The organism is Planktothrix sp. PCC 11201 (genome assembly GCF_900009135.1).
Classification (GTDB): Bacteria; Cyanobacteriota; Cyanobacteriia; order Cyanobacteriales; family Microcoleaceae; genus Planktothrix.
Window position 1 is genome coordinate 101,674 of record NZ_LT797688.1, and the last position, 51,576, is coordinate 153,249.

Here is a 51,576-nt window from a genome sequence, read left to right on the forward strand (position 1 = left end):
CACCGCAGTTAAGGCGCAATTAATTTGTACTGCTAGAATTAAACTGGCAAACAATTGAGAGTAGACTTGAATATACCGAAGGCGAGAAAATTGCCATAGCAGGATCAATAATTTCAGATTCGGTTTAAATTGTTCTATGGGTAAATAATTAATCGACGGTCGAGGACTTAAAGGGCGCATAAAAAAATGTTTAAATTAGGTTTTACTCAAAAAAATATCAAGAATATACTGGGATCATCATGATTAACCTTTTGGTTGTTTCTTTTCGGGGACTTATTCTTTTAATCATCTCCTCCTTCTTTTATAATCAAAAAATAAGCTAACCCTGAAATATAATTGAGTCAAATTTTTATGACCATGGTTTATCAAGTCCGCCTGATTAACGAAGCTGAAGGTTTAGATTGCACAATTGCAGTTCCTGATGACCAATATATTCTCGATATTGCAGAAGACAACGGGATTCGTCTACCATCAGGATGTAAACAAGGAGATTGTTCCGCTTGTGTGGCTAAACTCCTCCAGGGTCAAGTGGATCAAAGTGAACAAAAATTTCTCCGTCCTGGGGAAATTGCCATGGGCTATACTGTAACCTGTGTTGCTTACCCTCGTTCAGACTGTACCCTGATCACCCATCAAGAAAAGGTTTTATATCAATCTTCTCTGTATCATCAGTCTAGTTCCGATCCCGGTTAATCACTCAATTTCCGCCTAAGATGCTCGTTAGTTCCTAACTTTTTATTATCAATATGGATCGCTTTTTATACGAAAAATCTATTTCTTATCAGGGGCATTTAATTATTCCCTTTGTTCGAGTAACCGTGAGTAATAAAAAGATTTATTCCTATATTTTATTATCCCAATTAGGGCATAAAGGCAAATTCCATAAATCAGAGAACCCGGCTGATCTTTATTGTAGTCAACTGGAAAAAATTATTGAAATTGCCCTGGATCATTTAGATAAATATTCTGATATTGTTCCTAAAGAGGATTATTTTCAATGTCGATACACCTATCAAAATGATTTAATTTTAATTTATAAAGAAGGCGGAAAATACTATTATGATCATTACAAATCCTACAGTCTAAATAATATTGCAGCCCCTAAACTCTTTACTTCGGAACAGGATTGTATTAATTGGGTTAAAGCGGGGTTAGATCATTCGCGCAAATAAAAATCGGGATGATAGGATTTGAACCTACGACCCCCTCGTCCCGAACGAGGTGCGCTACCAAGCTGCGCTACATCCCGATGCCTAAATTAGACATCTTTGTTAGTATAACACATAAAAGATCAGTTAGGATCAAAAAGATGTGAATTTAGTAGGAAAAGGTCAGCGTGGTAGTCAAGCCAGACTGGTTAAGAGTCAAAGCCCCTCAATGGGAGCGTGTTGGCAACGTTAAAGGGATTTTGCGGGATTTAGGCTTAAACACCGTCTGTGAGGAAGCCTCCTGTCCCAACATTGGGGAATGCTTCAATGCTGGAACCGCCACATTTTTAATTATGGGGCCAGCCTGTACCCGGGCTTGTCCCTACTGTGATATTGATTTCGAGAAAAAACCCCAACCCCTAGATACTACTGAACCCGAAAGACTAGCGGAAGCGGTACGACGCATGAACTTGAATCATGTTGTGATCACTTCTGTCAACCGGGATGACCTACCCGATGGCGGTGCGTCCCAGTTTGTTCGGTGTATTGAGGGGGTGCGATCGCTCTCTCCCCAAACCACTATTGAGGTCTTAATTCCTGATTTGTGTGGGAATTGGGACGCCCTAGAAATAATTTTGCAAGCTAAACCGGAAGTTCTCAACCACAATACCGAAACCATCAAACGGCTGTATCGTCGGGTTCGTCCCCAAGGCGACTATCAGCGCAGTTTGGAGTTATTAAAGCGATCGCGCCAACTCAGACCCGAGGTTTATACTAAATCTGGGTTAATGGTGGGACTAGGTGAAACCGATGCCGAAGTTCGGGAAGCCATGGAGGACTTACGAGCCGTTGACTGTGATATTTTAACCTTGGGTCAATATCTCCAACCCACACCCAAACATTTAGCCGTTCAGGGATTTATCACACCCGAACAATTTGATACTTGGCGAGATTTTGGTGAGTCTATCGGTTTCTTACAGGTGGTGGCTTCTCCCCTAACCCGCAGTTCCTACCACGCCGAACAGGTACGAGCCTTAATGCACCAATATCCCCGTTAATATGTAGTGAGTCCTAAAGGACTCCCTCTCAAGGTACGAGCCTTAATGCAGCAATATCCGCGTTAATACCGTAGTGAGTCCTTTAGGACTCCCTCTCAAGGTTCGAGCCTTAATACAACGATATCCGGGTTGATACTCCAGTTTCCCAAAATTGAGACAAAATAGAGATAATATTCTAACCCTTGAGAACGATGACTTGCTGTATCAACCCCCAATGTAAGAACCCAAACAACCCCGATAATACGGTTTACTATCAAAGCTGCGGTGTCAAAATACCCGACTTGCTGCTGTACAGACGGTTTCGCAGGATCAAATTTTTGGGTAAAGGGGGGTTTGGTCGGACTTATTTAGCCGAAGATCGGGATAAACTGAATGAGAAATGTGTGGTTAAACAGTTAGTTGTTAATAACCCAGGAACAAAAGTCTTAGAATTATTTGAACGAGAAGCGAAACAACTGCAACAACTGGGACAACATCCCCAAATTCCGGCGTTATCAGCCTATTTCTCGGAAAATAATCAACTCTATTTAGTTCAGCAATATATTGAAGGGGAAACTTTAGATCAAATTTTACAAAAACAAGGAGTTTGGACAGAACAGCAAGTTAAGGAATTATTAATCAGTTTATTACCTGTTCTCGAATTTATTCACCAGCAAAAGGTGATTCACCGTGACCTCAAACCCGATAATATTATGCGTCGTGGAAATGGGGAATATGTGTTAATTGATTTTGGGGTAGCGAAAGATTTATCCGCAACGGTAGTCTATATCAAACCAACCATTGTGGGTTCCCATGGATATGCAAGTTTTGAACAAATGCAGGGGGGAGAAGCCTACGCCGCCAGTGATTTATATAGTTTAGGAGCAACTTGTTTTTATCTATTGACTCAAGTTCTACCCGATCAATTATGGTTTGATGAAGGGTATAGTTGGACGAAAAATTGGCAACAATATTTAAAGCAGCCTCTGAGTCCAGAATTAAATAAAGTTCTTGATCAGCTATTAAAAAAAGATATTGGAGATCGTTACTCCTCTGCTGATCAGGTGTTACAGAATTTACAGATACCGTCAACACCTCGACCGACACCATCACCCCAAGTATCCTGGCAAAAACCCACCCTGGTTACTACTCTCACCGGACATTCATCTTCTGTCACGTCTGTAGCTTTCAGTCCCGATAGTCGAACGTTAGCTAGTGGGAGTTGGGACAACACGATTAAATTGTGGGATGTGCACAGCCAACGGGAAATTGTCACTCTCACCGGACATTCACGTTGGGTCTACTCTGTAGCCTTCAGTCCCGATAGTCGCACCTTAGCCAGTGGGAGCAGGGACAACACGATAAAATTGTGGGATGTGCACAGCCAACGGGAAATTCCTGCTCTCACCGGACATTCTAATCATGTCAGGTCTGTAGCCTTCAGTCCCGATGGTCGGACGTTAGCCAGTGGGAGTTACAAGACGATTAAATTGTGGGATATGCAGAGCCAAGGGGAAATTACTGCTCTCACCGGACATTCAAATTGGGTCAATTCTGTAGCCTTCAGTCCCGATGGTCGGACGTTAGCGAGTGGGAGTGAGGACAACACGATAAAATTGTGGGATGTGCAGAGCCAAGGGCAAATTGCCACGCTCACCGGACATTCACGTTGGGTCAGGTCTGTAGCCTTCAGTCCCGACGGTCGGACGTTAGCTAGTGGGAGTGATGACAACACGATAAAATTGTGGGATGTGCGTAGCCAACGGGAAATTGCCACTCTCACCGGACATTCTAATCATGTTTGCTCTGTAGCCTTCAGTCCCGATGGTCGGACGTTAGCTAGTGGGAGTGATGAAAGGAAGATTAAATTGTGGGATGTGCACAGCCAACGGGAAATTGCCACTCTCACCGGACATTCAAGTTATGTCCTGTCTGTAGCCTTCAGTCCCGATGGTCGGACGTTAGCCAGTGGGAGTGGAGACAAGACGATTAAATTGTGGCAGGCACGATAGGGGTGGGTTCGAGTAGCAGAAACCGGGTTTCTCAAGATATCTTGATTTGTGGCAATTAATTTAATTAGAAACCGGGTTTCTTTGGGTATTTGCGATCGCATTCGGTGCGGGTTTAGCATTCGGGGCGGGTTTAGCCAGATTTTTGCTAATTAACAGAGGTTGTCTCGAACCCGCCCCTACAATTGGGGGATTTGATAATAGGGGAAAGTGCGATCGCTTGTGTCTAAATCAACCCATGACAATCACCCTAATTATCTTAATATTACCCAAACTGTAGGGGCGGGTTCGCGTTAATCTTTGTTAATCAGCAAAAATCTAAATCAACCCGCCCCCACCAGAAACCGAATTAGAAACCCCTGTTTCTTTGGTATTTGCGATCGCATTTGGGGCGGGTTTAGCCAGATTTTCGATCATTAACAGAGCATTCGGGGCAGGTTTAGCCAGATTTTTGCTAATTAACAGAGATAGTCTCGAACCTGCCCCTACAATTGGGGGATTTGATAATATGGGAAAGTGCGATCGCTATAATTAATATTATGGAAAGTCAACCCAGGGAGATTCAACGTTATGTGACACCAGATGGTAAAATTCCCTTTGATCAGTGGTACGAATCCCTAAGCGACGCTAAAACTCAATATAAAATAGATGCAAGGATAGAACGAATTGCGTTAGGTAATTTAGGAGATTACCGTTTTGTAGGAGCAGGGGTTTATGAGTTCAGAATTAATTATGGCCCTGGTTATCGCCTTTACTTTGGACAAATCGGATTAAAAATTGTGTTATTGCTGTTTGGGGGAGATAAAAGCACCCAAAAACAAGATATTCGTCAAGCTCAGGAGTATTGGAAAGATTATGACAAACATTAAAATACCAACTTCTAAACCCTATCATGATTTTATCATTGAAAAGCTGAAAAATTCTGAACACGCTGCGGGTTTTTTGACCGCAATATTAGAAGAAGAAAACCCCGAACCTGAATTATTGAAAAATGCGATCGCTAAGGTAATTGAAGCAAAATATCAAAATCAAGATTTATCAAACGAAGCCAAATTATGTTATGAAAAACTCAATCACCTGTTAACAAAATCAGGTTGTGCTGAAATTTATGGTTTTATTGAATTATTGAATAGTTTGGGATTTGAGATTTCAATTCATGTTAAAGAATATATTACAGAAGTTGAGGAAGAAGAACCTGCGATCGCTTGTTTCTAAATCAACCCGCCCCCACCAGAAACCGAATTAGAAACCCCTGTTTCTTTGGTATTTGCGATCGCATTCGGGGCAGGTTTAGCCAGATTTTTGCTAATTAACAGAGCATTCGGGGCAGGTTTAGCCAGATTTCTGATCATTGACAGAGATAGTCTCGAACCTGCCCCTACAATTGGGAATTTGATAATATGGCAAAGTGCGATCATAATTCAGAAACTTGACAATAATAGAATGGGCGACTATTATTTTTAGTTTTAACCTTTAAAACGGGACTGACGGGGCTCGAACCCGCAACTTCCGCCGTGACAGGGCGGTGCTCTAACCAATTGAACTACAGTCCCTTGCTGTCGTTCTTTTTTTTGCGACAATTTTTATTATTACTGCTTTTTTCTAATTTGTCAAGCCTTTCTGGGAATTTTTTTTCAGAAAGCCTGACTGAAGCCAACAAATTAGGAGGGATTCTCAGTGAATATAGGGTTTCAGCCCATATACCAGTTAACTCAGGAGCAGGTCAATACTTGGGTTGAGGAAGGACAACAACGGAGTCAATTCGGCCAGTTACCCAGCTATATTCCCCAATTAGCCCAGGTGAACCCCCAGGAATTTGTTGTTAAAATCCTGACGCTTCAGGGCCAATCCCATCAGGCGGGGAATGAAGCTCTACGATTTCCGGTGATGAGTGTGATCAAGTGCTTTCTATTATTAAATCGACTGCTGGAATTGGGGGAGGAGCGGGTATTCCAACGGGTGGGGGTGCAACCGTCCGATCAACCGTTTAATTCCCTCAAACAGCTAGAGTCCGATGGCGGATGGCCCCGCAATCCCATGATTAATAGTGGGGCGATCGCCTTAGCGGGATTACTTCCGGGAAAGGATGCGGATACTCGCTGTCAGTATCTCTGTTCCTGGTTAAATCAATTCGCCAATTGTCAGTTAGTCTTAGACCCGGATATTCTGGAGTCCGTGCGTTCAGCCCCCAATGCCAAAAACCAAGCCCTGGTTTCCACCCTAGCAGCTGCGGGCTATGTGGAGCATCCCGAGATCACCCTAGATACCTATAACCAAATCTGTTGTTTATCCGCCACCATTTCCGATTTAGCAAAATTGGGTTTGTTATTGCTACAACCGACGAACCTCCCATGGGAAATTGCTAGTCGCACCGTCAAAACCTTAATGCTCACCTGCGGGCTCTACGAAACATCGGGACAGTTTGCGGTGCAGGTGGGAGTCCCGACTAAATCGGGGGTGAGTGGGGCGGTATTATCGATTATTCCGCGACAGGGGGCGATCGCTTGTTACAGTCCACCCCTTGACCAGCAAGGAAATTCCATCGGGAGTTTATTTTTTATTGAAAAAATGGTGAGAACTTTAAACTTAAGTCTATTTAATTAATTTCGGAAAAATTGTTGGGGTTTGACATCTAAAGCCAGCCCAGAATAGAATTTGGATTAAATCCTAGATTAATCCCCTATTCAATTGTATTTATGTTACAGGCAAATGGCTTATTTAATGAATCCTTTTATTTAGCACAAAATCCCGATGTAGCCGCCGCCGTTGCGAGTGGAATTATTGCCAATGGATTTCAACACTTTATTGAGTCCGGTCAATTTCAAGTTCGCCAACCTAGTCCCCTTTACGATGAATCCTATTATTTAGCTACAAATCCCGACGTTGCCCAAGGGGTTAAAAGTGGAGCTTTTGCCAGTGGATTTGAACATTATATCAACCTGGGACAGTTGGAAAATCGCAGCCCCAGTATTTTATTTGATAGTACCTATTATTTAACCGAAAATCCGTCTCTTGCCGCCATCGTTGCCCAGGGAAATATTACGGGAATTGAACATTTTGTTAACTTTGGACAGTTTGAAGATCGCAGTCCCACCCCCCTTTATAATTCTAAATATTATTTAGCTCAAAATCCCGATGTTGCCCTTGCCGTTGCCCGGGATGAACTCACCGGAATCGAACATTATATTAACATTGGAGCCGCCGAAAATCGTCAATTTACCCCCTTTATTCAACCCCAAGGTTCTAGTTTACCTAATCGAGTCGCCACCGGGGATACAACCCCCAATTCCACGGTATTTTTAACCCGCAGTTCGGCGGCGGGAACTGTTAGTCTCGAATATGCGAATAATCTCAGTTTTATTAATCCTTTGGGAATTCTTTATAGTAACGTCACAGATATTACCGAACCCGTTAAGTTAACAGCTAATAATTTAACTCCAAATACTCAATATTTTTATCGTTTTACTAATGCAGAAGGAACATCGTCGGTGGGAAGTTTTCGCACTCCAGCTACCCAGGAAACCCAACGTGGATTAAGATTTGGAGCCACCGCCGACGGACAGGGGGAATTAATGCCCTATATGTCAGTTAATAATGTTCCTGAACGCAATTTAGACTTTTTTGTAGGACTAGGAAATACCATTTCTGCTGATACCATTTCCCCCGATTTACCAGGTGTTAAACAAGCGGTTACTCCCCTGGATTTTAGAACTAAATATAATGAGATTGTTTCGCCCCGTTTAGGTCTAAATCCTTGGGCAAATTTACAAGCTGCAACAACAATATATAGCACTTGGAATGATCAAAATTTAATTACGGGTTTTGCCGGGGGAGAAAATCCTGCTTTATCTGCTCAACAGTTATTTTTTGGAACTGAGGGACAATTTATTAATAATACTGATCAATTTAATATCGGTTTGCAAGCCTGGAAAGAGTATAATCCCGTGGGAAATCAAGTCTATGGAAACACCGGAGACCCCCGCACTGCTAATCAAGAAAAACTCTATCGATATCAACCCTTTGGTAATGATGGGGCGTTATTTGTATTAGATGCACGTTCTTTTCGGGATGCACCTTTACCTCAAGTTCCTGACCCGGCTTTAGACAGTCAAATTAATCAATTTTTAGCATCTTCTTTTGACCCTAACCGGACGTTATTAGGAAAAGCCCAATTAGAGGATTTAAAGATTAATTTATTAGATGCCCAAAATACTGGAATCAACTGGAAATTTGTTTTTTCTCCGGTTCCCATTCAGAATTTAGGTTTATATGATTCTGCGAACCGTTGGGAAGGATATGCCGCCGAACGTCGGGATTTATTACAATTTATTGATCAAAATAATATCGAAAATGTTGTTTTTGTCTCGGGCGGAGCCGGGGGAACTATTGTTAATGAGTTAACCTATCAATTAAATTTTGATCAACCCCAAATTCAAACCGATGCCATTGAAATTACGGTCGGGCCCATCGGTTATCAGTTAAATTTAGGTGAAAGTTTTATTCCCGGAACCTGGGGTTCAGAAATTATGAATTTTAGTTCTATTGATACCATTACCCAGGATACTAAGGATTTTTACGCAGGGTTAGATACGGCTTCAAGTAAAGATCAATTAGTAGAAAATATTCTGAATAATCAACTGAATCAATTCGGATATGACCCCATTGGTTTAGATGAAAGCAAAATTAATGCGGAGTTAATTAAAGGGTCTTATTTTGCGGTACATAACTTTGGTTGGACTGAATTTATTGTTGATCCACAAACTCAAAAACTACAAGTTAATGTTTATGGAATTGAACCTTATACCCAAACAGATATCCAGTCAATTCCAGCGAATCTGATTAATCGTCAGCCAGAAATCATTAGTCAATTTGTGATTAATTCAATATAAGTAGGTAGGCGAGAATATCCCACCATCCCAGTGTGGCTGAAAGGTATTTACAGCAAGGGTTTTCCCTATCTAAATAGTTAGGTTTAATTACGCCTACCTACTTAGCAGTCCTATGGGAGTTATAGAAAAGTCGCGGGCAACTCTTGACCGATTTTGGTCGGGGCGGGTTCGCCTCAATCTCAAGATACCTAACCCCAATCTCCATAAACCCGCCCTTTTGTATTAAGCCACAACTGAATGTTCAGGACGGGCAAAAATCATCCGACCGGCGGAAGTTTGCAGGGAACTGGTGACAATCACTCGCACCTGATCTCCGACATATTCACTTCCGGCTTCGACAACTACCATTGTACCATCATCTAAATAACCAATTCCCTGAGAAGGTTCTTTACCTTCCTTGCGAATTTTCAAATCAATAATATCCCCTGGTAAATAGGAGGGACGAATCGCTTGCACCAAATCATTAATATTCAAAACTGGAACTTGTTGTACCGTTGCCACCTTTGATAAATTGTAATCATTAGTTAATAGCGTGCCACTGATTTCTTGAGCAAATCGGACTAATTTGGCATCGACCGTTTGAGGTTCTTCATAATCAATGGGATGAATCGAAATCTGATCGGGATATTCTTCCCGCAGGCGATTTAAAATATCTAATCCTCGTCGCCCTCGCACCCGTTTTTGATCATTGGCGGCATCGGCAACTAACTGTAACTCCTGTAAAATAAACTGAGGCACTAAAATTTGACCTTCAATAAACCCTGTTTCTAACAAACTTTCAATCCGACCATCAATAATACAACTGGTATCAATTACTTTGGTATAGGCAGGTTTGAGAGTTCCTTCTGCCAATAACATCGAGTCTAAACTACCTGGATTAATAATTCTAAAAAATGCCCGTCCGTGGGTATCCGCTAAATTAACCCCAGTGAATCCAAACATGGCACTGGATAACACCGCAAATAGGGGTTTAATAAACCCAAATTCCCGGGGAATAGGCAGTAAAAATAACGGCGCTAACATTAAATTGGCGACTAATAATCCAATCACTAAACCGATAGCACGGGTTATCAATACATCAAGAGGCATCTGGCGCACTTGCTCTTCTAGGCGACGGTAGGTGGTTTGCACCACTAAACCCATAACACCTCCGATTAAAGCGGTAAATGCACCCGTAACCGATCGCAGTCCTTCGATATTTGTGACCTGATCGAGTACGGGTTTCGGAAGTAATTCAATGCCGTAGAAGCCCGTCCCAGCACCAGCTATTATGAATAAAATAATAATGATTGCATCTAGCATGATTTTAAGCCGATGGAAGTGGGTGGGAAATCCTGTTCAGGATATCCGTATGTTTGTGTACCATTATATCCTCTGTGGGAAACCCGATCGGTATTCGGGGGTGAGGGAAAACCGACCGCACCTATTTTATTGACTTTATCGGTATTCAAAATTCTCGAAAACCCGGATTATATTCTCCCCTATCCTGCTTTTTCAGGACTTTTCCATCTTTTTTGGGTTTCAAAGTCGGTAGGGGCAATTTTTCCCTGATTCTGCCAATTCTTCAGAAAAACTTTAGAATTGAATCGGAAAAAGTTATAGTTTATATAAAATATTATGAATAATTTTTCTATTGTTAATTCATCTGAATCCGGTTTTCCCCCTTTAGAATCCCCCAGATCCGCCTATTTACATATTCCGTTTTGTCGCCGTCGTTGTTTTTACTGCGATTTTGCTGTGTCGGTGGTGGGCGATCGCAAACATGGGGATAATTCTGCCATGATTCAAGACTATGTAAAAGTATTATGTCAAGAAATTGCCCAAACATCCATTTCTGATAATATTTCTCCTTTGAAAACTGTTTTCTTTGGTGGTGGCACTCCTTCCTTATTATCGGTTAATCAGTTAGCACAAATTTTACATTTAGTGGATCAAAAATTAGGTATTGCCACGGATGCAGAAATTTCTATGGAAGTAGATCCCGGAACTTTCGATCAAGAAAAATTACAAGGTTTTCTGGATTTGGGAGTAAATCGAATTAGTTTAGGAGTGCAAGGATTTCAGGATAAACTATTACAATTAGCTGGGCGATCGCATACCGTTGATGAAATTTTTTCAGCCATTAATATTATTGAAAAAACCGGAATAAAAAATTGGAGTTTAGATTTAATTTCTGGTTTACCTGAACAAACCTTAGAAGATTGGGAATATTCCTTAAAAACCCTATTAAAAATTAACCCCAATCACATCTCAATTTATGACCTAATAGTCGAAGATAAAACGCCCTTTTCTCGATATTATACTCCCGGTGAATTTCCCTTACCCACGGAAGAAGCCACCGCCCAAATGTATCGTTTAGCTCAACAACTATTAACTCAAGCTGGTTATGAACATTATGAAATTTCTAACTATGCCAAACCCGGATTTCAATGTCAACATAATTTAGTCTACTGGAAAAAACAACCCTATTATGGATTTGGTATGGGGGCGGCAAGTTATCTTCAGGGTTATCGCCTAACTCGACCTCGAAAACGACAAGAATATTATGCTTGGGTTAATGGCAATTACTCCTATGATATTGCTGAATTTGTCGATACAACCCAAGAAAAATTATTAGAAACCTTAATGTTAGGATTCCGGTTAGCAGAAGGAATTAATTTAGAATATCTATCGCAACAATTTGGAGTCGAAACCCTAGCCAAAATATTAACAATATTAATCCCTTTTCATCAGCAAGAGTTAGTGCAATTTTTAGATGTCCAGAAACAACCTATTTCTAATACCATTCAACCGGACTTAAATCAAGGGTTTATCCGATTAACAGATCCTGAAGGTTTCTTAGTTTCTAATCAAGTTTTATCGACATTATTTGCAGAATTAAGTGATCTGTAGTTTGGGTTGCATTCCATTTCGATTTTCCCTAGTATATATTGTATAAAATCTTTAGAGACAAAAACATGACAGAAACACAATTCAACTTTTTTCAACAATGGTATCCCTTATCCCTTCTTACGGATCTTGACCCCAAACGACCCAAAGCTGTGACGGTGTTAGGAATTAGGTTAGTAATTTGGAAACCCCACCAACAGCAACACTATCAAGTTTTTTTAGATCAATGTCCCCATCGTTTAGCCTCTTTAAGTGAAGGTAGAATTGATGAAAAAACCGGAAATTTAATGTGTAGTTATCACGGCTGGGAATTTAATACTCAAGGGATTTGTAGCCGGATTCCCCAAGCAGAAAACCCAGAATTAGTTAAAGATAAATTTTGTGTAAAAGTCTTTCCCACCCGAGAAGAACAAGATTTATTATGGTTTTGGGCTGATCCCTTATCGGCTGAATTAGCAGCAAAAACACCTTTACCCCTATCTCCTCAAATTAATGCTGAAAAAGGATTTATTTGGAGTTCCTATTGTCGAGAATTAGAATATGATTGGCAAACCTTAGTCGAAAATCTTGTTGATCCGAGTCATGTTGCTTTTGCCCATCATGGATTACAAGGAAAACGAGAAAATGCTCAACCCATTGATTTTAACATCCTCCAATCAACCACCAATTTAATTGAAGCAACAATATCAGTTCCCAATCGCAATATTAAATTCCAGCCCCCTTGTTATATAGAATATCAGATTGCATTTCCCGGGGGCAAACAAGTCGGAATTTTGGCTTATTGTATTCCCGTATTACCCGGAAAATCACGATTAATTGGTTTCTTTCCACAAAACTTTGCTAAAACCTTAGTCCAGATTACTCCTCGATGGTGGGATCATATTATGCTGCGAAATTTAGTCTTGGATAGCGATATGATTTTACTCCATCAACAGGAACGTTTCTTACAACAAAAGTCCACAAAGGAAACTTGGAAAACCGCTTATAAAATGCCAACGGGTGCCGATCATTTAATTATTGAATTTCGCAAATGGTTTGATCGTTATTGTGACGGACAATTACCTTGGCAACAACTGAATATACCAGTCCCCGATTATTTTCCGTTTAATGATAACCGTCAACAATTACTAGATATATACCATCAACATACCCAACACTGTAGTAGCTGTAGCAATGCCTTAAACACTATTAAAAAGTTACAGTTGGGTTTATTAATTTATTTTGTATTAACCGTTTCCGGTGTAGCTTTAATGTCCGATCCCGTCCGGTCACAATGGGGAATTCCCTTAATCGCGATCGCTCTTTTAGGATTAGGCATTTATGGAATCTTAAAATATTATTTAGAACCTAAATTTTATTTTGTAGATTATATTCATGCAGAGAAAAAGTAAAAGGATCTCGTTTACAACGTCTTTGTGGTTTATCCTTATAAAAATAGAAACCGGGTTTCCTAGGTCAGAAATCCGGTTTCTTGGGCAGGTATATGAGTTCTATTGCAGAAGTTAAACCGTTACTGGTTTCTCCAGAATCAATTTAGAGCGTTTTACCTTTTCAGGAATATCAATCGGATAATTCCCCGTAAAACACGCCGAACAGAAAGTAGTAGTATCTTCCCGTGTTGCGATTAACATTCCTTCCCAACTTAAATACGCTAAACTATCCACTTCAATTTGTTGACGAATTTCCTCAACGGATTTAGTTGCCGCAATCAATTGTTCCTGACTATCGGTATCAATCCCATAAAAACAAGGATGGGTCACCGGAGGAGAAGAAATTCTCATGTGAACTTCGGTTGCACCCGCATCCCGCAGCGCCTTGACAATTTTGCGACTGGTCGTCCCTCGGACAATCGAATCATCCACAATAATCACCCGTTTGCCTTCCAAGACATCCTTTAACGGGTTTAACTTCATCCGAATTCCCGACTCCCGCATACTTTGAGTCGGTTGAATAAACGTCCGGCCCACATAACGGTTTTTAATTAATCCCTCAGCAAAAGTAATCCCCGACTCCTGGGAAAATCCAATCGCCGCCGGAATTCCAGAGTCGGGAACCCCGATCACAATATCCGCTTCAACAAAGGATTCCCGGGCTAAAATTCGTCCGATTTCCAAGCGATAACTATAGAGACTTTCGCCACACATCACACTATCGGGACGGGCAAAATAAATCATCTCAAAAACACATAATTTCCGGGCGGGTTTGGGACTCCAGTGGAAAGATGACATCCCTTCTTCGGTGATCCAAACCAGTTCCCCCGGTTCCACATCCCGCAGATATTCCGCCCCAATAATATCTAATCCACAGGTTTCCGACGCCAAAACATACCGTTGGGGAGTGCTAGGTAAAATTCCAATCACTAAGGGTCGAATCCCATTGGGGTCACGGACTCCCATCATCCCTTTGGGTGTCCCAATCACTAAACTATAGGCCCCCTGGCACAAGGTAAAGGCACTCAAAGCCCCTTCTAACCAGTCTTTGTTATTATTGACTTCCGAAGCGATCGCTAAAGCAATCATTTCGCTATCGGTGGTGGTCAGAAAATCACATTCCCGCCGGGTTAATTCTTCACGCAATTCGCCAGTATTGACTAAATTACCATTATGGGCTAGGGCGAGGGAACCTAGACGGGTTGAAACCACCGCAGGTTGGGCATTCACCACCCGACTTGATCCCGTTGTGGAGTAGCGGGTATGACCCACCGCCAGATTCCCGGTTAAGTCATTTAAAATAGTTTCGTTAAAAACTTGGGAGACTAATCCCATCTCTTTGTGCAAATGCACCGTTTCGCCATCAAAGGTGGCAATCCCTGCGGATTCTTGGCCTCGGTGTTGCAGCGCATATAGACCAAAATAAGTCAGTTTAGCGACATCCTCCCCTGGAGCATACACCCCAAAAACGCCACAGGCTTCTTCCGGCTTATCGGGTCGTTCGTGATCAACCTGGGCAGAGTGGGTATCAAGGGAATCATTTGGAATCATGTTACGGTTTTGCTCCTGATTGGCAAAGTCAGATAGTGGGATTTATGAATCAAGGCTACTGGATAGTGCGAGTCTAACTACTTAAAAGTTAACATTTTCTTAATCTTATCTCTTTTTAGCCGAAATCGCAAGAAAGCTCCACCTCTACTGTCCTCTCCCTAATCTTTGGGTTGGAATTAGGCTTAACCGTCCAACCGACGTTCAATCCCATTAAAATAGTGATCGCCCATTTCCGAAAGATTCACCTCAATTAAACCCTGATCGTCAGAGGTTAAAATCCGCAACCCTTCAGACTCCGACCCCACAACACCCAAGTTTTGCCAGATATGGTTTTCTTCCCCTAACTGTTGGTGTAGAAATTCTTCCCAAACCGACTGATATTCAGGAGGCACAGAAACCAGAATTCGTCCTCCGCCTTCGGCAAAGAGAACTTCATCCCAACGGACAGCAGCAGCAGTAGAACTCAAATTCAGCTTAACCCGGGCTCCTTTTTTGCCACTCAGACAAGATTCTGCTAAGGCCACCGCTAACCCTCCTTCTGCACAATCATGGGCCGATTTGATCCACCCCTGACGGATTCCTTCTCTACAGGTGGGTTGTACCTTTTGTTCTAGCTCAAAATCCACCCTCGGAGGCTTGCCCGCAATTGTGCCATGCAACACCGCCAGATATTCCGACGCCCCCAGGGTGGGTAAGGTTTTGTCATCCCCCAAAAGATAGATTAAATCCCCTGAACCCTGCCAACCTTGGCCACAAACTTTGGTTAAATCCGTAATTAATCCCACCATACCCACCACCGGGGTCGGATAAATTGATTCCGGGTTGCCATCGGCATCCAGGGTTTCATTATAGAGGGAGACATTTCCCCCCGTCACCGGAGTATTAAAGGCCTTACAGCCATCGGAAATCCCCCGACAGGATTCGGCCAACTGCCAATAACCTATCGGTTTTTCAGGACTGCCAAAATTCAGGTTATCCGTCACCGCGATCGGTTGTGCCCCCACACAGCTTAAATTTCGGGCGGCTTCCGCTACCGCTGCTTTTGCCCCTTCGTAGGGGTCAAGATACACATACCGAGAGTTACAGTCTACTGTTGCAGCTAGTCCCCGGGTTAGGGCAGGGGAGGCAGGGGGAGCAGGGGAGGCAGGGGAGGCAGGGGAGGCAATGCTATCAACCCATGACCCATGACCCATTCCCTAATATCCTACCAAGTCGGATCACTATAAATATTAATAGTCATTTCACTTTTCCCAGGGGGAACAGCAGAAATACAAGCACAGATAAAATTATCTGTGTCTATTTCTACTTCACAAGCATGACAAGACCCCATTAAACACCCGGTAGGAATAATCACACCTGCTCGTTTGGCGACGTCTAATAAGGGTTCTCCTGGTTCGGCTTCAATAGTAACTTCGTCGGGCAAAAAATGAATTTTCATAATCAATTTTCATCATTAAGAATTAGATTTTTTTACAACTCAACTCAAAATAGANAGGCGAATGACGGCGGCATCTCCCCCCCCGGGAACTAAAACGGTGTTATTTTGAACTTGATGATCGTATTGACGATAAACCCAGCGTTTAGAAGCAATAGAAGGGGTATCTAATAGGGTCAATAAAACTTGGTTCCACGATTGAAATTCTTCCTTAATTTTAATTCCTGAAACCGTAGATTCTGGTAAATTTTCCGGTTTCCATTGCCAGGCTATTTGAACATATTCTGGGGGTTCTGATAGGATTTCTCGCGGATATAAGGGCGTATTTTCTGCTAAGGCATCGGCCGGAATTTCCGCAGCAATTTCTCCTTGGAATAAAATTCTAACCAGGGGTTCAGCAATTACAGTTCCCGCCACAACGGCCTGTAATCCCCAACGATGGAAAATATCAATTAACTCCTGTTCCCGTCCTTTTTGAGCGACAAATAACATCCGTTCTTGGGATTCCGATAACAGATATTCGTAGGGAACCATGCCCGTTTCTCGTACCGGAATTAAGTCTAAATCTAGCTCAATTCCTACCCCCCCTTTCGCCGCCATTTCTGATGTTGAGCAGGTAATTCCTGCGGCTCCCATATCCTGGGCGGCGACCACCGCTCCGGTTTTAAAGGCTTCTAAACAGGCTTCGACTAAAGACTTTTCTAAAAACGGATCTCCGACTTGTACGGCCGGACGATCTTGGATCGATTCTTCACTTAATTCGGCACTGGCAAAACTTGCGCCCCCCATGCCATCCCGTCCCGTTGTTGAACCTACATATAACACCGGATTTCCAATGCCTGAAGCACCCGATTTCACAATTTCTGGGGTTTCCATTAACCCAATTGCCATCGCATTAACTAGGGGGTTTCCGTTATAAGCCGGATCAAAATAAACCTCTCCCCCAACCGTTGCAACCCCGAAACAATTACCATAATGACTAATACCAGAAACTACCCCTTTAAAGATTTGTCGAGTTCTGGAATCTTCTAATGAACCAAACCGCAAAGAATTTAAGGCGGCAATTGGACGAGCCCCCATGGTAAAGATATCTCTTAGAATTCCCCCTACTCCCGTTGCAGCGCCTTGGAAGGGTTCAATAGCCGAGGGGTGATTATGGGATTCGATTTTAAAGGCAATATGCAGCCCCTCCCCGAAGTCCACAACTCCGGCATTTTCTCCGGGGCCGACTAAAATCCGTTCTCCGGTGGTGGGAAATTGTTTGAGGAGGGGACGGGAATTTTTATAACAACAGTGTTCGCTCCACATCACGCCAAACATCCCTAATTCCGCTTTATTGGGGTGTCTTCCTAAGCGTCGGACAATTTCTTCATATTCTTCGGGTTTGATGCCTTCAGAGGCGATTTCTTCAGCAGAAAAGGGACAGTTATTTTGGGTAGACATCTCTAAAAGCGATCGCACTTTTCACCACAGCATTTCCTATTCTATCTTCTCCTAACTCAAAACTGATTTGATTAAAAAAATTGCCGAAAAAGATAGAAGCTACCCTTGACAAATTCCCGCAGCCATCGTAAAATATTCATACGGCTAATGTGAACATACGCTTGATTAAAAAGTCAACACACAAAAACACCCCCCTGATGTCTGGTTCCCCAAACCCAATTTTTAACGACTATTCCACCCATCAATATTGGATGAGTCGGGCTTTAGAATTAGCGCAACAAGCGGGAGAAGCAGGAGAAGTTCCGGTGGGAGCGATTATTATTAATCAGAATAATCAACTCATTTCCCAAGCCCAAAACCGCAAAGAAAGAGACTGTGACCCCACCGCCCACGCCGAAATATTAGCCCTCAGACAAGCAGGAAAAGTCTTAAATAATTGGCATCTCAATACCTGTACTTTATATGTTACTCTCGAACCCTGTCCAATGTGTACTGGAGCCATATTACAAGCCCGTTTGGGGTTATTAGTTTATGGTGCTGATGACCCTAAAACCGGAACCATTCGTACCGTTATTAACCTTCCTGATAGTCCCTGTTCTTACCATAAATTATCGGTTTTAGGTGGAATATTAGAATCTCCCTGTCGTCAACAATTACAATCTTGGTTTGCTCAAAAACGCAGTTAAACAGACAATGAAAAAACTGTCCTGATCACGATCAATCAAACCCTTTAAACTGTTTAAGATCAAGTCAAGAGGTTTATTCAACCCGCGAAAACCGTTATGCTCATCTTTGACTCTGATCAATCTTCTGCAAAAATGTCCATATCTACAAAGGAAACACAGGTTAATTCTGACGTTTCTCCCTTGCTGGCTTCCATTGTTTACCCCTTGGGACAACATCTGGTTTTACCCTTTTATTTTAAATCCTTAGAGGTCATCGGCCAAGAAAATCTTCCCCTACAAGGCCCGGTGATTTTAGCACCCACCCATCGTTCTCGTTGGGATGCTATTATGATTCCCTTTGCTACGGGTCGCTATGTCACCGGACGAGACCTGCGGTTTATGGTCACCGTCGATGAAATGAAAGGACTACAGGGGTGGTTTATTCGTCATCTGGGTGGGTTTGCAATTAACCAAAAACATCCCACTATTTCCACCATCCGTTATGGCGTAGAATTGCTGCACCAAGGAGAAATGTTAGTGATTTTTCCCGAGGGAAATATTTTTCAGGATGACCAAGTTCACCCCCTGAAATTGGGACTGGGACGTTTAGCAATACAAGCGGAAACTAGCCATGATAATTTAGGAATTAAGATTGTCCCGATTTCCGTACGCTATAATCCGATTATTCCCAGTCGGGGTTCTAGTGTTAAAATAAAAATCGCCACTCCCTTGTCTGTGAATGATTATTGTCAAGGTTCACCCAAAAAAGACGCTCAACATCTAATCCAAGATTTACAATTAGCACTGAACCAAATTGATCAACAAGAAGCCTTATAATTGATTTACTGGTAATTAATAAGCTGTTACGCGCGTGATGGACTCTAGCTGCAATTTTAAGCCTGGTCAAATTGTGGGATTAAATCATCACAACAGTTGTCTGTATGCAGAAGTTATTCAAGTGGTCGAGGTTCGAGAAGTCTGTTGGGTCAGACCTTTGATGTTAATTCAAGGGTTATCTGATGATCCAGAAGACAATTTTTCGAGTTTGGGCTTTACCCCAAAAACATTTACTTTATCTGATTTACGCCAAAGCCCGGATTTAATTTGGCCGACGCGGTTATTTAAGGCGGCTTTAGATACGGAAGTTATTACTTTCTTAGCCCAACTAGAGACTCCAGAGACCAATTCTCCAGGAGTTAAACGGGTAAATGCTGGTTCTGCTCACCAACAACTCCAAGACTTTATCGGTCAAGTTTGGCGAGCTTATACTGATGTTTTTGAGTCTGGAAATTTTAAAGATTGAAACCATTAATGGCTAGAAACTAAGCGAATTCTACCAGCATCCATTTCTTCCATTAATAATTCTAAGGCCTCATAATCGACATCGGAAACATAACCCAGTCGGGTTAATTCGGTATTAATTGCATTTTCAATTTCAGGAGTCAGACATCTAAAATAGAGAGCTTTTTCAACCAGTTTACGAATCATATTCGTTGCTGACATAGTAGGTACGGATAACTCGCATATTTTTATTGTCTGATAAATCGTAATTTTTACTTGTGATCATATCCTTTTATTTAAAGTGATCCTTGTCACTGAATATCTAGGAACTTTAATAACATTTATTTCGTCCCAATTGCATCTATCTTAAGGTATGTTTAATAGTACATTTTAATACATTTATGGAATATTAAAAAATTAATTGTTTTTAGGGTTTGGTTTCCAAAACCCTAAAATAATTAATACTATGACAACATCAGTGGTAATCTTAAAATAGTGTCGTTATCCATGGGGTGAGGTTTGCCTTGAATGTCGCAGTAGAGAAACTAATTACACCAGAAATTAATCAACCAGCCCGTTATTTGGGTCAAGAGTTGGGCGCGAAACGCAAACCTTGGGAGTCCGCCGTTGTCCGTTGGTCGTTAACCTATCCTGAAGTTTATGAAGTGGGAGTCTCCAATCTTGGCCATGTGATTCTCTATAATATTTTAAATACTCAACCTCGGCAATTATGCGATCGCGCCTATCTCCCCGCGCCGGACTTTTCCCAAAAATTGCGCGAGACGAAAACCCCTCTGTTTGCAGTGGAGTCCCGTCATTTTTTAATCGATTTTGATATTTTAGGATTTAGCCTCAGCTACGAATTAGGGGCAACTAATATCTTAGAAATGTTAGATTTAGCGGGAATTCCTTTAACTTGGGAAGACCGACAAAATTATTCGGTTTGGGGTGATCCGCAAAATTCTGATCAACCCCATTATCCCCTAATCTTTGCCGGGGGACAAACGGCTACCTCTAACCCCGAACCCTACGCGGATTTTTTTGATTTTATCGCTTTAGGAGATGGGGAAGAATTATTACCCGAAATTGGATTAGTTTTAGAAGAATGCAAGAAAAAAGGTTTAGATAGAAAAGCCGTATTACTAGATTTAGCGCAAATTCCCGGGGTCTATGTTCCCCAATTTTATCAGATGGCAGAAGATGGTTCTATTCATCCCAAACATCCTGATGTTCCTGCCAAAATATTAAGACGGGTGGCCGCACCAATGCCCGCCTATTCGATTAAATTTGTTCCCTATGTGCAAACCGTTCATGATCGGTTAGTCATTGAAGTTAGACGGGGTTGTACCAGGGGATGTCGGTTTTGTCAACCGGGAATGTTAACCCGTCCGGCGCGAGATGTGGAACCGGAAGATGTGATTCAAGCTGTTGAAAAGGGGATGAAAGAAACGGGTTATAATGAATTTTCCTTATTATCTTTGAGTTGTTCCGATTATTTATCCTTACCCTCGGTGGGAATGGAAATTAAGAACCGTCTGAAAGATTATAATGTCAGTTTATCTTTACCCAGTCAACGGGTCGATCGCTTTGATGAAAATATTGCCAATATTCTAGGAGGAGCGCGACAAAGTGGGTTAACTTTTGCCCCAGAAGCGGGAACCCAAAGAATGCGGGATATTATTAATAAAGGGTTAACCAATGAGGAATTATTAACCGGAGTTAAAACCGCCTTTGAACAAGGTTGGGAGAAAATTAAACTCTATTTTATGATTGGTTTACCCGGAGAAACCGATGGGGATGTGTTAGGAATTGCGGAAACCGTGGCTTGGTTACAACGAGAATGTTCTGCTAAAGATCGCAGAAAATTAAACTTTAATTTAACGATTTCTAACTTTACCCCTAAACCCCATACTCCCTTTCAATGGCATTCGGTTTCTACTACTGAATTCCAACGCAAACAGAAATTATTAAGACAAGAATTTCGCCAAATGCGAGGGGTAAAAGTTAACTTTACTGATGTTAGAATATCTGCAATGGAGGATTTTGTCGGTCGGGGCGATCGCCGTTTAGGGCCGGTGGTGCGTCGGGCGTGGGAACTCGGGGCGGGAATGGACTCCTGGTGGGAAAGTTTGGATCGGGCCTTTGGTGCTTGGACACAGGCGATCGAAGAAGCGGGCTTGAGTTGGAAATATCGTCGGGTGGAAAGCGGGGAATGGAATTTAATTGAGGAAACAGGGAACAGTCAAGAACAGGATTATGCAGTATTATTAGATCAGCCCTTACCCTGGGATCATATTGACAGTGGAATTGATAAAAATTGGCTCAAAGAAGATTTAAAACGGGCTTTAGAAGCAGCTATAGTTCCCGATTGTTCCTTTGAAAGTTGTTCCCATTGTGGGGTTTGTGGCACGGATTTTGGTCATAATATTGTGATTAAATCCCCCCCTATTCCCCAATTTGCCGGGGAATTTATTCCCAATACTCAACGAGTCCAACGGTTAAGAGTGGGGTTTGGAAAATTAGGGGATATGGCTTTAGTTGGGCATTTAGATTTATTCCGATTATTTGACCGGGCAATTCGTCGGGCTTCAATTCCCCTAGCGTTTACGGGGGGATATCGTCCAAATCCGAGGATTTCCATTGCCTTTGCCTTACCGTTAGGGGCAACCAGTAGCGGTGAAATTGTGGATTTTGAATTAACAGAATCCATGAATATAGAAGAATTTCGCCAAAAATTAGCTCAGGGTTTACCCGATACTATTCCTCTATATCAGATTCAAGAAGTGCCCCTAGACTTACCCTCCCTCACGGATGCGGTGGAAAAAGCCGAATATTATTTAACCCTAAATTGGATAGGGAAAGAAAACGCTATCCCGGAATGGTTAAATTGGATCAATGCGGTCAAAGCCACATCAGAAATTTTATGGGAGAAAACCACAAAATCAGGCAAAAAGAACATCATCAACTTACGAGAACAATTATTTGAACTCGAGATGATTTCCCCCGAAGATCAGCGCCTCCGTTATGTGGGAAGTTGTCGGAATGATGGGACACAACTACGGCCCGAACTGATGATCAAGATGTTAGAACAGGTAACTGGCCAAGAATTCCAAGTGTTACAGATTCACCGCCAGCAGCTTTTAACCCAATCTTAAAAAACTTCTATCTCAGGTCATAATTTGTATTGGCTCCAGTGTTATAATAGGATGCGTTAAGCCAAGTTTTGTGGCATAGGGGCGGGTTCGTCCAGATCTAGGCTACAAACCGACAATATTACTTAATCTCCCCGGTACTCAACTAGGGTTCTCAGAATCAAAAATTGCAGGTTCGCTGACGCTAGGATCAACCCAATTGAACCGGAATCCTATACACTTACTAAAGGTTGGTGTATGGCATTCACGGGTGGCGCACCTGTTATCAGGTGGCTGGAAAATCCACCCAAGCTTAATAGGGCTAAACATCACACCGAAGAAAGTAGCAAAAAAAACTTTGTTTGGCATCTGTCTTGATACCATAAAGAAACAAAAACATTTCAATGGCTAGATTCAAGTCTATTGAGGTGAATGGGGGAGAGATCATCTGGCTTAGAATGTGCGATCTAGGCTGTAGTCTCTGAGGTTTTCGTAGATACGGATACTATATTGGTGAGTTAGTCAAGAGGTCAAACCCAAGTATTGCTTTGGACAGAATCATGATGAAGGTAGATGGATAACAAATAACCGCCTATAATTTCATTTTCCCATAACCTTTGAAGGCTTACATTTGATGGATTTTGGATATTAAATTTGGGTGTTTGTTAACCGTTGATTTTCAATGATCAAAACCTGATTCCCTCTTGCGGTTTGCCCGTTAGCTTGGTGTATCTTTGGTGTCTTCCTAATGGCGCGAAAATTCGCATTAATCAATTTATTAATCACGTCAATATTGCTCAGTACACGCAGCGTAGGTGCTTTCAATATTGCTAAGTTTTGAGGGAATTGAATGTCAAAGCAAATTATTATCGCAGAACAGCAACGAATCGCTGCTGTCTTTTCAGAAGATCAAATTCAAGAACTGGTTGTAGCGACCGGAAATCACCAAGTTAGTGATATTTATCTGGGTATCGTGGAAAATGTTCTACCAGGGATTGATGCGGCCTTTGTCAATATTGGAGACCCGGAACGGAATGGATTTATCCATGTTTCCGACCTCGGGCCATTACGCTTAAAACGCAGTTCCGGTTCCATTACCGAACTATTAAGTCCCCAGCAAAAAGTGCTGGTGCAGGTGATGAAGGAACCCACCGGAACTAAAGGCCCAAGGTTAACGGGAAATATTTCCTTACCCGGGCGGTATTTAGTGTTAATGCCCTATGGCAGAGGGGTGAATTTATCCCGCCGCATTCGCTCGGAAAATGAACGAAATCGTTTAAGGGCCTTAGCCATTTTAATTAAACCCGCCGGGATGGGATTATTAGTCCGTACAGAAGCGGAAGATATGCCCGAGGATGCGATTTTAGAAGATTTGGAAAGTCTACAAAAGCAATGGGAATTGGTGCAACAGGAAGCCCAATCTTCCCGTCCTCCGGCCCTGTTAAATCGAGATAATGATTTTATTCAACGGGTGCTGCGGGATATGTACAGTACCGAAGTGAACCGAATTGTGGTCGATACCAGCACGGGGGTGAAGCGGGTCAAACAACATTTGATGAGTTGGAGTGTGGGAAAAGCTCCCCAGGGGGTGTTAATTGACCACCACCGAGAACGAATTCCGATTTTAGAGTATTTCCGAGCGAATGCAGCCATTCGAGAGGCTTTAAGACCTAGGGTGGATTTACCCTCGGGCGGTTATGTTGTGATTGAACCAACGGAGGCCCTTACCGTAATTGATGTTAACTCTGGCTCCTTTACCCGTTCGGCTACCTCCAGGGAAACGGTATTATGGACAAATTGCGAGGCTGCTACCGAAATCGCCCGTCAGTTGAGGTTACGCAATATTGCTGGGGTGATTATTGTGGACTTCATTGATATGGATTCCCGCCGAGACCAATTACAAGTCTTGGAACATTTTAATAAAGTCCTGAAAGCCGATAAAGCCCGACCCCAAATTGCTCAATTATCAGAATTAGGGTTAGTGGAATTAACCCGCAAACGCCAAGGCCAAAATATCTATGAGTTGTTTGGTAAAACCTGTAGCACCTGTGGAGGCTTGGGCCATATCGTTCAGTTACCTGGAGAACCCGAACCTGAACCCACAGAAACCCCAGAACGAGTCGTTATTCCTAGTAATCGGATTATTACGCCATCGAGCAGTGGCGACACCTCAGAACGGCCCAGTTTACGTCCGGTTCCAGTTTATGAACAGCCGTCTTCCCGGGAAGAACGGGAAGTTGTAGATTTTGAAGCCTCTGATGGTTTCCAAGAGTTAGAACTGCTCAACCATCCCAGTTATCAGGATATTGGTGCCAGCAATGCCCGTCGCCGTCGCCGTCGAATTCGGGATATGGATTCTTTAGGGCGAGAGGAGGAACTCCCCGCCCCTGGTGTTCGGGTGTCTCCAACGGTTAAATATGGGGAACCTCGCTCGGACGTTGGGTTTAGTGAGGGGTTCTCAGGACGAGGTGGATTGAGTGAACGCAGTCGCCCCACGAAATCCGAAATTATTAAACCTTCGGTGGAACCTACCGAGGTAATTTCGGTGGAAATGACTCCAGAGGAACAGGAAGTTTATGCGTTGATGGGGATTTCTCCGTTGATGTTATCCCATGAACAGGTGAAAAATTCTCGCTCTGTGATTGTCACGGTTCGCTCCCCAGGGGAAGCCCCGGTTTCTCCCACGACTTTGATGGATGAAGACTCCGATGAAGGACAAAACCTGCCGTTGTCGATTGGGTCGGGTGAAAGAACTATGCCTGAACGCTCGGTTTCTGAACGGATTATTCTTGACCGAACCCTGACCGATCGGACAAGTTTACCGGTGGTTATTTCTGAGCGCATTGTTCCCGAACGGTCAATTTCTGACCGGATTATTCTCGAACCCAAAAAACCAGAAATACCGGCAATACTAGAAATACCAGAAATAACAGAAACACCGAAAATACCAGAAACCCTAGAAATTGAAGAACCTGAACCAACAATAGAATTTTTTGTCCCGCAAACCGAGGATGAGTCACCATCGGAGGATGCCTCTGAATCAGATACAGATCATCAACCGGGTGAACCGATTATTCGTCGCCGTCGCCGTCGGTCTTCGGCCCTAACAGACTAAGCACAGCTAGGGGATTTTGAGGGTGAGCAGTTCAACTGTTAACCCTCAACCCAAACCTAATCACTTAGGTAATTACCTGAATTCAATGATTTCTATATCCCCGATTTCTTGGTTCTCAACCATGAATGTTTCGTGACTATTTCCGTTTAAACTAAACTGATTATGTCTCAAACTATTGTTGTTAAAATTGGTACCTCGAGTTTAACCCAGTCGGCGACGGGACATTTAGCCCTATCAACTTTAGCCGCATTAGTAGAAACCTTGACCGGACTGCAAAAGCAGGGTTATCGGGTGGTTTTAGTGTCTTCGGGGGCTGTGGGAGTGGGACGCGATCGCTTAGGATTAACCGAACGTCCCCGCACCATTGCTTTAAAACAGGCGGTGGCGGCGGTGGGTCAAGGTCGTTTGATGCGGGTTTATGATGATTTATTTAGTACCTTAAAACAACCGATTGCTCAGGTTTTACTAACCAGAGGGGACTTAGTTCAACGCAATGGTTATGTGAATGTTTATAATACCTTTCAACAACTTTTAAAATTAGGGGTGATTCCGATTGTTAATGAAAATGATACCGTGGCGGTAGATGAACTTAAATTTGGAGATAATGATACGCTTTCGGCTTTAGTTGCTAGTTTAGTTGAAGCGGACTGGTTATTTTTATTAACTGATGTAGACCGATTATATTCCGCCGATCCTCGGGAAAATCCCAATGCTCAACCGATTAGTTTAGTGACTAATATGGAACAACTGGAAGAATTTCAAGTTAAAACGGGAGATTCTCGTAGTGGTTGGGGAACCGGAGGGATGATTACTAAAATTGAAGCCGCTAGAATTGCTACGGGATCGGGGGTGAGAACGGTTATTACGGAGGGGAAATTCCCTCAAAATTTAGAAAAAATTCTGCAAGGAGAGGCTATTGGCACGCAATTTGAACCCCATAATCGACCCGTTAATGCGCGAAAACATTGGATTGCCAATGTATTAGTTCCCATGGGAAAAATATATTTAGATGCCGGGGCAGTTCGAGCTATTTCTCAAGGCGGAAAATCCCTATTGGCGGCGGGAATTACTCAAGTTGAAGGCGGATTTAATCTTCAGGATTCTGTCCAAATTTGTAATTTAGACGGACAGGAAATTGCTCGGGGATTAGTTAATTATAGTCAGGAAGAATTGCAAAAAATTAAAGGCTTACATTCGGATAAAATTCCTGAAATTTTGGGTTATGAGGGAGCAGAAACGGTGATTCATCGGGATAATTTAGTCGTATCATCCTCATTATCTATAACAGGGAACAGGCAACAGGGAACAGGCAACAGGGAACAGGCAACAGGGAAAAATTTTTCACTGTAATCAATACTTTTTTAAAATCAATTTGAACTTGTTTTTTATGTCAGTTTATAATACAATATACGAAATTGTCTATCAAGTTCCTTGGGGAAAAGTTGCTACCTATGGACAAATTGCCGAACTCGCTAACCTAGGGCAAAAAGCTCGTTTAGTGGGTTATGCTTTATACAAAATTCCCTTAGAAACCACGGAGATTCCTTGGCATCGAGTGATTAATGCTAAGGGAGAAATCTCTCACTCGATTTGGCGTAAAGGGACGGACTATCTTCAGCGATCGCGCTTAGAATCAGAGGGGATTCAATTTAACAGCCAGGGTAAAATTAATCTTTCCGAATATCTTTGGAAACCTCCGGTTTAACGGGTGGGGACTTGAGCCAGAAAGACTCTCTAACCGCCGGGAATTCCACGAATTCCATGCGGCGTCTTGCTAATCCCTAATTCCCTGCTATAGTGTTATCTCGGCTGATGTTTGATAAAGTTCTTGGGCGAAATCGCGAACTTACAAGCAAAACCGAACTATAATTCCTGCATGGCAAATCACCCCTACCAGGAGCATCGATCAGGAGGTACAAATGGCTGAAATTACTAAGGAAGAAATGCGGGAGCGTTTGGGCAATATTGACCAAATTCGTGATATCATATTTGGATCGCAACTTCGGGACTATAATACTAGGTTTGACAAGATCGAGTCTGATTTGGCACTATTACAGGAAGATGCCCAGGATCGGGTTGAACAACTCAAAACTATTTTAACGGCAGAAATCAAGTCTGTTGTTGAGAATTTAGACAAAAAAATTAAAACCCTGAGTTCAAATTCTCAGGAGGAGTTAACGGATTTAAGACAACAGGCTGATCGACTGAATCGGAAATTTTCCAGTAGTATTGAGGCGTTAGATGAGGCCTTAGATAGTCAAACTAATTCCTTGCGGGAAGAATTGGGACAAACCCGTGATCAGTTACAAGACGAAGTTCGCAGTCTGAAAAATCAAGTCTTAGAAGAATTAGAACGTCGATTTACTTTATTGACAGAGGCAAAAGTCTCCCGGGATGATATGGCTGAAGTTCTGTTTGAAGTTGGGATGCGATTAAAGGGGACTGAATTTGTTCCAGCTATTAAACAGGCGGCTGAGGAAAAAAATTCAGGTTTTGCCCTCCCAGAACATCATCTATAATTAATTCGGTCAAACTATGACCTTTTCTCAGGGTGATTTAAGTCCAAACAATCAACAACAGGGGAATTCATCTCAACAAAATCCGTCGGATCAGGTTGAGAGTGATCCCCTAGAATTGTTGGTGAATTTATTGATGGATTTAAACGGTTTTAATGAGGGTAAAACTGAGTCTGTCACCGCTTTACCCTCAGAAGATGATCATTCTAAATCTGATTTTTTAACTGCTTTACTCTCAGAAGATCAACAACCGAGTGATCATTCAAAATCCCATAGTTGTACCGATTTACCCTTAGAAAATCAACCCAGTATTGATGGGATAACAGCCGATGAGATTTCCTCTAAAATAGAATCTATTAACCCGATTCCCTCGATTCAGACTGGATCTTCGAGGACGGCAAAATCAGAAGATGATCTGATTTTGCGACTTCTACCTTTACTGGAAAAACCGCCCTCCGGGGCGATGGATGTGGACTATTCAGTCAGTAATATTGAAGAAGATGTACCGAGGATTTCTGCTAATCCTGTACCCCAATTAGAAACTTCTAAAAATCAGGATATTATTGAAAATATTAGTACCCCTTTACCCTTAGATCCAACTGATATTAACTCAAAATTAGATTCCGTTAATTTAGAAACAGATTTAACTAAAAATCTCTCCTCAAACCCTGAATTACCATCTCCCAGTCTATCCCCACAATCTTCAACTATTCAGAGCAAAAATCCTGTTTCTAGGGGTAATGATCCTTTGGATAAATTACAGGAATTAATGTTTGGATCTAATTTAGGGGATGACTTAGATAATTTTAAAAACCATTTGTTGAATTCTGAGTTACCAGAAGTTCGAGAATTAGTCCAAAATATTAATAATAAACTCAGTCAAATTCAATTCCAAATTCATGATCCCGAACAATTAATTAAACTTTTACTGCCCACCATTGGTCAACTTTTGCATTTAAAAGTTACTGAGTCCAAAGAAGAATTAATTCAAGCGTTTATTCCGATTATTGATCAGGTTATTAAAGGGAAAGGTCAAACCGATCGACAGGCGATGAGTGCGGCTATTGCTGATTTAATTCCTGAAGCAATTAGACAACAAATTCAAAATTCTCCTAAAGAAATTGCTCAGGCTTTGGGGCCAGAAATGGGGGCAGCAATTCGAGAACAAATTAAAGTTGATCGGAATGAAATTGCCGCAGCTTTAGCACCGACGATTGGACGCACCATTAAAGAACAGGTGAGTTTAGAACGAGATTCCATGGTAGATGCACTGTATCCGGTGATTGGGAGTACGATTACTCGTTATTTAGGGGAAGCAATTCAAGAAATCAATGAAAAAGTCAGTCAGACTTTTAGTGCTGAGGGTTTGAAACGGAAAGTTCAATCCAAAGTCCAAGGGGTATCGGAAGCCGAATTAATATTACGAGAAGTGAGTCGCTTTGTGGTGCAAGCGGTGTTTTTAATTCATAAAGGTTCGGGTTTAATTATTGCTGAAATTCAACAACCGGATCAAGCGCAAATGGAAGCGGAAATGGTAGCTGGAATGTTAACAGCAATTCGGAGTTTTGTTAATGATTGTATTATGCAGACGGGGGAAGTTTCCGAACTGAATGAAATTGAATATGGGGATTGTAAAATCATCCTAGAAGTGGCGGGATATTGTTATTTAGCGGTGGTGGTAAAGGGGGACTGTCCGAAAGCATTTATTAAAAAAATTCGCCAAACGATGAATACTTTAATTATGAAATATAGTCAGCCTATTGAAGAATTTGAAGGTGATCCAGATTCAGTTCCTGAAGGAGTTATTAGTCAGCTTGAAGGTTTAATCAGAGTCGCAACCCGTTTGAAGACTGAGCAAAAGCCAATAACTTTGTTGATTTTTGGTTCGGTGCTATTGAGTTTGATTCTAATTCCTTGGGGAATCTATCAATATAGACAACATAATTTCCGACAGTTAGAAACAACATTAATCACGGCTTTAGGAGTGGAGCCTGAGTTATCAATTTATACTTTTAAAGTTAAAGCTCAGGATCAAACCTTAGTCTTAGAAGGGAAAGTTCCCACCGCTCGATTAAAAGATAAAGTTGAAAAAATTGCCCAACAAACCGCCCCAAATTTTCAAATTAATAATCGGATTATTGCGGTTAAAGTTCCTCCAGATCCCATAAAAGTTGCCACCGAAGTTAAGCAAATGGCAACTATAATGAATCAAATTAGTGGGATATCAATTTCTGCTCATTATCAAAATTTCCAAGTGAATTTAAAAGGAAAAGTGATAAAATCTGAAGATATTCAGAAAATTACCCAAGCGTTTAAGAAAATTGAAGGGGTAGATTCAGTGATTGCCAATCTAACGGTGCAACCTTTACCGATAGCTACTAGAATTTATTTTAATTTTGGTTCGGCGGAATTAGTCTTAAAAGATATTCGAGGTAAACTTGTCCCTCTGGCTCAATATTTAAAACGATATCCTGATCTCAAATTGCAAATTATTGGTTATAGTCATGAACAGGAAAAATCCCGAAAACATCCTGATTTAGCCTTAGAACGGGCTCAAACCATCCAAAATGTTTTAGAGGATTTAGGAATTGATCGGCGACGGATAGAAACAGTGGGTAAAATTGAACGTCCCGAGGGAGTTGATCTCAATCAAGAAGTTTGGTTGAGTCAAACGGTTTTGTTTGAGATAATACCGTTACAGTTTCAACAAAATAACCCCCCAAAACCATGATTTCTAAAAAAATTTGCTTAGTTGGTGATTTCGGAGTTGGAAAGACCAGTTTAATCCGCAGGTTTGTGGATAGACAGTTTAGTGATCAATATTTGTCCACCGTAGGAGTAAAAATTTCTCGTAAAATTGTTGATCTAACGGAATTCACTTCAGAAAAAACTGGATCTGTACAATTATTAATTTGGGATATTGAAGGCCATACTAAATTTAAAGCGATCGCCCCGAGTTATTTACAGGGAGCGAGTGGTGTGGTAATTGTTGCCGATGTGACCCGACAGGAAACCGTAGAAAGACTCCCGGAACATATTAATTTATTTCTGTCTGTGAATCCCAAGGGGTCGATCGTGATCGCGTTTAATAAAATTGATTTGATCGATGCAACAGAACTTGAACATCTAATCAAAATAACCCCGGATTTAAAACAGTATGGACAGATTTTATCTAGCTATAAAACCTCAGCAAAAACAGGAGATGATGTAGATACAATTTTCTATGAATTATCTCAGAAATTTATCTCTGGTTAAAGGATTAAATCTAGTTTTTTCTGTATTCTGGGATGAATTATGAATAACCTGTTAAAAAAAATCTTAGCACCAAAACGACTTGAATATTTGACTACTAATTCTGAGTGGGTCATTGTCGAGATGTCCTGGGGTGTAGCTAGATTTGCAGATTGTCCAGAACAATTGCGATTAGGAGAAGATGTCTGTATGGCTTTTCCTGAGTTCATTGGATTAGAAGAAACCTTTAAGAAAATTTTGTTGAGTCAAATCAATCAGTTTGAACTCAAAGGAATTTCTAGGACAATTACTCAGGAACATACGATTTATTTTGATATTTATGTTTTGAAAAATACTGATAATTCTCGCTGTGAGCCAGAACTATTAATTGTATTTGAGGATACAACAGAATGGATTTTAAAGGAACAAAAGATTACTCAGGTTGCCAAGGAGTATGGATTGGCTTTAAGTGCTTTAGAAAAAACCAAAATCTATTTAGATAAAATTATTAATTCTATGACAAATATATTAATTGTCACAGATGATAAAGGAATGATCAAAATTATCAATCAAGCTACATCGGTTTTATTAAAATATTCAAAAGCAGAATTAATCCAGCAATCTATTTTAACTATTTTTAAAGATAATCAACTTAAAAATTATCACCAAGTCAATCAATTTTTATTATCTTCTGATTTATTAAAACCCGTTGAAGTTATCTGTCAGACCAAAATAGGAACCAATTTTCCCGTCTCCTTTTCCTGTGCAGCCCTAAATTTTGATCCCAATGATCCCCAGGAATTCGTTTGGATGGGTCAGGATATGACCGAACAAAAACGGGTAGAATTTCAGTTGTATCAACAAGCCGAACGCGATCGGATCTTAAAAACCATTACACAACATATTCACCAGTCTTTAAGTCTACAGAAAACTTTAGAAACAACCGTGAATGAAGTTCTGACTTTTTTAAAAGCAGATCGAGTTTTAATTTATCGATTTTACTCTTTAGAAGAAGGAAAAGTAATTGCTGAATCCTTAGCAAACTCTTGCATTAGTTCTATTGATAGCATTGTTTTTAGTCCAGATTTTAATTCTTTATTATTATCTTATTTTAAAGCGGGTAAAATTCATGCTATTGATGATATATATAAGATTTCAAATTATAAATATTTAGATTATTTAGTTCAATTAAAAGTAAAATCTAGTTTAATAGTCCCGATTATAATTTATGATTCTTCTATTTCACCCCAGTCTAATACCAGTAATCAACTTTGGGGATTATTAATAGCCCATCAATGCCAGCAACCTCGGCATTGGGAAGTCTGGGAAATAAACTTATTAGAAGAATTAGCCCTACAAATCGCCATTGCGTTACAACAGGCTGAACTTTATCAACAATTACAAATCGTCAATCAAGAATTAGAGCAATTGGCAATTGAGGACGGATTGACAAAACTGGCAAATCGTCGTCAGTTTGATCGGGTACTTGAGCATGAATGGAATCGCTGTAGACGAGAAGGAATACCCCTGTCCTTATTTTTACTAGATATTGATTATTTTAAACAATATAATGATCACTATGGACATTTAGCTGGAGATTTTTGCTTACAACAAGTTGCTCAAGTTTTACGGAATGTCATTCAACGGAATACCGATTTAGTGGCTCGTTATGGGGGGGAAGAATTTGCTATCATTTTACCCAATACCGATATTAATGGCTGTATTCATCTCGCTCAAAAGGTTCGGAAAGCTGTTGAAGACTTAGAAATACCGCATCTCAAATCAACGGTGAGCAAATATATCACAATTAGTATTGGAGTAGCGGGTTTAATTCCCGTTGCAGGTCTGACATCTGAAATGCTTATCTTTCAGGCTGATCAAGCTTTATATAAAGCTAAAGAAAGTGGACGAAATTGTGTTTTTATTGCTACTCACTAAGTCGTGGGACATTCATAAACCGAATGGTAAAAATGACTCAATTTCTGACTGTTGCCCGTTGCCTATTCCCGATTACTTGTCACCCAATATTCAACGGGTTTTTGTTTTGATTGCATCTATTTATCAACCATTTTTTTGACTCCAAACTTAGAAAAAATTATCATCAATTCAGGGACTATGAACCATTTATTTAAACAATTTTTAATAGCGCGAAAAATGGACTATTTGGTGATTAATCCAGAGTTAAAGATCCAGGATTTTTCTCAAGGGGTTATTCGGTTTGCTGAAGATTCAGAAGGTTTAAATCAAGGAGAAGATGTACACTTTTATTTTCCTGAATTGATTGGAACAGAGGATATTATTGATGCCATTATTCAGGGACACCAAGATTACTTTGAATTAAATGCCATGAGTCGGCAAATTGAAGAAACAACATCAATTTATTTTAATATTTACTTTCTAGGTGTTTCAATTCAAGGGGAACATATCCCCGAATTAATGTTACTGTTCGAGGATGTGACACAACGAATGGAACTAGAACAGGCTTTAGTTCAAGAAACCAATGAATCCCGTTTGCTGTTAAATGCCTATTCCCATTCCCAACAATATATTGATCGAATTATTACCTCAATGGAGGATATTTTAATTGTTACGAATCAGCAGGGGATTATTCAAAAGATAAATCTCGCCACTTTATCCCTATTAGAATATAGTCAATCGGATTTAATTAATCACTCCCTTTCTTCCTTTGTGGAAGATGATACCTTTTTGCAAGAATATTTAAAGGAATCTTCCCTGAAAAAACAGGACTTTTTATTTAAAAATTTGGAGTTAACCTGTCAGAAAAAACATGGCGGTAAAATTATCCTAGAATTTTCGATCTCGACCCTAACAACGGATACGGATGATTCCCTAGACTTTATTTATGTGGGTCGGGATATTACCGCCAGAAAACGCGCTCAACAACGGATGTTTACTCAGTATCAAATTTCTCGGATTCTGTCTGAAGCTCCGAATATTCATGAAGCTTTACTGCAAATTTTACAATCAACTTGTGAAAGTTGGGGATGGATATTGGGAGAGGTTTGGATGTTAGAAAATTTCTCGGAAGCACCCTTAGTTTTGGGAAACAAACTCTCTCAAACCCATGCTTTTAAAGTCAATTCTACTAACCCCAAACTGGAGTGTATTAAACTCTGGATTAACTCAGATTCTGATCCCTCGAAAATTCAGGGACTTTATCAAAAAATTAACCTAGATTCTAATATGAGTTTACCAGGTAAAATTTGGCAAACTGGTTTTGCCCATTGGATCGAAGATGTGATGGTTAATGATCAATTTACTCAAAAAGATATTGCGGAAATATTGGGATTACACAGTGGTTTTGGGTTCCCAATTAAAGATGGCAAAGAAGTCTTAGGAGTCATAATTTTTTTGGGTTCAGAAATTTGTTTTCCCGATCCTGAATTGATGCAAACTATGACCACTATTGGTAGTCAACTCGGTCAATTTATTAAACGAAAATTGGCTGAAATTGCTCTCCAATATCAACAACAACAAACAGAACGTTTACTTTTAAATATTCTCCCAGAACCGATTGCAGAACGTCTAAAAAAAGAACAAAAAACCATAGCAGAACATTTTTCTGAAGTCACGGTTTTATTTGCCGATATTGTTGGATTTACGCAAATTTCATCTAGCTTAAGCCCGATTGCTTTAGTGAATTTACTCAATGAATTATTCTCAGCTTTTGATCGATTAACGGAAAAATATGGCTTAGAAAAAATTAAAACTATTGGTGATGCCTATATGGTGGTGGGAGGATTACCCTATCCCTGTTCCAATCATGCAATCGCGATCGCAGAAATGGCTTTAGATATGCAAAAAGCAATTCTTGAATTTAATGAAACTCATAATCAAGTGTTAAGTTTGCGAATTGGAATCCATAGTGGGCCCGTCGTCGCGGGAGTGATTGGGATTAAAAAATTCCTTTATGATTTGTGGGGAGATACGGTCAATATTGCCTCACGAATGGAATCCCACGGGTTAGCAGGACGGATTCAAATTAGTGAAGATACCTTCCATCTTTTACCCGATCAATATGTTATATTCAAACGAGGGATAATTTCAGTCAAAGGTAAAGGAGCGATGAATACTTATTTTTTATTAGGCCGAAAAGGAGAAAAAAGTCTCCCTATTATAGAGCAAATTATTCCCGAAAAAAATCAATGCAAAAATGCCGCAGCACAGCATTTAGTTGAAGTGATTCATAATAAACTTCAAGACAGCTATCCCCTCAAATTCGATGAACTTACCGATCGCTCACCGGATTTAGGATAAAATAGTTAAACCCTCAGCCATTAAAAACTTCCTGACCCCTTAAAACCTTAAATGACCCTAGCAGAATCTTGGACAAATCAGTGGCGTTTCCAACTGGAAAATGACTATCCTAACTCTAGTCAAGACCAACGAGAAAGTATCATTAATTGGTTACTGGGAGAACATTTTACCACCTTAGATTCCCTTCCTATTAACCAACAAGAACGAATCAAATTAGGGTTAAACTTTCGCTATCGAATTTTGCAACAGCGCTATTTAGATACGCCGCCGGAAAAAGCCTATCGAAATTTAATGCAGCGATTAGGAAGTTTAATGATTCTACGCCAAAAAGTTCGTCTTTGGGTGGCAACGAGTCGAGATCGCCAACGTCAAGTGGTGGATGTTTTACAAGAAGTGGTACAGGAAATGTTGAATAGTGATCGCTATTTACAACAACAAATCCAATGGATTTCTCAGTGTACAAGCGATCGGAAATTAAGTAATGCTTTACTATTCACAACGGTAGAAGAATATTGTCTCCGTCCCATTCGGAATCAACCATTATTAGTTTATAGATTTGTTAACTATTTACGTCGTTCTCAACGGGGTGGATTAACCCAAGTTCCCGCCGGAGAATGGATTAAACAATTATCCGATGAAATTCTCTCAGAGGAAACCGAAGACACCATTAGTTTATTAGACAATCAAGCGATCATTCAATACGAAGATGAACAATATTTTCAAACCCAACAAAACCAAAGGTTAAAAGTACAAACAGAATTTGAAGACTATTTAATTAAAAATGTAGATTCAACGGCGGCGGAATGGTTGCGACTTTATTTACAAGGATTATCTCAAGAAGCGATCGCTCAAAAGTTAAATTTACCCATTAAACAAATCTACCGACTGCGGGAAAAAGTTAGTTACCATGCAATTAAAAATTTTACCTTAAAACAGAATCCCGAATTAGTCACCAGTTGGTTAGGAACCTCTTTATCCGAACATCGTTTAGGATTAAATTCCGAACAATGGCAACAATTTTGGCAAAGTTTAAACGATAACCAACGTCAAATTATTGAAGGATTAAAAGCCGGAGAAAATTTAGAAACTATTGCTAAAATCCTCAACTTAAAAATTACCCAAATTCAGCAAGAATGGACTACAATCTATTTAATAGCTCAAGATCTTCGGAATTAATTCTGAACAATAAAACCTGATCTCATAATCAACAGCTTCACCTATTTTTTTCCCGTAGGTTGAGTGACCTACCCTAAAAAGAAATATCTTCATAAACAGCAGTCAGAGAACAAGAGAAACTAACACTGGTTAACTCGAGTTCTTGATTTCCTCGATAACTATAAAGTTCCCATCTCCCTTCTGCATTCCGTCGAAAACAATCAACACGCTGGCGGTTTTGACTAATTAATACATATTCTTGTAAGGTTTCTAATTCTTGATAATCAATAAATTTATCCCCTCTATCAAAAGCTTCGGTAGAGGATGAAAGCACTTCAATAATTAAGCAGGGATAGCATTTAAAATATTCAAAATTGGCATCGCGGGAGTCGCAAGTTACCATGATATCTGGATAGTAGAAAATATTTAAAGTCTCAATTTTGGCTTTCATATCTGCAACATAAACACGACAGCCAGTTCCGCGAATATGATTTCTCAGGAGGGTCAGTAAGTTAGCGGTAATGGTAACGTGAGCATCACTCGCCCCAGCCATTGCATAAATTTGTCCTTGGATATATTCATGTTTAATCGGGCTATTCTTTTCGACTTCTAAGTATTCTTCCGGTGAAAGATAGGGATGAGCTTTGTTAAACGTCATAAATTAATCATCCTAAAAATCTAATTCTAATTGTAGTCCAACTAACACAAATTGCGTTAATATAATATTGATCAATGCAACAACCTCCTAAAAATTCCCTATTTCCAGTTGTGAAAACCTATGATTCCGCAAAAACTGACCCTAAAAAATTTCCTCAGTTATCGAGAAGCCACCCTAGATTTTAGTGGATTACATACCGCCTGTATTTGCGGTTCCAACGGGTCGGGAAAATCATCTTTATTAGAAGCAATGGCTTGGGCAATTTGGGGGGAAAGTCGGGCAGAATCAAAGGATGATATTATCTATATGGGGGAATTAGAAACCCAGGTTGATTTTATATTTATTAGTCAGGGAAACTTATATCGGGTAATTCGTAACCGTCGCCGTGGTCAATCAGGAGCCTTAGAATTTCAAGTAGCAACCACCGTTTTACAAGAAATTGAAGATTTAGATCAAATTAAGTTTCGCACCCTCACAGAAAAGGGAATAACTGTCACTCAACAGAAAATTATAGACTACTTAAAACTAGATTATGATACCTTTACTAATTCCGCCTATTTGCGTCAGGGAAAAGCGGACGAATTCATGATCAAACGTCCCGCCGAACGGAAAGAAATTCTGGCGAATTTATTAAAACTAGATCAATATGATGGCTTATCGGATCAAGCTAAAGATTTAGCCAAAAGTTATAAATCCCAAGCCGAAATCCTAGAACAAACCTTAACCAATAATCAAGTCCAAATTGACCAAAAAAGTCAACTGGAACAGGAAATAATTCAACTCCAAAATACCATTGATCAGCTTCAGGAAAAACAAGCCCAAGACCGAGATCACTATCAACAACTACAAGCCCAACAACATCATCGTCAAGCTTGGGAAAAATTATTAACTGGACAACAACAACAGCATCAAACCTTTGCTCAAGATTATCGCAGATTACAACAGGAATTAACTACAACTCAACAGCAAAGTCAAAAATTAGAAGCAGTATTAAAACAAGAAACGGAAATTCAAACCGGATATACCCATTTTCAAACCCTACAAACTACAGAAGAAACCCTATCCGTTCAATTCAAAATCTATCAAGATTCCCAACAACAACGCCAACACTTACAAGAACAACAACGCCAACATCTCAACACCCTACAACAGCAAATTCAGGGGCTACAAGCTCGTTTAGAAGCCTTAACCCAACAGGAACAAGACTACTCCCAAATTTTAAGCCAAAAATCCGATATTGAGACAGGATTAGAACAGTTACAAGCCGCTCGAAATCGTTTAACTCAGTTTGATCAATTGCAATTAGAAGTTACTCCAATTTTACAACATCGTCAACGGCTACAAACGGAGTTAGATCGCGCTCAATCTCGTCAACAAGCTCGGTTAGAGGAATTAAAAACCTCCGTAGGAAAATTGCAACGGACTCTCAACCATCATCGCCCCCAATTAGAACAACAATCCCAAACCATTGCCAATCAAATTGTTGAACTAGATAAGAAGAAAGTGTATCAACTCAGAGTCAGGGAAAAAGGACAAGAACGCCATAGTTTTATTGACCGCTTGAATACCGTTAAACGGGATTATGAAGAAAAATTAGGGGAACTGGATCAGAAAATTCAACTGTTATCAAAATCGGAATCTGAAGCACTCGAAACTGAAGAATTACCGTTATTGCGATCGCAATTTCCCCCCTGTCCATTATGCGATCGCCCCCTAGACGAACATCACTGGAATTTAGTGATTTCTAAACAACAAAACCAGCAACAGGAATTCAGAAATCAAATTTGGGTAATCCATGAACAGTTAGTCGTTGCTGATCGAGAACTTAAAATATTACAGGAGGAATATCGACAAATTCAAGAGGATTTATTACCCTATCAAGAATTGCGAGAACAACGGGGAAAAATTCAAGCTCAGTTAGAATCTTTAGATCAAGATGAACAACAATTACAACAATTAATATTAGAAGAAAAAGCCGTTCAAACAATTTTAGAGACAGGTGACTATGCGACGGATTTATATGCAGAATTACAGGATTTAGAACAGAAATTAAGCCAACTAAATTATAATGAACAAAGCCATGCGTTAGCTAGGAATGAGGAAAAACGCTGGCGTTGGGCGGAAATTAAATATAGTCAAATTCGAGATGCTCAGGATAAATCAACGAAAATCCAGACTCAAAAACCAGAATTAGAAACCAAAATTCAAACCTTAACCCAAACCTTAACCGAACAAAAAAATAACTCTGAAATACAACAAAAAATTATTGCTTTAGAGCAGAAAATTAGCCAAATGGGTTATAATGTAGAGGAGCATAATCGTATTCGTGCAGAACTGCGTCAAGCTCAAATTTGGTTAACTAGAACCGAACAACTCAACCAAGCCAAACAACAATATCCCATCCTGCAACAACGCCTTCAAGAGTTAGAAACCATCACCCAAGAACGGGTTAAAAATTTACAAGCCATTCAAGAACAAATTGAACTCTTACAACAGCAACTCAAAGATACCCCCGACCCCACGGAAGCCCTAAAACAATTAGATCAATTAATTCAACAACAACGACTAAAATTAGATTATTATTTAGGGCAATTTGGCAGTTTACAACAACAACAAACCCAACTCGATCAGTTAAATACTCAACAAACGGAACTCAAAACCCAATTAGACACCACCCGCCGTCAATATCGGGTTTATGATGAATTAGGAAAAGCCTTTGGTAAAAATGGGATTCAAGCCCTGATGATTGAGAATATTTTGCCCCAATTAGAAGCAGAAACGAATCAAATTTTATCTCGATTATCTGCTAATCAACTCCATGTGCAATTTGTCACCCAACGCACTAGCGGGCGCGGGGGTAAATCCTCAAAAAATACTCCTAAAATGATTGAAACCTTAGAAATTTTAATAGCAGATGCGCGGGGAACTCGTTCTTATGAAACCTATTCCGGGGGGGAAGCCTTTAGAATTAATTTTGCCATTCGGTTAGCCCTAGCTAAACTATTAGCACAACGGGCTGGAACTTCTCTACAAATGTTAATTATTGATGAGGGCTTTGGAACTCAAGATGCTGAAGGTTGCGATCGGTTAATTGCGGCGATTAATGCGATCGCGTCTGATTTTGCTTGTATTCTCACCGTCACCCATATTCCTAGTTTAAAAGAAGCTTTTCAAGCTAGAATTGAAGTTCATAAAACTAGCCAAGGTTCTCAAATTTACCTCTCAATTTAAGATGTCCCAACGATAAATTAAACATTAGTTGTTGTTCGTTGTTGGGCTTTAGCCCCTCCAGAAAGCGCTAAAGCTCAACAACAAACTTACGATTATTAGGTCTGTTTAAATTGCATAGAGCAACTCATAAACCTAGTTTATTATCAAGTTATAAAATTACATTAGAAACTTGACAATCATCAAAATAATAATTAAAATATCAGTATATAGCTTATTTTTTAAGAACAATGGCAACCTCAATCGCCAGTTTCAAAATAACCTGGGAACCCCTTCCCGATGATTTTATTTTACCGGATGATCCTGTGGATAATATTAATCAACCTGCATTAGCCGCCGCCTTAACAGATAGTTTACAAAATGCGGGAAAACTCCCCCCTAATAGTTTAACTCCAACCAATTATGGAATTTGTGCAACGGTTAATGACAAAATAGTCATTAAAGCCCCAGACTGGGCATTTATTCCAGAAATTCGAGTTCCCAGAACCGATATTCAACGCAGTTATACCCCGCAATTACAAGGGGATATTCCGCTTTTAGTCATAGAATTTCTGTCTGATACCGAAGGCGGAGAATATTCGATTAAATCAACCTATCCTCCGGGGAAATGGTTTTTCTATCAAACGATTTTGCAAGTCAAGTATTATGTAATTTTTGAGCCACAGCAGGGCATTTTAGAAGTCTACGTTTTAAATGAAAATGGAGAATATCAGTTACAAACTGCTAATGCTAATAGCCGTTATTTTATCCCCGAAATGAACTTATATTTAGGAGTTTGGCAAGGAACTCGAGAAAACAGAACCGGATATTGGTTGCGATGGTGGGATGAAAGCGAAAGCCTATTATTATGGGGATTTGAATTAGCAGAAATTGAACATCAACGGGCGGAAAGATTAGCTGCACAATTACGAGCAGCAGGTATTGAACCCGAAGTTTAATTAAACTGAATGGCTTGGAGAAAATTGATCGGATGTCTGAATATTATCCCCGAAATATGATCGGTTATGGTCGCCATACCCCCGATCCAAAATGGCCGAATCAAGCCCGAATTGCGGTACAATTTGTGATTAATTATGAAGAAGGCGGCGAGAATTGTGTTCTACATGGCGATCAATCTTCCGAAGCTTTTTTATCAGAAATTATTGGGGCTGAACCCTTTCATGGACTGCGCCATTTAAACATGGAATCGATTTATGAATATGGCAGCAGAGCGGGGTTTTGGCGGCTGTATCGGCTGTTTACCCAACGTCATATCCCCGTGACCGTTTATGGAATTGCCATGGCCTTAGAACGCAACCCAGAAGCCGTTGCAGCCATGTTAGAGGCGGACTGGGAAATTGCTAGTCATGGTTATCGCTGGATTGATTATAAATATTTTGATGAAGAAATGGAGCGGGAACATCTACAAAAAGCGATCGCCATTCATACCAAAGTTACCGGAAATTCTCCCCTGGGTTGGTATACCGGACGCACCAGTCCCCATACCCGCAAATTAGTCGTAGAAGCTGGAGGATTTTTGTATGATGCTGATAGTTATGCCGATGATTTACCCTATTGGATTTATGATTATGGAAAGCCCCATTTAGTGATTCCCTATACCCTTGATAATAATGATATGCGATTTGCTACCAATCAAGGGTTTAACTGTGGTGATCAATTTTTTACCTATTTAAAAGATGCCTTTGATTTGTTATATTCAGAGGGAGAAACCGCACCTAAAATGATGAGTATTGGGTTACATTGTCGTTTAGTAGGTAGACCCGGACGGGCGGCGGCATTGGCTCGATTTTTAGATTATATTCAAAATCATGATCACGTTTGGATCTGTCGTCGGGTTGATATTGCTAATCATTGGTATGAGTATAATAGACCCATACCCGAAAACGACGGTCAATGATTAATCAATTTTAACTTAAAAAATATTATGACAGACACAACTGTTACTCTCGATAATAATACCTTTGTGTTTTTATTGGGAACCGATAACAATGATACCATATTAGGAGGGGTAGAAAATGACTTAATATTAGGACTTTCTGGGAATGATTTTTTATCGGGAAATTTAGGTAATGATTGGTTAAATGGAAATCTGGGTAATGATGCAGTTGTCGGAAATGAAGGCAATGATACCCTTTATGGAGGGCAAAATAATGATGTTTTAGATGGTCGAATTGGAGATGATTTACTATTTGGAAATTTAGATAGTGATGACCTAACCGGAGATGGGGGAAATGATACCTTATTTGGCGGTCAAGGAACAGATATTCTGCGAGGAAATGATGGGGATGACTGGTTATATGGAGATAAGGATAATGATACTTTAATTGGAGGGTCTGGACGCGATCGCTTTATCCTAGCGAATAATTCAGGAAGCGATACTATCAATGACTTTACCCAAAGTGAAGATATAATTAGTTTAACTGGAGGGTTAACCTTTGCCCAATTAACTTTAGTTTCTGATCTGAATAATACCCTAATTCGTGTTACCAGTAGTAACGAAATATTAGCCACATTAATTGACGTTTCTGCGAATAGCTTAAATAGCAACGATTTTAATATCCTATCTTAAATTTAACCATGTCTCAACAGATATACCCCCTTAATATTAATATTCATCCCCAACTGGAAAAATCCCTAGGCTATCATTCTAACAATCGATGGGTAGCTTGGTATTGGGAATCTGATATTGAACAAGCATTCTTTACCGATGGTCAAAATTTAGGAACAACTTCGGCTTTATCTTGGCAAATTTTATTACAACATCCCAATATTAGTTCCAGTTTACAACAGTATTTCCCTGACCCGAATCAGCAATATGGGTTACTTTTAGATCGAAAAAACCGTAACCTTTATATCGCAGAGGGAAAACTGATTCAAAATTTATTAGAACAACCCGATAGTCTGAATTTACTTGCTTGTTTAGAGAATCAGAATCAGTCGTTTTCTAATATTAAATATCAATGGAATCAAATCACCCATAATCCTTTACTGTTAAATCTATTAAAATGGGTTCCCTTAACTGTTGGTGTTATTTTTGTCACTATATTAGGCTTAAAAACCGTATCTTCCCTAATTCCTAAAGTCGAACAGCAATTAAGATTAACTCCCCCTTCTCAACCAATTGTAGCTGGAAATCAAACCTGTGGAGTCGGAGGATCTGATGATTTTAACCATTATGTGATTAAAACATCCCAGTCAAAAGAACTACATTTAATTGGAGTCTATGAAGCCGATCCTAATCATAGTGGAAATCAACGTTCTCCGGGTACAATTTCCGTTAACATTAACCGTCAGAATCAACCCATAATATTAGCTTTATCATCCTATGAACCCGTCACCTGGAAACTGGATATTAAGCCCGGGGTTATAATTGAAAAAATAATTTTAAATGGATATTATGATCAAAATATTATCGGGGTTTCGGGAATTCCAATTGAGGAGTATAGTCAAGAAGGAACCCGTCAAACTTTAGGAAATTTTCCCTATCAATGGAATAGTGTTTCTTCCACTCTGATTAATCAACTTCAACAAAAAACAGGACTTGAAATTACCGCCTTTCAAGGTTGTTATCGGGGCACAGATTTCAAAATAGATTAAATATGGAATAGGAATCAGTCAATAAATCAACTCTTACACTGATAACTGGTAGGGGCGGGTTCTGTGATATCTTTGTTAATTACCTAAATCTCGATGAACCCGCCCCTACAACTAAAAATCATTGTTTTTGTTCAACTCCAAAACCCACTAATAATACGGTTTCTAAGGGGTGATCATCTATCGGTCGTTGATAATTAATAATCCGACGAATTCTTAACTTTGGATTAATTAAAGTAATCGAATCGACCGAAACAACACTGGTGTAGGTCGTTTTCATTAACAATTCCCGGGTTTCCGTATGGTAGCGAAAATGAGAGACCATCGGTTTCGCTTCCTCATAGGCTTTGTCCCGCAGATAATCTCCTTCAATAATCGGGAAATCTAATTTTTTAGGGACAAAAAGAATATTTAATTCCTGGGAAACCTCATCCCCTTTTTCTGAAACCGTTTGAAACGCCAGTCGATATCCGGGGAGAGTCTGTAATTCTAAATTTGTTGATAAACGGTGATTATCTTCTAAGACTTTGGCTTTAGCCCCATTGTCTAGGGGATGAATCACAAATTCGGTATGCGATCGCTCAACTTCCCGATAACTTAGATAATGATAGGTACGTTCTGTGATCCATTGACCCACACAATGATCGAAAAACTCCTGGAATTGTCCAATCGACATAATGAATATCACTCCTCTTAAATCATCTTTGCAACAGTTTTTAACATTTTTTAGCAAAAATCCCTAGTGATTCTAAGATCTAAACTAAATTATCCTGTTGATGAACTCCTGTGATTGACCCGGAATGTTTAGCCTATAGCGTCGGCCATGCAGGGGAAGGTGTCTGTCTGTTGGTGCGGATAGGATCTCATCGCATTCTATTAGATTGTGGTATTCAGGACATTTCACCCCTATTAGCATCCTCAGATCAACCCCTGGCCGACTTGGTTCTCTGTTCCCATGCCCATGCGGATCATGCTCAAGGTTTACTCGCCTTTCATCAGGCATTTCCAGAAATTCCCATCTATGGGAGTCAGGTTACAACCCAACTGTTAGTCCTCAACTGGCCAGACTGGGAACCCGATCCCCATATCCCCCTATGTCACCCCTTACCCTGGGATTCTCCCGTTGAAATCCAGCCAGGACTCAGTGTTACCTTGTTTCCGGCGGGTCATTTACCCGGGGCGGCGGTAATTTTAATCAATTATGTAACACCCGAACGCAACTATAAACTAATTTACACCGGAGATTTTTTTCTCTCCAATTCTCGCCTAGTCGAAGGCTTACCCCTGGGGGAGTTGCGCGGACTCAAACCCGACGTTTTAATCCTAGAAGGCAGTTATGGAACGGCGCGCCATCCCCATCGTCGTCAACTGGAAAACCAACTAGCAGAACGCTTATATCGGGCAATAGAAGCCCAATATTGCCTCCTCCTGCCGACACCAACTTTGGGGTTAGGACAAGAATTGTTGATGTTGCTTCGCAGTCACCATTATTTTACCGGGCGAGATCTCGATATTTGGGTTGACGGCAGTGTCGCCACCGGATGTGATATTTACCTGCAACTCCTGCCCCATTTCCCCGCCAGCGTTCAGAATTTTGCCCAACATCAGCCCCTATTTTGGGATGACCGGATTCGCCCCAGAGTCCGACGACTCACCCCGGAACACCGCTCCCAACTCGGTCAAACGCCCTGTATTGTTCTCACCGATGAATCTGCCGATTGGAATTCCTATTGGGCCGATTCCATCCTGCCTTGGATGTTATTTTTACCCCAAAAACCCGGCCAAACCCTCGATATTATTCTGACTCCCGAATCGGAAGAAACGGGCTTTAGTCCCTGTATACCAAAGGTTGAAACCTATTTCATCTCGGAACATTGTGACGGCCCTGGGACAACCCAACTGATTCATAACCTGCGACCCCAACATATTATTTTTGTTCACGGATCTCCCACCTATTTAGGGGATTTGACCAATTTAGAAGAACTCAGAAACCGCTATCAACTCCATACCCCCAACCCCGGAACCCTTGTCGAGTTACCCATTGGAGAAACCTTCATCCAGCCGCCCCTGGCTGAAATTGAGTATGAGGGGGAGATTGCCGAGTTTGAAACTCAAATTCACATTACCCTTCCCCCAGGGTTAACCACCGATCCGCGCTGGTTAGGTTTTGCCGATACGGGGTTAGTAGAAGCCCGATGGCAAGGGGAAGAATTAGTATTGCGGGGGATTTCCCAACGGGAGTTCCTGAGTCAAGGCAGCGATCGCCCCATTCCCCGAGATCTCGATTGTTGTGGGAATTGCCAATACTATCGGGGACAACGCTGTTGGAATCAATCCTCGGCTCTTTATAGCTTCAAAGTCACCTCCGATGGTTACTGCCCAATGTTTGAATCCATCGAAAGGATTTAATCGGTTAAATTAAGTTTAAAATAGATTAAGTTCTTAATATTTCCCATGAAAAAATCAGTCTTGTCTATCGGTCAAATTTCCGGTTTTTCTATATTGTTAACGGCGATTATATTTGTTAGCAGTCTATTAGGATTAGTGCCTTCAGCTTTGGCTAATACTACTTCTGTGTCTCCAATCATAGCTAGTATATTTTCTTTTTCTGGAAATCGACCCACAAACCTCGGCATTAAACAAGAAAAATTTGCCCCCTGTCCCACTTCTCCCAATTGTGTTTCCAGTCAAAGCCTAGATGCCCAACATCAAATTGAACCGTTTACCTATCAAGATACTGCTAAAAAAGCCTTTGAAAAGCTTAAAACAATTCTTGAAAATACTGAAAATGCCAAAGTTATTACGGCTGAAACAAATTATATTTACGCCGAATTTACTTCAGATTTGATGGGATTTGTGGATGATGTGGAATTTTATTTAGACGAAAAAGAGGATTTAATTCAAGTGCGTTCTGCCTCTCGTTTAGGGGAATCAGATTTAGGAGTAAATCGGAAACGAATTGAAGATATCCGAGCCAAATTTCAATTGTAGTAAGCCCTTCAGGGCTTTCTTAAACCATTAATCCTCAAAAAAACAAAATCCCCTACAAAAATTGTAGGAGATTTTAAAATTAATCAGATGTTTTTAAGAATGTCCTGAATAATTAGACTCTCTAATTACAGAGCATTACCGCGAGGTAGCACTTCTTCAGGGAAAATAAAGTTTTCGTGGGGTTGATCCGCAGGAGCCATCCAAGCCCGCAGACCTTCATTTAACAGAATGTTCTTGGTATAGAACGTTTCAAATTCAGGATCTTCCGCCGCCCGTAATTCCTGGGAGACGAAATCATAAGCCCGTAGGTTCAGTGCTAAACCCACAATCCCGATGGAACTCATCCACAAGCCCGTGACGGGCACAAACAACATGAAGAAGTGTAACCAGCGTTTGTTGGAAAAAGCAATCCCGAAAATTTGTGACCAGAAGCGGTTGGCGGTCACCATCGAATAGGTTTCTTCCGCTTGAGTTGGTTCAAAAGCCCGGAACGTATTGGCTTTGTCTCCATCTTCAAACAGAGTATTTTCCACCGTCGCTCCGTGAATAGCGCACAACAGCGCACCACCCAAGATTCCCGCCACTCCCATCATGTGGAAGGGGTTCAGCGTCCAGTTATGGAAGCCTTGCAGGAACAGAATAAACCGGAAGATTCCAGCTACCCCAAAGCTAGGGCCAAAGAACCAACTAGACTGACCCAAGGGGTACATCAGAAATACACTGACGAACACCGCAATCGGCCCAGTAAAGGCAATGGCGTTATAGGGACGAATACCGACTAAACGGGCAATTTCCAACTGACGCAGACAAAAGCCGATCAGGGCAAAAGCACCGTGGAGGGCAATAAAAGCCCATAAACCGCCCAGTTGACACCAGCGAGTGAAATCCCACTGAGCTTCCGGCCCCCAGAGGAACAGCAGGGAATGTCCCAAGCTGTTGGCGGGGCTACTGACGGCGGCGGTGATGAAATTGCAGCCTTCTAAATAAGAGCTTGCTAAACCGTGGGTGTACCAGGAAGTCACAAAGGTTGTTCCAGTTAACCAGCCACCGAGAGCTAGATAAGCACAGGGGAACAGCAGAACTCCTGACCAACCCACGAAGACGAAGCGATCGCGTTTGAGCCAGTCGTCGAGGATGTCAAAGGTGCCTCTCTCAACCTGCGGTCTTTCGACTGCAATAGTCATGGACAAAAATCTCCGAATATATAATTACAAGTCGTAAAGGGATTAGGACTCATGTTAAGCATCTCTCATCTGCTATAGCAGAATCTGAGAAATTTTATGAGTACCGTTAATGTTTCTTTACGTCTGTTGACATTATAGAGGTAAATCTTCAGTTGATCAACTCCCCAGCCACCAGAATTCAAAAAAAATCCCACAACAACCCAAAACCCTGTTTCTGACCGACAAAAACAGGGTTAAATCTCCGATCCCATCAGGAGGGCTGTTATTTTTGATATAGCAGGGAACAGGGAATGGGGAATGGGGAATAGGTGGAAAAAGACTTCAATTCAGGCAGTTTGGGCGGTTGGTCAGTCCTCGGCGATAATTTTGGGGACTTTGAAATAGTCTCCTTCCTGTTCCGGGGCGTTCGCCAGAATATCATCTCGTTGGGGATAGGATTCTAACTGATCAGGTCGAGTAATATTACTCAACTCAATAGCCCGGGTCATGGGAGCTACCTGGGATGTATCGAGTTCGTTTAATTGCTCAAAATAATCTAAAATTTCACCCAGTTGAGTCGTAAATTGTTCTTCTTCCTGGGGTGTTAGCTCCAGTCGAGCCAAAAAAGCAACTTTAGAGACTTGTTCACGATCAATAGTCATGTTAAATCGAGCTTAAGGTAGGTTAGCAAACCGGTGATTGATTGAAAAGTTTAGTTAAAAATAGATATCGATTTTGCTTCTTCCGGTAACTTTCAGCCAATTTTGGGCTTCAATATAGTTATTCGGGGCTAAACGAATTGCCCTAATCCAATATTCCGCCGCTTGCTTAAATTCTTCTTCTGCGGTGTCTTCGTCTCCCGCTTCCTTGGCTTTTTCCCCCTGATAATGGTAAATCACCGCAATATTATTCAAAGCCTGGGGCATTCGGGGATTTAACTCGATCGCTTGTTGATAATATTCCAACGCTTCTTCATGTTCTCCATTGCTGGCATGAATTAAGCCCATATTATAAAGGACAAAACTCCGATCATAGGGATCTTCCTCTAAGGTTAAGGCTTCCTGGTAGTTTTCTAAGGCTTCTGCATATTCTCCGTCCGCCTGGGCTGACATTCCATCCCGATAATAGGCAAATGCTTCCTTAGCTTTTTTATTGGTAGGCAGCACCTTCAGAATCATATCTGCCATAACCGTAAAGGTTTTATCAATAAAGTTATCGTTACGTTGTGATCTGGGCATAAAATTTTAATCTCCAAAGTTTAAGGCGGGAAACTCCATAATTTTAGGGAAGTTCCAGCAACAGCCTATCGCCTAATCTTACCTTAATCAGTTATCGGTCATCAGTTATCAGTGTCTGTACCATTAATTAAATGTAGAGACGCGCCATGGCACGTCTCTACGGGGAATCCGTTAACGGTCAAAGGTTAAGGGTCAACCGTTAACCCAAACTAATGCAATGTTGCGTTAGCTTTGTGGAAAACAGGATAGGATTTGCGGATTTTGTGGGTCACTGGAGAGGCTAATACCATAATCTTCTCCATCAACCAGGGGGCAAAACGGTTGCACCAAACGGCTAAATGGCTTTGCCATCCGACCAAGATTTCCGAGGCATCTTTATCGATCCCAGCCACTAACACCTTAGCGACTTGTTCGGGGGTCATGGGGACGACCCAACGGAATAATTGCAAGTCCCGGGTCATATCCGTGTCCGTTAAGGTGGGCAATAGAGCCATAACCCGAATATTGTAGGGGGCTAATTCTTGGCGCAGCGCCTCTGTAAACCCCAAAATCGCGAATTTAGTCGCCGAATAGGTGGACATCGTAGGGGCGGCAATTTTGCCCATCAAACTCGATACATTAATAATGGTTCCCGATTGGCGGGTGGCCATGCGTCGAGCGATAACGTGAGTAATGGTATACAACCCGATTAAATTCAAGGAGATTTCCTCCTGAACATCTGGGAGTTTGGATTCTAAAAACGGCTTTTGGTGGGCAACACCTGCACAATTAATCAGAATTTCAATTGGCCCGTGAGAACGCCAAGCCTGGGCGATCGCAATATGAACTTGAACCGATTGGGTTAAGTCCAGGGCTAAGGTAATCACCTCTACGCCCATCGGCTCTATTTCTGTGGCTAATTCTGCCAGTCGTTGACGATCGCGTGCCACTAGAATCAGACGTTTAACTCCATTTTTGGCAAATTCTAAGGCAATTGCCCGGCCAATTCCACGAGAAGCCCCAGTAATTAGGGCTGTTTTTCCTTGAATGTTCATTGCAAAAACCTCCTGTTGAGGAGGAATTCGGTGCGACGGGGCGGGGTTCACCCACCCGTTTGAGTCGGGATTTTTTCATCCCAAGCGACCCTGACATCCTTTTATGCGCACCGATATTCCTCTATGCAGCGTGTAAAAAATCTGGGAATGCTAAAAATTTGGTGTCATGATTGTAGAGATTACTAATGGGTCATGATTAGACAACAGACCAGGCTATCTTTTTTCCTTAATTCCTGGTTAACAGAGCAACATTGATTTCAAGCATGGCTCAACTGTCTCCTCAATACGAGCGTTCATGGAAAGACCCTCTATGCACAATCTAGCAAGTCGATCAACAAGTTGCAACATTTTTTAATAAATTTGTCGTAATATTTCTTAACAATAGGGAATAGGGAACGGGGAATAGGCAATAGGCAATAGTTTGCTCCCCTACTCCTCCTACTCCCCCTACCTCCCCTACTCCCCCT

Annotated in this window: 42 protein-coding genes, 2 tRNA genes and 2 pseudogenes (1 of these 46 only partly in view); 30 read left to right on the forward strand and 16 right to left on the reverse strand. The window is 41.0% G+C overall.

Features of this window, described 5'->3' with window-relative positions; translation table 11 throughout:
• Positions 1-180: the start of a ShlB/FhaC/HecB family hemolysin secretion/activation protein gene (locus PL11201_RS01400; RefSeq protein ID WP_079676875.1), read on the reverse strand. 1,662 nt of this gene lie to the left of the window's left edge; 180 of the gene's 1,842 nt are visible here — the first part of the coding sequence; the start codon lies at positions 178-180; its stop codon lies beyond the left edge, outside the window.
• Positions 181-357: 177 nt separating this feature from the next.
• On the opposite strand from PL11201_RS01400, the gene PL11201_RS01405 reads away from it, so the two are divergent.
• Together PL11201_RS01405 and PL11201_RS01410 are read left to right on the forward strand one after the other, a co-directional pair.
• Positions 358-693 (forward strand): 2Fe-2S iron-sulfur cluster-binding protein, encoded by a 336-nt coding sequence (locus PL11201_RS01405; protein WP_200816695.1) that lies wholly within the window; start codon positions 358-360, stop codon positions 691-693.
• A gap of 53 nt (positions 694-746) precedes the next feature.
• Positions 747-1,172 carry a hypothetical protein gene (locus tag PL11201_RS01410; RefSeq protein ID WP_079676877.1) on the forward strand — a complete coding sequence of 142 codons (426 nt, stop codon included), beginning with the start codon at positions 747-749 and terminating at the stop codon, positions 1,170-1,172.
• A gap of 3 nt (positions 1,173-1,175) precedes the next feature.
• Here PL11201_RS01410 and PL11201_RS01415 read toward each other — a convergent pair.
• Positions 1,176-1,249, reverse strand: a tRNA-Pro gene (locus tag PL11201_RS01415).
• Between the two features lie 87 nt (positions 1,250-1,336).
• Here PL11201_RS01415 and lipA point away from each other — a divergent pair.
• The 4 genes from lipA to PL11201_RS01435 all read left to right on the forward strand — a co-directional run bounded on the left by lipA (position 1,337) and on the right by PL11201_RS01435 (position 5,409).
• Entirely contained in the window at positions 1,337-2,206 is an 870-nt protein-coding gene (gene lipA, locus PL11201_RS01420) for a lipoyl synthase (protein WP_079676878.1), read from the forward strand.
• Between the two features lie 191 nt (positions 2,207-2,397).
• A complete protein-coding gene (locus PL11201_RS01425; protein ID WP_144017640.1) occupies positions 2,398-4,197 on the forward strand; it encodes a serine/threonine-protein kinase in 1,800 nt (599 codons plus the stop codon).
• Positions 4,198-4,733: 536 nt separating this feature from the next.
• A complete protein-coding gene (locus PL11201_RS01430) occupies positions 4,734-5,063 on the forward strand; it encodes a type II toxin-antitoxin system RelE/ParE family toxin (protein WP_079676879.1) in 330 nt (109 codons plus the stop codon).
• Positions 5,050-5,409: a hypothetical protein gene (locus PL11201_RS01435; RefSeq protein WP_042153014.1), complete on the forward strand. Its 360-nt coding sequence runs from the start codon at positions 5,050-5,052 to the stop codon at positions 5,407-5,409. Before PL11201_RS01430 ends, PL11201_RS01435 begins: the two co-directional genes overlap by 14 nt.
• On the opposite strand, the gene PL11201_RS26365 is transcribed toward PL11201_RS01435, so the two are convergent.
• Positions 5,406-5,546 carry a hypothetical protein gene (locus PL11201_RS26365; protein WP_159451494.1) on the reverse strand — a complete coding sequence of 47 codons (141 nt, stop codon included), beginning with the start codon at positions 5,544-5,546 and terminating at the stop codon, positions 5,406-5,408. The two genes, PL11201_RS01435 and PL11201_RS26365, sit on opposite strands and share 4 nt — an antisense overlap.
• A 127-nt stretch (positions 5,547-5,673) precedes the next feature.
• Positions 5,674-5,747 (reverse strand) — tRNA-Asp (locus tag PL11201_RS01440).
• Positions 5,748-5,871: 124 nt separating this feature from the next.
• Here PL11201_RS01440 and glsA point away from each other — a divergent pair.
• Positions 5,872-6,798: a glutaminase A gene (gene glsA, locus PL11201_RS01445; RefSeq protein WP_079676880.1), complete on the forward strand. Its 927-nt coding sequence runs from the start codon at positions 5,872-5,874 to the stop codon at positions 6,796-6,798.
• Between the two features lie 92 nt (positions 6,799-6,890).
• Positions 6,891-9,083: an alkaline phosphatase D family protein gene (locus PL11201_RS01450; protein WP_079676881.1), complete on the forward strand. Its 2,193-nt coding sequence runs from the start codon at positions 6,891-6,893 to the stop codon at positions 9,081-9,083.
• A 222-nt stretch (positions 9,084-9,305) separates the two neighbouring features.
• On the opposite strand, the gene PL11201_RS01455 is transcribed toward PL11201_RS01450, so the two are convergent.
• Positions 9,306-10,385 carry a PIN/TRAM domain-containing protein gene (locus tag PL11201_RS01455; protein WP_079676882.1) on the reverse strand — a complete coding sequence of 360 codons (1,080 nt, stop codon included), beginning with the start codon at positions 10,383-10,385 and terminating at the stop codon, positions 9,306-9,308.
• A gap of 315 nt (positions 10,386-10,700) precedes the next feature.
• On the opposite strand from PL11201_RS01455, the gene hemW reads away from it, so the two are divergent.
• Positions 10,701-11,975, forward strand: a complete 1,275-nt coding sequence (gene hemW / locus PL11201_RS01465) for a radical SAM family heme chaperone HemW (RefSeq protein WP_079676884.1) — start codon at positions 10,701-10,703, stop codon at positions 11,973-11,975.
• A gap of 65 nt (positions 11,976-12,040) precedes the next feature.
• Entirely contained in the window at positions 12,041-13,363 is a 1,323-nt protein-coding gene (locus tag PL11201_RS01470) for an aromatic ring-hydroxylating dioxygenase subunit alpha (protein WP_079676885.1), read from the forward strand.
• 111 nt (positions 13,364-13,474) lie between these two features.
• On the opposite strand, the gene purF is transcribed toward PL11201_RS01470, so the two are convergent.
• The 4 genes and pseudogenes from purF to purL all read right to left on the reverse strand — a co-directional run.
• The gene (gene purF / locus PL11201_RS01475; protein ID WP_079676886.1) at positions 13,475-14,953 is read right to left on the reverse strand and encodes an amidophosphoribosyltransferase; all 1,479 of its coding nucleotides are present in this window, start codon (positions 14,951-14,953) and stop codon (positions 13,475-13,477) included.
• Between the two features lie 182 nt (positions 14,954-15,135).
• Positions 15,136-16,059, reverse strand: a pseudogene (locus PL11201_RS01480) (AIR synthase related protein); the annotation flags it as partial.
• A gap of 98 nt (positions 16,060-16,157) precedes the next feature.
• Positions 16,158-16,391 carry a 2Fe-2S iron-sulfur cluster-binding protein gene (locus tag PL11201_RS01485; protein ID WP_079676888.1) on the reverse strand — a complete coding sequence of 78 codons (234 nt, stop codon included), beginning with the start codon at positions 16,389-16,391 and terminating at the stop codon, positions 16,158-16,160.
• Positions 16,392-16,448: 57 nt separating this feature from the next.
• Positions 16,449-17,831, reverse strand: a pseudogene (gene purL, locus PL11201_RS01490) (phosphoribosylformylglycinamidine synthase subunit PurL); the annotation flags it as partial.
• Positions 17,832-18,028: 197 nt separating this feature from the next.
• On the opposite strand from purL, the gene tadA reads away from it, so the two are divergent.
• The 3 genes from tadA to PL11201_RS01505 all read left to right on the forward strand — a co-directional run bounded on the left by tadA (position 18,029) and on the right by PL11201_RS01505 (position 19,799).
• Complete coding sequence (tadA, locus tag PL11201_RS01495) at positions 18,029-18,517, forward strand: tRNA adenosine(34) deaminase TadA (protein WP_079676889.1); 489 nt, start codon at positions 18,029-18,031, stop codon at positions 18,515-18,517.
• A 96-nt stretch (positions 18,518-18,613) separates the two neighbouring features.
• Positions 18,614-19,333: a lysophospholipid acyltransferase family protein gene (locus PL11201_RS01500; protein WP_079676890.1), complete on the forward strand. Its 720-nt coding sequence runs from the start codon at positions 18,614-18,616 to the stop codon at positions 19,331-19,333.
• A gap of 37 nt (positions 19,334-19,370) precedes the next feature.
• Positions 19,371-19,799, forward strand: a complete 429-nt coding sequence (locus tag PL11201_RS01505; protein WP_079676891.1) for a hypothetical protein — start codon at positions 19,371-19,373, stop codon at positions 19,797-19,799.
• A 5-nt stretch (positions 19,800-19,804) separates the two neighbouring features.
• On the opposite strand, the gene PL11201_RS01510 is transcribed toward PL11201_RS01505, so the two are convergent.
• Positions 19,805-19,999 (reverse strand): hypothetical protein, encoded by a 195-nt coding sequence (locus tag PL11201_RS01510; protein WP_026787890.1) that lies wholly within the window; start codon positions 19,997-19,999, stop codon positions 19,805-19,807.
• Positions 20,000-20,301: 302 nt separating this feature from the next.
• Here PL11201_RS01510 and PL11201_RS01515 point away from each other — a divergent pair, with 302 nt between their 5' ends.
• The 10 genes from PL11201_RS01515 to PL11201_RS01560 all read left to right on the forward strand — a co-directional run bounded on the left by PL11201_RS01515 (position 20,302) and on the right by PL11201_RS01560 (position 37,224).
• Positions 20,302-22,932: a TIGR03960 family B12-binding radical SAM protein gene (locus tag PL11201_RS01515; protein ID WP_079676892.1), complete on the forward strand. Its 2,631-nt coding sequence runs from the start codon at positions 20,302-20,304 to the stop codon at positions 22,930-22,932.
• An 826-nt stretch (positions 22,933-23,758) separates the two neighbouring features.
• Positions 23,759-26,023 (forward strand): ribonuclease E, encoded by a 2,265-nt coding sequence (locus tag PL11201_RS01520; protein WP_079676893.1) that lies wholly within the window; start codon positions 23,759-23,761, stop codon positions 26,021-26,023.
• A 162-nt stretch (positions 26,024-26,185) separates the two neighbouring features.
• A complete protein-coding gene (proB, locus tag PL11201_RS01525; protein WP_079676894.1) occupies positions 26,186-27,373 on the forward strand; it encodes a glutamate 5-kinase in 1,188 nt (395 codons plus the stop codon).
• A gap of 37 nt (positions 27,374-27,410) precedes the next feature.
• Positions 27,411-27,728, forward strand: coding sequence for an MGMT family protein (locus PL11201_RS01530; protein ID WP_079676895.1), 318 nt, complete (start codon positions 27,411-27,413; stop codon positions 27,726-27,728).
• A gap of 214 nt (positions 27,729-27,942) precedes the next feature.
• Positions 27,943-28,542, forward strand: coding sequence for a hypothetical protein (locus PL11201_RS01535; protein WP_079676896.1), 600 nt, complete (start codon positions 27,943-27,945; stop codon positions 28,540-28,542).
• 16 nt (positions 28,543-28,558) lie between these two features.
• On the forward strand, positions 28,559-31,270 hold the full coding sequence (locus tag PL11201_RS01540) for an OmpA family protein (protein ID WP_079676897.1): 2,712 nt from the start codon (positions 28,559-28,561) through the stop codon (positions 31,268-31,270).
• Positions 31,267-31,794, forward strand: a complete 528-nt coding sequence (locus PL11201_RS01545; RefSeq protein ID WP_079676898.1) for a Rab family GTPase — start codon at positions 31,267-31,269, stop codon at positions 31,792-31,794. Before PL11201_RS01540 ends, PL11201_RS01545 begins: the two co-directional genes overlap by 4 nt.
• A gap of 39 nt (positions 31,795-31,833) precedes the next feature.
• Positions 31,834-33,708, forward strand: coding sequence for a sensor domain-containing diguanylate cyclase (locus tag PL11201_RS01550; RefSeq protein WP_079676899.1), 1,875 nt, complete (start codon positions 31,834-31,836; stop codon positions 33,706-33,708).
• A gap of 177 nt (positions 33,709-33,885) precedes the next feature.
• Positions 33,886-36,048, forward strand: coding sequence for an adenylate/guanylate cyclase domain-containing protein (locus tag PL11201_RS01555; RefSeq protein WP_079677376.1), 2,163 nt, complete (start codon positions 33,886-33,888; stop codon positions 36,046-36,048).
• A gap of 51 nt (positions 36,049-36,099) precedes the next feature.
• Positions 36,100-37,224 carry a HetZ-related protein 2 gene (locus tag PL11201_RS01560; RefSeq protein ID WP_079676900.1) on the forward strand — a complete coding sequence of 375 codons (1,125 nt, stop codon included), beginning with the start codon at positions 36,100-36,102 and terminating at the stop codon, positions 37,222-37,224.
• A gap of 73 nt (positions 37,225-37,297) precedes the next feature.
• On the opposite strand, the gene PL11201_RS01565 is transcribed toward PL11201_RS01560, so the two are convergent.
• Positions 37,298-37,861 carry a Uma2 family endonuclease gene (locus PL11201_RS01565; RefSeq protein ID WP_079676901.1) on the reverse strand — a complete coding sequence of 188 codons (564 nt, stop codon included), beginning with the start codon at positions 37,859-37,861 and terminating at the stop codon, positions 37,298-37,300.
• 120 nt (positions 37,862-37,981) lie between these two features.
• On the opposite strand from PL11201_RS01565, the gene sbcC reads away from it, so the two are divergent.
• From sbcC to PL11201_RS01590, 5 genes are all read left to right on the forward strand, one after another.
• Positions 37,982-41,092 carry an exonuclease subunit SbcC gene (gene sbcC, locus PL11201_RS01570; protein WP_079676902.1) on the forward strand — a complete coding sequence of 1,037 codons (3,111 nt, stop codon included), beginning with the start codon at positions 37,982-37,984 and terminating at the stop codon, positions 41,090-41,092.
• Between the two features lie 227 nt (positions 41,093-41,319).
• Complete coding sequence (locus tag PL11201_RS01575; protein ID WP_079676903.1) at positions 41,320-42,027, forward strand: Uma2 family endonuclease; 708 nt, start codon at positions 41,320-41,322, stop codon at positions 42,025-42,027.
• Positions 42,028-42,059: 32 nt separating this feature from the next.
• Positions 42,060-42,986, forward strand: a complete 927-nt coding sequence (gene puuE, locus PL11201_RS01580) for an allantoinase PuuE (RefSeq protein ID WP_079676904.1) — start codon at positions 42,060-42,062, stop codon at positions 42,984-42,986.
• Positions 42,987-43,013: 27 nt separating this feature from the next.
• A complete protein-coding gene (locus PL11201_RS01585; protein ID WP_079676905.1) occupies positions 43,014-43,658 on the forward strand; it encodes a calcium-binding protein in 645 nt (214 codons plus the stop codon).
• Between the two features lie 8 nt (positions 43,659-43,666).
• On the forward strand, positions 43,667-44,686 hold the full coding sequence (locus PL11201_RS01590; protein WP_079676906.1) for a hypothetical protein: 1,020 nt from the start codon (positions 43,667-43,669) through the stop codon (positions 44,684-44,686).
• Positions 44,687-44,804: 118 nt separating this feature from the next.
• Here PL11201_RS01590 and PL11201_RS01595 read toward each other — a convergent pair whose 3' ends face one another.
• Complete coding sequence (locus tag PL11201_RS01595) at positions 44,805-45,359, reverse strand: phycobiliprotein lyase (protein ID WP_079676907.1); 555 nt, start codon at positions 45,357-45,359, stop codon at positions 44,805-44,807.
• Positions 45,360-45,469: 110 nt separating this feature from the next.
• On the opposite strand from PL11201_RS01595, the gene PL11201_RS01600 reads away from it, so the two are divergent.
• A complete protein-coding gene (locus tag PL11201_RS01600) occupies positions 45,470-47,092 on the forward strand; it encodes an MBL fold metallo-hydrolase (protein WP_234996590.1) in 1,623 nt (540 codons plus the stop codon).
• A gap of 45 nt (positions 47,093-47,137) precedes the next feature.
• Positions 47,138-47,674 carry a DUF1499 domain-containing protein gene (locus PL11201_RS01605; RefSeq protein WP_079676908.1) on the forward strand — a complete coding sequence of 179 codons (537 nt, stop codon included), beginning with the start codon at positions 47,138-47,140 and terminating at the stop codon, positions 47,672-47,674.
• Positions 47,675-47,799: 125 nt separating this feature from the next.
• Here the strand turns inward: PL11201_RS01605 and psbD are convergent, their stop codons facing one another.
• From psbD to PL11201_RS01625, 4 genes are all read right to left on the reverse strand, one after another.
• Positions 47,800-48,858, reverse strand: coding sequence for a photosystem II D2 protein (photosystem q(a) protein) (psbD, locus tag PL11201_RS01610; RefSeq protein ID WP_079676909.1), 1,059 nt, complete (start codon positions 48,856-48,858; stop codon positions 47,800-47,802).
• Between the two features lie 347 nt (positions 48,859-49,205).
• Positions 49,206-49,499: an Asp-tRNA(Asn)/Glu-tRNA(Gln) amidotransferase subunit GatC gene (gene gatC / locus PL11201_RS01615; protein WP_079676910.1), complete on the reverse strand. Its 294-nt coding sequence runs from the start codon at positions 49,497-49,499 to the stop codon at positions 49,206-49,208.
• A gap of 54 nt (positions 49,500-49,553) precedes the next feature.
• The gene (locus PL11201_RS01620; protein ID WP_079676911.1) at positions 49,554-50,075 is read right to left on the reverse strand and encodes a photosystem I assembly protein Ycf3; all 522 of its coding nucleotides are present in this window, start codon (positions 50,073-50,075) and stop codon (positions 49,554-49,556) included.
• A gap of 209 nt (positions 50,076-50,284) precedes the next feature.
• Positions 50,285-51,109: an SDR family NAD(P)-dependent oxidoreductase gene (locus PL11201_RS01625; RefSeq protein WP_079676912.1), complete on the reverse strand. Its 825-nt coding sequence runs from the start codon at positions 51,107-51,109 to the stop codon at positions 50,285-50,287.
• Between the last annotated feature and the right edge of the window lie 467 nt (positions 51,110-51,576).

Excerpts from the sequence above, each read along its gene's own strand:
- PL11201_RS01405 (WP_200816695.1), top strand. The coding sequence starts at position 358 with ATGGTTTATCAAGTCCGCCTGATTAACGAAGCTGAAGGTTTAGATTGC.
- PL11201_RS01410 (WP_079676877.1), top strand. The coding sequence starts at position 747 with ATGGATCGCTTTTTATACGAAAAATCTATTTCTTATCAGGGGCATTTA.
- PL11201_RS01425 (WP_144017640.1), top strand. The coding sequence starts at position 2,398 with ATGACTTGCTGTATCAACCCCCAATGTAAGAACCCAAACAACCCCGAT.
- PL11201_RS01430 (WP_079676879.1), top strand. The coding sequence starts at position 4,734 with ATGGAAAGTCAACCCAGGGAGATTCAACGTTATGTGACACCAGATGGT.
- PL11201_RS01435 (WP_042153014.1), top strand. The coding sequence starts at position 5,050 with ATGACAAACATTAAAATACCAACTTCTAAACCCTATCATGATTTTATC.
- PL11201_RS26365 (WP_159451494.1), bottom strand. The coding sequence starts at position 5,546 with ATGATCAGAAATCTGGCTAAACCTGCCCCGAATGCTCTGTTAATTAGC.
- PL11201_RS01450 (WP_079676881.1), top strand. The coding sequence starts at position 6,891 with ATGTTACAGGCAAATGGCTTATTTAATGAATCCTTTTATTTAGCACAA.
- PL11201_RS01455 (WP_079676882.1), bottom strand. The coding sequence starts at position 10,385 with ATGCTAGATGCAATCATTATTATTTTATTCATAATAGCTGGTGCTGGG.
- hemW (WP_079676884.1), top strand. The coding sequence starts at position 10,701 with ATGAATAATTTTTCTATTGTTAATTCATCTGAATCCGGTTTTCCCCCT.
- PL11201_RS01470 (WP_079676885.1), top strand. The coding sequence starts at position 12,041 with ATGACAGAAACACAATTCAACTTTTTTCAACAATGGTATCCCTTATCC.
- purF (WP_079676886.1), bottom strand. The coding sequence starts at position 14,953 with ATGATTCCAAATGATTCCCTTGATACCCACTCTGCCCAGGTTGATCAC.
- PL11201_RS01485 (WP_079676888.1), bottom strand. The coding sequence starts at position 16,391 with ATGAAAATTCATTTTTTGCCCGACGAAGTTACTATTGAAGCCGAACCA.
- tadA (WP_079676889.1), top strand. The coding sequence starts at position 18,029 with ATGTCTGGTTCCCCAAACCCAATTTTTAACGACTATTCCACCCATCAA.
- PL11201_RS01500 (WP_079676890.1), top strand. The coding sequence starts at position 18,614 with ATGCTCATCTTTGACTCTGATCAATCTTCTGCAAAAATGTCCATATCT.
- PL11201_RS01505 (WP_079676891.1), top strand. The coding sequence starts at position 19,371 with ATGGACTCTAGCTGCAATTTTAAGCCTGGTCAAATTGTGGGATTAAAT.
- PL11201_RS01510 (WP_026787890.1), bottom strand. The coding sequence starts at position 19,999 with ATGTCAGCAACGAATATGATTCGTAAACTGGTTGAAAAAGCTCTCTAT.
- PL11201_RS01520 (WP_079676893.1), top strand. The coding sequence starts at position 23,759 with ATGTCAAAGCAAATTATTATCGCAGAACAGCAACGAATCGCTGCTGTC.
- proB (WP_079676894.1), top strand. The coding sequence starts at position 26,186 with ATGTCTCAAACTATTGTTGTTAAAATTGGTACCTCGAGTTTAACCCAG.
- PL11201_RS01530 (WP_079676895.1), top strand. The coding sequence starts at position 27,411 with ATGTCAGTTTATAATACAATATACGAAATTGTCTATCAAGTTCCTTGG.
- PL11201_RS01535 (WP_079676896.1), top strand. The coding sequence starts at position 27,943 with ATGGCTGAAATTACTAAGGAAGAAATGCGGGAGCGTTTGGGCAATATT.
- PL11201_RS01540 (WP_079676897.1), top strand. The coding sequence starts at position 28,559 with ATGACCTTTTCTCAGGGTGATTTAAGTCCAAACAATCAACAACAGGGG.
- PL11201_RS01545 (WP_079676898.1), top strand. The coding sequence starts at position 31,267 with ATGATTTCTAAAAAAATTTGCTTAGTTGGTGATTTCGGAGTTGGAAAG.
- PL11201_RS01550 (WP_079676899.1), top strand. The coding sequence starts at position 31,834 with ATGAATAACCTGTTAAAAAAAATCTTAGCACCAAAACGACTTGAATAT.
- PL11201_RS01555 (WP_079677376.1), top strand. The coding sequence starts at position 33,886 with ATGAACCATTTATTTAAACAATTTTTAATAGCGCGAAAAATGGACTAT.
- PL11201_RS01560 (WP_079676900.1), top strand. The coding sequence starts at position 36,100 with ATGACCCTAGCAGAATCTTGGACAAATCAGTGGCGTTTCCAACTGGAA.
- PL11201_RS01565 (WP_079676901.1), bottom strand. The coding sequence starts at position 37,861 with ATGACGTTTAACAAAGCTCATCCCTATCTTTCACCGGAAGAATACTTA.
- sbcC (WP_079676902.1), top strand. The coding sequence starts at position 37,982 with ATGATTCCGCAAAAACTGACCCTAAAAAATTTCCTCAGTTATCGAGAA.
- PL11201_RS01575 (WP_079676903.1), top strand. The coding sequence starts at position 41,320 with ATGGCAACCTCAATCGCCAGTTTCAAAATAACCTGGGAACCCCTTCCC.
- puuE (WP_079676904.1), top strand. The coding sequence starts at position 42,060 with ATGTCTGAATATTATCCCCGAAATATGATCGGTTATGGTCGCCATACC.
- PL11201_RS01585 (WP_079676905.1), top strand. The coding sequence starts at position 43,014 with ATGACAGACACAACTGTTACTCTCGATAATAATACCTTTGTGTTTTTA.
- PL11201_RS01590 (WP_079676906.1), top strand. The coding sequence starts at position 43,667 with ATGTCTCAACAGATATACCCCCTTAATATTAATATTCATCCCCAACTG.
- PL11201_RS01595 (WP_079676907.1), bottom strand. The coding sequence starts at position 45,359 with ATGTCGATTGGACAATTCCAGGAGTTTTTCGATCATTGTGTGGGTCAA.
- PL11201_RS01605 (WP_079676908.1), top strand. The coding sequence starts at position 47,138 with ATGAAAAAATCAGTCTTGTCTATCGGTCAAATTTCCGGTTTTTCTATA.
- psbD (WP_079676909.1), bottom strand. The coding sequence starts at position 48,858 with ATGACTATTGCAGTCGAAAGACCGCAGGTTGAGAGAGGCACCTTTGAC.
- gatC (WP_079676910.1), bottom strand. The coding sequence starts at position 49,499 with ATGACTATTGATCGTGAACAAGTCTCTAAAGTTGCTTTTTTGGCTCGA.
- PL11201_RS01620 (WP_079676911.1), bottom strand. The coding sequence starts at position 50,075 with ATGCCCAGATCACAACGTAACGATAACTTTATTGATAAAACCTTTACG.
- PL11201_RS01625 (WP_079676912.1), bottom strand. The coding sequence starts at position 51,109 with ATGAACATTCAAGGAAAAACAGCCCTAATTACTGGGGCTTCTCGTGGA.